Origin of the sequence: Paenibacillus piri, assembly GCF_004354045.1 — a bacterium.
GTDB lineage: Bacteria > Bacillota > Bacilli > Paenibacillales > NBRC-103111 > Paenibacillus_S > Paenibacillus_S piri.
In genome coordinates, this window is the sequence record NZ_SMRT01000012.1 from 173,015 (window position 1) to 230,685 (window position 57,671).

Annotated in this window: 51 protein-coding genes (2 of these 51 running past the window's edge); 33 read left to right on the top strand and 18 right to left on the bottom strand. The window is 52.5% G+C overall.

Going from position 1 to position 57,671, the window contains the following annotated elements; all coding sequences use genetic code 11:
• Together E1757_RS22970 and E1757_RS22975 are read left to right on the top strand one after the other, a co-directional pair.
• Positions 1–336, top strand: the 3' portion of a protein-coding gene (locus tag E1757_RS22970; protein ID WP_133232491.1) for a DUF1648 domain-containing protein. Its footprint begins 156 nt before the window's first position; the window shows 336 of its 492 coding nt (coding positions 157–492); the start codon falls outside the window, past its left edge; it ends in the stop codon at positions 334–336.
• Between the two features lie 103 nt (positions 337–439).
• Complete coding sequence (locus E1757_RS22975) at positions 440–622, top strand: hypothetical protein (protein WP_133232493.1); 183 nt, start codon at positions 440–442, stop codon at positions 620–622.
• Between the two features lie 76 nt (positions 623–698).
• Here the strand turns inward: E1757_RS22975 and E1757_RS22980 are convergent, their stop codons facing one another.
• The 3 genes from E1757_RS22980 to E1757_RS22990 all read right to left on the bottom strand — a co-directional run bounded on the left by E1757_RS22980 (position 699) and on the right by E1757_RS22990 (position 2,318).
• Positions 699–1,082 carry a VOC family protein gene (locus tag E1757_RS22980; protein WP_133232495.1) on the bottom strand — a complete coding sequence of 128 codons (384 nt, stop codon included), beginning with the start codon at positions 1,080–1,082 and terminating at the stop codon, positions 699–701.
• Between the two features lie 72 nt (positions 1,083–1,154).
• A complete protein-coding gene (locus E1757_RS22985; RefSeq protein WP_133232497.1) occupies positions 1,155–1,562 on the bottom strand; it encodes a DUF6223 family protein in 408 nt (135 codons plus the stop codon).
• Between the two features lie 309 nt (positions 1,563–1,871).
• On the bottom strand, positions 1,872–2,318 hold the full coding sequence (locus tag E1757_RS22990; protein ID WP_133232499.1) for a DUF6220 domain-containing protein: 447 nt from the start codon (positions 2,316–2,318) through the stop codon (positions 1,872–1,874).
• A gap of 361 nt (positions 2,319–2,679) precedes the next feature.
• Here E1757_RS22990 and E1757_RS22995 point away from each other — a divergent pair, with 361 nt between their 5' ends.
• The gene (locus tag E1757_RS22995) at positions 2,680–3,366 is read left to right on the top strand and encodes a response regulator transcription factor (protein ID WP_133232501.1); all 687 of its coding nucleotides are present in this window, start codon (positions 2,680–2,682) and stop codon (positions 3,364–3,366) included.
• The gene (locus E1757_RS23000) at positions 3,363–4,505 is read left to right on the top strand and encodes a sensor histidine kinase (RefSeq protein ID WP_133232503.1); all 1,143 of its coding nucleotides are present in this window, start codon (positions 3,363–3,365) and stop codon (positions 4,503–4,505) included. The genes E1757_RS22995 and E1757_RS23000 overlap by 4 nt, the downstream gene beginning before the upstream one ends.
• 182 nt (positions 4,506–4,687) lie before the next feature.
• Here E1757_RS23000 and E1757_RS23005 read toward each other — a convergent pair whose 3' ends face one another.
• Positions 4,688–5,404, bottom strand: a complete 717-nt coding sequence (locus tag E1757_RS23005; RefSeq protein WP_133232505.1) for a phytanoyl-CoA dioxygenase family protein — start codon at positions 5,402–5,404, stop codon at positions 4,688–4,690.
• Positions 5,405–5,636: 232 nt separating this feature from the next.
• On the opposite strand from E1757_RS23005, the gene E1757_RS23010 reads away from it, so the two are divergent.
• The gene (locus tag E1757_RS23010; RefSeq protein ID WP_133232507.1) at positions 5,637–5,864 is read left to right on the top strand and encodes a helix-turn-helix domain-containing protein; all 228 of its coding nucleotides are present in this window, start codon (positions 5,637–5,639) and stop codon (positions 5,862–5,864) included.
• A gap of 159 nt (positions 5,865–6,023) precedes the next feature.
• On the opposite strand, the gene E1757_RS23015 is transcribed toward E1757_RS23010, so the two are convergent.
• The 3 genes from E1757_RS23015 to E1757_RS23025 form a co-directional block, all read right to left on the bottom strand.
• Complete coding sequence (locus tag E1757_RS23015; protein ID WP_133232509.1) at positions 6,024–6,860, bottom strand: carbohydrate ABC transporter permease; 837 nt, start codon at positions 6,858–6,860, stop codon at positions 6,024–6,026.
• Positions 6,857–7,750 (bottom strand): carbohydrate ABC transporter permease, encoded by an 894-nt coding sequence (locus E1757_RS23020; RefSeq protein WP_133232511.1) that lies wholly within the window; start codon positions 7,748–7,750, stop codon positions 6,857–6,859. Before E1757_RS23020 ends, E1757_RS23015 begins: the two co-directional genes overlap by 4 nt.
• Before the next feature lie 97 nt (positions 7,751–7,847).
• A complete protein-coding gene (locus E1757_RS23025) occupies positions 7,848–9,185 on the bottom strand; it encodes an ABC transporter substrate-binding protein (RefSeq protein WP_133232513.1) in 1,338 nt (445 codons plus the stop codon).
• Between the two features lie 287 nt (positions 9,186–9,472).
• Between E1757_RS23025 and E1757_RS23030 the strand changes: the two genes are divergently transcribed.
• From E1757_RS23030 to E1757_RS23080, 11 genes are all read left to right on the top strand, one after another.
• Complete coding sequence (locus E1757_RS23030; protein ID WP_133232515.1) at positions 9,473–10,270, top strand: IclR family transcriptional regulator; 798 nt, start codon at positions 9,473–9,475, stop codon at positions 10,268–10,270.
• Positions 10,271–10,350: 80 nt separating this feature from the next.
• On the top strand, positions 10,351–11,253 hold the full coding sequence (locus E1757_RS23035; RefSeq protein ID WP_133232517.1) for a dihydrodipicolinate synthase family protein: 903 nt from the start codon (positions 10,351–10,353) through the stop codon (positions 11,251–11,253).
• 121 nt (positions 11,254–11,374) lie between these two features.
• Entirely contained in the window at positions 11,375–12,511 is a 1,137-nt protein-coding gene (locus E1757_RS23040; protein ID WP_133232519.1) for a mandelate racemase/muconate lactonizing enzyme family protein, read from the top strand.
• Positions 12,512–12,539: 28 nt separating this feature from the next.
• Positions 12,540–13,898: a family 4 glycosyl hydrolase gene (locus E1757_RS23045; protein ID WP_165972248.1), complete on the top strand. Its 1,359-nt coding sequence runs from the start codon at positions 12,540–12,542 to the stop codon at positions 13,896–13,898.
• A gap of 24 nt (positions 13,899–13,922) precedes the next feature.
• Entirely contained in the window at positions 13,923–15,272 is a 1,350-nt protein-coding gene (locus E1757_RS23050) for a family 4 glycosyl hydrolase (RefSeq protein ID WP_133232523.1), read from the top strand.
• A 125-nt stretch (positions 15,273–15,397) separates the two neighbouring features.
• A complete protein-coding gene (locus tag E1757_RS23055) occupies positions 15,398–16,255 on the top strand; it encodes a phytanoyl-CoA dioxygenase family protein (protein WP_133232525.1) in 858 nt (285 codons plus the stop codon).
• A 194-nt stretch (positions 16,256–16,449) separates the two neighbouring features.
• A complete protein-coding gene (locus tag E1757_RS23060; protein WP_165972249.1) occupies positions 16,450–17,862 on the top strand; it encodes a response regulator transcription factor in 1,413 nt (470 codons plus the stop codon).
• Between the two features lie 93 nt (positions 17,863–17,955).
• Entirely contained in the window at positions 17,956–19,440 is a 1,485-nt protein-coding gene (locus E1757_RS23065; protein ID WP_165972250.1) for an ABC transporter substrate-binding protein, read from the top strand.
• A 46-nt stretch (positions 19,441–19,486) separates the two neighbouring features.
• On the top strand, positions 19,487–20,467 hold the full coding sequence (locus tag E1757_RS23070; protein WP_133232531.1) for a carbohydrate ABC transporter permease: 981 nt from the start codon (positions 19,487–19,489) through the stop codon (positions 20,465–20,467).
• Between the two features lie 5 nt (positions 20,468–20,472).
• Complete coding sequence (locus tag E1757_RS23075) at positions 20,473–21,303, top strand: carbohydrate ABC transporter permease (protein WP_133232533.1); 831 nt, start codon at positions 20,473–20,475, stop codon at positions 21,301–21,303.
• 24 nt (positions 21,304–21,327) lie between these two features.
• Positions 21,328–22,821, top strand: coding sequence for a sulfatase family protein (locus E1757_RS23080; protein ID WP_246079421.1), 1,494 nt, complete (start codon positions 21,328–21,330; stop codon positions 22,819–22,821).
• A gap of 210 nt (positions 22,822–23,031) precedes the next feature.
• Here the strand turns inward: E1757_RS23080 and E1757_RS23085 are convergent, their stop codons facing one another.
• From E1757_RS23085 to E1757_RS23115, 7 genes are all read right to left on the bottom strand, one after another.
• Entirely contained in the window at positions 23,032–24,846 is a 1,815-nt protein-coding gene (locus E1757_RS23085; protein WP_133232535.1) for a cache domain-containing sensor histidine kinase, read from the bottom strand.
• Between the two features lie 152 nt (positions 24,847–24,998).
• Positions 24,999–25,832 carry a carbohydrate ABC transporter permease gene (locus E1757_RS23090; RefSeq protein ID WP_133232537.1) on the bottom strand — a complete coding sequence of 278 codons (834 nt, stop codon included), beginning with the start codon at positions 25,830–25,832 and terminating at the stop codon, positions 24,999–25,001.
• 24 nt (positions 25,833–25,856) lie between these two features.
• A complete protein-coding gene (locus E1757_RS23095) occupies positions 25,857–26,777 on the bottom strand; it encodes a carbohydrate ABC transporter permease (RefSeq protein ID WP_133232539.1) in 921 nt (306 codons plus the stop codon).
• Between the two features lie 101 nt (positions 26,778–26,878).
• On the bottom strand, positions 26,879–28,216 hold the full coding sequence (locus tag E1757_RS23100) for an ABC transporter substrate-binding protein (RefSeq protein WP_133232541.1): 1,338 nt from the start codon (positions 28,214–28,216) through the stop codon (positions 26,879–26,881).
• 66 nt (positions 28,217–28,282) lie between these two features.
• Positions 28,283–29,695, bottom strand: a complete 1,413-nt coding sequence (melA, locus tag E1757_RS23105; RefSeq protein WP_133232543.1) for an alpha-galactosidase — start codon at positions 29,693–29,695, stop codon at positions 28,283–28,285.
• Between the two features lie 16 nt (positions 29,696–29,711).
• The gene (locus E1757_RS23110; RefSeq protein ID WP_133232545.1) at positions 29,712–30,764 is read right to left on the bottom strand and encodes a Gfo/Idh/MocA family protein; all 1,053 of its coding nucleotides are present in this window, start codon (positions 30,762–30,764) and stop codon (positions 29,712–29,714) included.
• 6 nt (positions 30,765–30,770) lie between these two features.
• Positions 30,771–31,901, bottom strand: coding sequence for an FG-GAP repeat domain-containing protein (locus E1757_RS23115; RefSeq protein WP_246079423.1), 1,131 nt, complete (start codon positions 31,899–31,901; stop codon positions 30,771–30,773).
• 102 nt (positions 31,902–32,003) lie between these two features.
• Between E1757_RS23115 and E1757_RS23120 the strand changes: the two genes are divergently transcribed.
• The 13 genes from E1757_RS23120 (at position 32,004) to ybaK (ending at position 49,525) form a co-directional block, all read left to right on the top strand.
• The gene (locus E1757_RS23120) at positions 32,004–32,846 is read left to right on the top strand and encodes a helix-turn-helix transcriptional regulator (protein WP_165972251.1); all 843 of its coding nucleotides are present in this window, start codon (positions 32,004–32,006) and stop codon (positions 32,844–32,846) included.
• Between the two features lie 85 nt (positions 32,847–32,931).
• Complete coding sequence (locus tag E1757_RS23125) at positions 32,932–34,686, top strand: cache domain-containing sensor histidine kinase (RefSeq protein WP_165972252.1); 1,755 nt, start codon at positions 32,932–32,934, stop codon at positions 34,684–34,686.
• Between the two features lie 2 nt (positions 34,687–34,688).
• The gene (locus tag E1757_RS23130; RefSeq protein ID WP_133232551.1) at positions 34,689–36,299 is read left to right on the top strand and encodes a response regulator transcription factor; all 1,611 of its coding nucleotides are present in this window, start codon (positions 34,689–34,691) and stop codon (positions 36,297–36,299) included.
• A 145-nt stretch (positions 36,300–36,444) separates the two neighbouring features.
• Positions 36,445–38,043, top strand: a complete 1,599-nt coding sequence (locus E1757_RS23135; RefSeq protein ID WP_133232553.1) for an extracellular solute-binding protein — start codon at positions 36,445–36,447, stop codon at positions 38,041–38,043.
• Between the two features lie 71 nt (positions 38,044–38,114).
• On the top strand, positions 38,115–39,062 hold the full coding sequence (locus E1757_RS23140; protein WP_133232555.1) for an ABC transporter permease: 948 nt from the start codon (positions 38,115–38,117) through the stop codon (positions 39,060–39,062).
• A 16-nt stretch (positions 39,063–39,078) separates the two neighbouring features.
• Positions 39,079–39,978 carry a carbohydrate ABC transporter permease gene (locus E1757_RS23145; protein ID WP_133232557.1) on the top strand — a complete coding sequence of 300 codons (900 nt, stop codon included), beginning with the start codon at positions 39,079–39,081 and terminating at the stop codon, positions 39,976–39,978.
• A gap of 26 nt (positions 39,979–40,004) precedes the next feature.
• Positions 40,005–41,579, top strand: a complete 1,575-nt coding sequence (locus E1757_RS23150; protein WP_133232559.1) for a sulfatase family protein — start codon at positions 40,005–40,007, stop codon at positions 41,577–41,579.
• 124 nt (positions 41,580–41,703) lie between these two features.
• Complete coding sequence (locus E1757_RS23155) at positions 41,704–43,485, top strand: glycoside hydrolase family 2 protein (RefSeq protein ID WP_133232561.1); 1,782 nt, start codon at positions 41,704–41,706, stop codon at positions 43,483–43,485.
• Between the two features lie 309 nt (positions 43,486–43,794).
• The gene (locus tag E1757_RS23160) at positions 43,795–44,583 is read left to right on the top strand and encodes an AraC family transcriptional regulator (RefSeq protein WP_246079424.1); all 789 of its coding nucleotides are present in this window, start codon (positions 43,795–43,797) and stop codon (positions 44,581–44,583) included.
• 168 nt (positions 44,584–44,751) lie between these two features.
• Positions 44,752–45,978, top strand: coding sequence for a DUF455 family protein (locus E1757_RS23165; RefSeq protein WP_133232565.1), 1,227 nt, complete (start codon positions 44,752–44,754; stop codon positions 45,976–45,978).
• Positions 45,979–46,037: 59 nt separating this feature from the next.
• Entirely contained in the window at positions 46,038–47,453 is a 1,416-nt protein-coding gene (locus E1757_RS23170; RefSeq protein ID WP_133232567.1) for an MFS transporter, read from the top strand.
• 875 nt (positions 47,454–48,328) lie between these two features.
• Complete coding sequence (locus E1757_RS23175) at positions 48,329–49,048, top strand: metallophosphoesterase family protein (protein WP_133232569.1); 720 nt, start codon at positions 48,329–48,331, stop codon at positions 49,046–49,048.
• Between the two features lie 3 nt (positions 49,049–49,051).
• Positions 49,052–49,525 carry a Cys-tRNA(Pro) deacylase gene (gene ybaK / locus E1757_RS23180; RefSeq protein WP_181956678.1) on the top strand — a complete coding sequence of 158 codons (474 nt, stop codon included), beginning with the start codon at positions 49,052–49,054 and terminating at the stop codon, positions 49,523–49,525.
• A gap of 153 nt (positions 49,526–49,678) precedes the next feature.
• Here ybaK and E1757_RS23185 read toward each other — a convergent pair whose 3' ends face one another.
• The gene (locus E1757_RS23185) at positions 49,679–49,861 is read right to left on the bottom strand and encodes a hypothetical protein (RefSeq protein WP_133232571.1); all 183 of its coding nucleotides are present in this window, start codon (positions 49,859–49,861) and stop codon (positions 49,679–49,681) included.
• Between the two features lie 210 nt (positions 49,862–50,071).
• Complete coding sequence (locus E1757_RS23190; protein WP_133232573.1) at positions 50,072–51,583, bottom strand: sulfatase family protein; 1,512 nt, start codon at positions 51,581–51,583, stop codon at positions 50,072–50,074.
• Between the two features lie 213 nt (positions 51,584–51,796).
• On the opposite strand from E1757_RS23190, the gene E1757_RS23195 reads away from it, so the two are divergent.
• Together E1757_RS23195 and E1757_RS36945 are read left to right on the top strand one after the other, a co-directional pair.
• Positions 51,797–52,738: a helix-turn-helix transcriptional regulator gene (locus tag E1757_RS23195; RefSeq protein WP_133232575.1), complete on the top strand. Its 942-nt coding sequence runs from the start codon at positions 51,797–51,799 to the stop codon at positions 52,736–52,738.
• A gap of 95 nt (positions 52,739–52,833) precedes the next feature.
• On the top strand, positions 52,834–54,474 hold the full coding sequence (locus tag E1757_RS36945) for a M23 family metallopeptidase (RefSeq protein WP_281282529.1): 1,641 nt from the start codon (positions 52,834–52,836) through the stop codon (positions 54,472–54,474).
• Positions 54,475–54,477: 3 nt separating this feature from the next.
• On the opposite strand, the gene E1757_RS23205 is transcribed toward E1757_RS36945, so the two are convergent.
• Positions 54,478–55,404 (bottom strand): LysR family transcriptional regulator, encoded by a 927-nt coding sequence (locus tag E1757_RS23205; protein ID WP_133232577.1) that lies wholly within the window; start codon positions 55,402–55,404, stop codon positions 54,478–54,480.
• Positions 55,405–55,630: 226 nt separating this feature from the next.
• On the opposite strand from E1757_RS23205, the gene E1757_RS23210 reads away from it, so the two are divergent.
• Positions 55,631–56,890 carry an MFS transporter gene (locus E1757_RS23210; protein ID WP_133232579.1) on the top strand — a complete coding sequence of 420 codons (1,260 nt, stop codon included), beginning with the start codon at positions 55,631–55,633 and terminating at the stop codon, positions 56,888–56,890.
• Positions 56,891–56,992: 102 nt separating this feature from the next.
• Entirely contained in the window at positions 56,993–57,190 is a 198-nt protein-coding gene (locus E1757_RS23215) for a CsbD family protein (RefSeq protein ID WP_133232581.1), read from the top strand.
• Between the two features lie 207 nt (positions 57,191–57,397).
• Here the strand turns inward: E1757_RS23215 and E1757_RS23220 are convergent, their stop codons facing one another.
• Positions 57,398–57,671, bottom strand: partial view of an ABC transporter ATP-binding protein gene (locus E1757_RS23220; RefSeq protein WP_133232583.1) — the end only. Its footprint extends 1,454 nt past the window's final position; the window shows 274 of its 1,728 coding nt (coding positions 1,455–1,728); the start codon falls outside the window, past its right edge; its stop codon occupies positions 57,398–57,400.

A 57,671-nucleotide genomic window follows, 5' to 3' on the forward strand; every position in this document is an offset into this window, starting at 1 on the left:
GTTGATAATTGGGGAGGGAAAGGCTCTGTTTTTGTGCTGCCCGCCGTATCCGTCATTATTTATATCGGACTCGCCATTTTAAGCCGGTTCCCGCATGTGTTCAACTATACGGTTGAAATTACCGAGAAGAACGCCAATGCGCAATATAAAAACGCACGCTTGATGCTGAGCTGGATCAAGATTGAAATCGTTCTGTTATTCGGCTTTTTATTATGGAAGACGATTCAGGCGGCTATCGAAACGTCCAACCGTATCGGCATGCAATTTTTGCTGTTCATTTGTATATTTATCGTGACGATCGCATATTTTGTGTACAGGACGGTAAGGTTGAAATGAAGTCGTTGGATACATTACGTATCTAATGATACATATTGTATATTCGTCTCGAAATAAGCTATAATGATATTGCAAACTATTCTGATGAAAGGAAGGATCGCCGATGAAAAAAGCAAGCTATTTGCGGCCGATGGTGCTCAGTAGTTGCACGATTAAATTTGAAACGGCGCAAAGCTGGAATCGCGGGCATGGCAACCTGGATCATCCTGGACATGGGAACGGCGGGATTAATTATCCGCAGCCTCCGTATACAGGGCCACATAACGGCAAAGGCAAGGGCAATTAACGGCAGAAGCAGTCGCCGCGAGGAATGGATGGGCCGTGTCGCGGACACGGCCTTTAATGAGATAATGTTCTTTCGATCATTTGCTTGGAGGCTCGAAGAGTTCGATAGGATTACCTGCTGGATCATCTAGTAAGATCTGCTTACCACCAAAACCTGTGACAATATCATTGCGGAAGCGTAGGCCTGCTTTACGCAGGGTCTCGACAAAGCCGCCCAGGTCATCGACCTCGATTTGAATCCGATTCCAGCCTCCGGGTTCCGGTTTTCGCCCATCCGGCATAGCTTGAGCTGCTCCGCCTTGACCATTTTTGGCATTCACAAGAAGATTCAAGTCACCTCGCTGCAAAACGGCAAAACCGGGTGCAGGATGTGCTTTGACAAAGAAGTCAAGATGCTGCGTGTAGAATGCGATTGTCGCATCTACATCGTCGACAATGTAACGTACTCTGATAGGGGCCATTCTTTCTCCTCCTTAATTCGCTTTTCCAAGCTCTCTTGACAGGAACCACAACACAAGGCACTATGGTCGGGGTCAGCCGGCGCGGCGGGAGCGGGCCAGTGTTAGCCCGGCGAGGACCATGCCGGTCAGCCCCATCACGATGGCCGCGATGGCACCGGCTCGCCCGTCGCCGGTGCCGAAATCACCGGTGAATATGGTCAGATGCAGCACAGCGTAGGCTATGACAATCAGCCCCACCACCGTGGCCACGATAGCCCCACGTCGCCCGCTGCCGGTGCCGAAACGACCGGCGGAGCGAGCCAGAGACAGACCGGCGAGAATCGCGCTGACCAGCCCCACCACCGCGTCTATCGCGGCCCAGAGTCGCCCGGGGGTGGTTACTCCATATCCGACATTACCGTTGGTCACTTCAGCAGAGGCAATTGTTGGAACAAGTAGAAATGCACAAAGTATTACGAATGAAACTAGCTTCATTTTCATTTGTTAATTACTCCTCTTTGTTGTTTTTGCAAACGGAGTACATATCAGCTTAAATGTGAATATACAATTTCTGAGAAAAAATCAAGAGAAGGATAATGCCCGTTATTCCGTATAGTGCAATGATTATAGTTCGAAGCCTTTGCGTTATTTTTACATCCACCTTTACAACGAAGTTAAGCGATACTGCGGAAATGATCAGGAATAATAAAACCAGTATATAATCGAATATAGCAGGAGGCATCTTTTTCCTCCATTCCTATCGAAGATGGCTCGGTTTCTATACGGTAGCCTTGATCTGCGGGTTGCTTACTATGGTTTCGTGAGGGCATCAGCCTTCCTTGCTAAGGATATCGTTTCCCGAAGCAGCATAATAGCAAGTAGCGGATGAAGAGCAGATATATATCCAATTCCGGACGGTAATATGGCGCTGACCGCTATCAAAATGATGATGCCGATCAAACCTGCGCTACGCAGGCGAAGAGAAAGCGGCAGCCGAGCGATGAAAGAAATCACGAGTATCAGGATCGAAACAATGATCAGCAATCTGGCAAAGCCTGTATGGCTGGCCCATTGGGCCGAATTCCAAAACAGTGCGAGACCGGCAAGAAACACCTGGATCAATATGCAAATCGCAAATATCCTTACCATTGCCTTAAACACCAAACGCGCTCTGACAACGAGCGGTGAAAGATTGGTTATTTCCACCGCGCGATCCCCGACTTCAGGTTCACTGCGGTTTACGGATAGATTGCTCATCTTTGAATCCTCGCTTTCGTTAAAATAAGATCGGTCGGGTTAAATATTCCCCCCCCCCCTTTAGCGCCGAGTTCAAACAGTGCTCTCTCAATTGACATCGCACACAATTCAGCTCTTTCCTTCCAATTTCAATATTACGTTTTCCATGAAAACGATCCTCCCGTTCACTCATCCTTTCTTGTTCTTCGCTGCTATTTCTCTCGTTTATAGTCAGTATAAACAATAAATGTCGAGAACTTATGCAGATCTTCATCTTTTTTTGTGGATTTCTTCAAGAACATGTTAAATCACGGTATAATTTTCGGTAAGTGGTGTATTATTCTCGCACTGGAAGCAGACTAAACTGAAAAGATGTGATGGAATGGAACCGAAATTGTTGCTTGTGGACGACGAACCGGGCATGCTTGAGGAGATGCACACCTATCTGCAACGCGAAGGGTTTAAGGTATTGACCGCCAGTACTGGCAAGGAAGCGCTCACGATTGCCCGGTCCGAACGGCCTGATGTCGTCGTGCTTGATTGGATGCTCCCCGAGAAAAGCGGCATCGACGTATGCCGCGAAATAAGGCAAACCTCGCATTGCGGTATTATTATGGTTACGGCTCGATCGGATGAATCGGATAAAATCGTCGGTCTGGAAATTGGCGCGGACGATTATTTGACGAAGCCGTTCAGCTTGCGCGAGCTCGCTTCACGCATCCGAGCTTTACTTCGCCGCTTGCGCGGTCCTGAAGACAGGTTGATGTTGTTGGAAAGAGACAACCTGATCATTTCCGAGGCCAAATGTCAGGTATTCAAGGACGGCCAGGAGATCCAACTGACACCGACGGAATTCAAAATTTTGTACACGTTGGCTGCGCGTCCCGGAATCGTTTTCAGCCGCCTGCAATTATTAAAAGCTGCACTCGCGGATGAATATATGGGATACGAAAGAACGATGGATTCCCATATCCGGAATCTTCGCCGCAAGCTGGGAGACGATCCGGCCAATCCTCGTTATATTCAAACGGTATACGGTTTCGGTTACCGATTCGGTGAACGTTCATGAAGATGACGGTCCGCATGAAAATATTTGCCTATATGGTACTGCTGGTGCTCATTGTAAGTATCACTTTCTCGCTTACAACGCAAGTTTACACAGGCAGCCTGATCGATCAATTTCAAAGGGAACAAATCGACGCCAACTATTTGAGTGCCACGCCAGAAGAGCAAATCGAAATCTTTAAATCTTATTTCCTTGACAATATGCGGCTGAACGCACTGCTTAATGTCACGCACGGCGTGCGCTTGTTCTTTTTTGTTACGATCGGGTTGCTCTTCAGTTTTTGGATATCGGGGGTGCTGACCCTCCCGCTCAAAAAGCTTATAGCAGCTATAGAGCGCGTGGCGCAGGGCGACCTGAACGTCAAAGTACCTGTAGACACAAAAGATGAGTATGGGAAAGTCGCCCAAACGTTCAATGATATGACGTTTCGCCTGCGTGAAGCCGAAAAAGCCCGCAGACGATTGGTAGCCGATGTTGCTCACGAGCTGCGAACTCCGCTGTCTATCATGCAGCTAAAATTAGAAAATGCTCAACAGACCGGTCAATACGTCCCTCCGGAAATGCTGCTGAGACTCCATGACGAAGTGATCCGCTTAGGCCTGCTTGTGGAAGATCTTCATGTCTTGTCGTTAGCTGAGGCGGGCCGATTGCCATTGGATTGCAAACCGCTCGATCTGTCGGCAAGACTTGAACAAGTCGTTGATGATGTGAGGATGGAGGCTGAGGAGAACGGACTGGAAATGCGCTTCTATTCGAACACGAAGCCGGTAACGGTGATGGCCGACGCGAGACGGATCACGCAGGTTTTCATTAATTTGCTGACCAATGCGATTCGTTACACGCCTCGTGGAGGGAAGATTACGGTTGAAATCGAAGACCGGGTCATTGATCGGAATGCGTTATTTGCATGTGTCTCGGTGATCGACACCGGTATCGGAATACCGGCGGAAGAGCTGCCCCACCTATTCGATCGATTTTACCGCGTAGAAGAAGCGCGCTCGCGGCATACAGGCGGTACGGGGCTCGGATTATCCATCGCTCATCATTTTGTAAGAGCCCACGGCGGTTTCATCCGCGTCGTGAGTGAGCCTGATCAAGGTACGAGATTTACCGTTTATTTGCCTTTGGGTAATGATATTTAAAAAAGTTGGTAACATGAATGTGGGGTGGAAAGTTTACGGGCCGTCTTTGAAGTCGTGTTCCCCCTGCCAGGTCTAATCGAAGGAACACGACTTCAACAACGGCTGCAACCCCACATCCATCCCTCCCAACGCTCAAACGTAAATCCTGCACACGGACGCCGCAAGGCATTTTTCGTGTCTGTTTATTTTTTGTACGAGCTCAAATTTTCCCGGTCGGTCAGCAGCTTGCCGGATTCGGCATAGCGGCACACGGCCGAGGCTACCTGGAAGGCGTAAGCTCTTCTCGGCTTGTCGGTATGATTCGTTTTACTGTGATGCAGCGTTTCCCGATGGAAAATAACCGCGTCTCCAGGGGCCATCGGCTTGCACGGGATGCCGTTCTCCGGTTCTGCGGCGCGCCGGTGCCGCTCGCCTGCTTCGTTCAGATTCGCTTGACGGCCCAGGCGGTGGGATCTGGGAGCCAGCCATAAGCCTGCATTTTCTTGAGTAATGTGATCCAAAGCAATGAATCCGTTCAGCATATGTCCCAAAATATGGGTATACATGTTGTCTTGATGCCACGCCAAACCTTCGCCGCGGGGAGGCACGACGGCATACATCCCCATCCACAGCTTCACGTCGTCGCCCAGAATGCGTTCGAACACTTCGATAATCCGATTGTCGGTCAAAAAGCGGACGGTTTCAGGAAACGCGGCCCCGCTTTCGGCAAAATGGGTAATCGCGTTGGATTTCCATTGTCCGTCGGACGACTGCCGGTTGGCGAATTCGCTGTTTTCCTTATTGATGATATCGACCATTTCCTCCGTCAGGAAGCCCGGGGCGTAAAAAAAGCCTTCACGGTAAAATTCCTCGATCATATCCTCGGTCAGTACGAAGTTAGATACGTTTTTCGTTATCATAGGATGAACCCTCCTTGTTATTTGGTACAGCTTTAATGTATCGGAATAACGGCTTGAAAACTGCTTGAATGCAATCAATTAGTTGTACTTTTGTTCAGAGAGGAGCAGGACCCGGCGGAGCTGGAACGGCATGGGCAAGCGCCGACCGGTTTCGTACCGCATCCGGATGCGCTCAGAACGGCAAGACGGACTTGTCCGCCAAGGCGGCGAATGAGTACGAGCTGCTGATCATCTGTTTAAGGACAAGTCGTTGACCATTTCCGAAATCGCCGGCAAGGTCGGGTACGGCAATGATGACCGGCTGATTCGCGTATTTAAGAAGTACAAGGGCATTACGCCCGGGAAATACCGGGAGCAGATGGAGGGGGGGAGCGGCGAATGTAGAGGACCCGGCCGATTCGAACGGCGAAGGGCAAAACGGCGATGGTACAAGCCGTTGCTCGGATGCAGCAGTCCGTAGTGCTATCGTACAAAAACCCGGCCGGCGGCCGGGTTCATTCGCCTGCTGAGGCACCTGCCCCTACAAGCTGGCCGATTCGCCTGTTGAAAGAAGCGGGAACGGGGCTAGCGCCGGGAGACGCAAGACCGGCTCATTCATCCGGCTGGACCCGCATTCCGCTTACTCCTTCACCGCCCCGATCGTCACGCTGCTCATAAATTTGTCCTGATAGCGCAGGAACACGAGGATCAGCGGCAAAGTCACCACGACGCAGCCCGTCATGATCAGCTCCCAAGGAATCGACCAGACGCTGTCCTTCTCGTTCAGCGTCGGCAGAATGACCATGATCGGCATGAACTTGGGCTTGTTGACCATAATAAGCGGCCACAGAAAATCGTTCCATTTGTGAAGGAACGTCAAAATCGACAGTGCGCCGATGACCGGCGCCGATACCGGCAGCATAATGCTTGTAAATATGCGCCAATGCTTCGCGCCGTCCATTTTGGCGGCTTCCAGCAGTGCGTCCGGAATGCTGATCATGTACTGGCGCAGCATGAACATGGCGAAGACGCTGGCGATGCCGGGGAAAATTTGCACGGCATAGCTGTTGAGCCAGCCGATCCGGCTGAACATGATATACAGCGGGGGAATCGACAGCTCCCCGGGCACCATCATGGTGGCGAGCAGTGCGAGAAAGATCGCGTTCTTCCCCGCGAATCGGTATTTGGCAAAGGCGAATGCGGCCATCGCCGATATGAAAATCGTCAGCACCGTATGCGCCGTGGATACGTAAAGCGAATTGAAAAAGGCTCTGACGATCGTATGCCCGTTATAATTGAGCAGACGCCAATAGTTGTTGAAGGTCGGATCGAACGGGAGCCCTGCCGGATTCGCCGACAGTTCCTCCGCCGTCTTCAGCGAGCCCAGCAGCATAATGAGAATCGGGTAGACCGAGAAAACGACGACCCCGATCAGCAGCGCGTTCAGGATTAAAGCCGCCCACTGCCTGTTCGTCATTCTTGCTTCCCTCCTTTCAACAGATTATACTGCAGGAGGGATACGAGCAAAATCATCGCAAATAATATCCAGCCTACGGCGCTCGCCAGTCCGAAGTTGCCTCCGCTTATATTTCTCGTCAGGATGCTGAGAATCGGAATAACCTCCGTCGGAGCGTCCATGCCCGTGGAGAACATGAGCAGCGGTTCGTTATATATTTTCAGCGAGCCGATCGTATCCATCATGAAGGCGAATAAAAAGATCGGCTTCATGAGCGGTACGGTAATGTACCATAAACGCTGTCCCGCGCCGGCGCCGTCGATCGTGGCCGCCTCCTGGATTTCGTCGCTGATCGTCGTCAGTCCGGCCAAGTAAATGACAAAATACCAGCCGACGGCGCGCCATATAATAAGCGCAACGACCGTCCATTTCATCAGTACGGGATCTTCCAGAAAAAAGATTTGCGTTCCCAGCAAGCTGTTGATAACGCCGTAGCGGGTGGCGAAAATAATTTTGAAAATAAGCGCCGAGGCGACGGACGCCATAATTTGCGGCAAAAATATAAGCGGCTTATAGACGGCCTTCCATTTGGTCAGCCTGGAATTGACCGCTACGGCGAGCAGGAATGAAATCGCCATGACGGGCACGATATGAACAATCCAGTAAAAAAGCGTGTTATACACGGCCGTCCAAAAGGTCGGATATTTGAACAGGGCGATGTAATTGTCCAGTCCGATGAAGCTTGCCGTCCCGTAGCCACGGTATTGATAAAAGCTCAGCACGAACGAGTAAAGGGAAGGAAAGACGAAAAATATAAAAAAAGATATGATAAACGGCAGTATAAACAAATAGGGCGTGAGCCGATCCAGCCTCGTATGAAGACTGTGCCCCTGTTTGGAAACGGATTGCATCGAAAGCGCACCCCCTCGCGTTGTAAAGATGCGGTCCCCGGCTCCGTCCCGGGGACCGCTGCTGCGTGCGGCAGCGAAGCTTAAGTTTGAACCGGAGTTATTTCTTCTTGTACGGGTTGCCGATTTGATTTTTCAGATCGGTCTCCGCCTGCTTCAATATTTGATCCAGCGAGCCTGCGCCGTTCAAATATTTCGACAGCGCTTCGTTCATCGTCGACCGCTCCAGATCGGCGGCCGGGCTGAAGCTGAACACCTTCACTTTTTCCAGCGCTTTAGACTCGGCCAGAGGCAGGCTGGCGCCGAAAAATTTATGCGGCTGCTGGATTTGCGGGTCTTGCAGCGCATCCTTCAAATAGGGCGTGATCGAGCGGATTTCATTCAGCGCAAGCGCCCCCTGCTTGGTCAGCAGCAGCTTGGACAGCACATCCTTCGCTTCTTTCTTATGCTTGCCCTTGGTTGGAATAATGAAGATCGAACCGCCCGCTTCGCTGCCGCCGTCCGCATCGGCCAGTATCGGCCATTCGGTGGCCGCCCATTTGCCCGCTTGATCGGGGGCGTATTTGGGCAGGAAATTTTTAAACCAGTTGGAGATCAGGCTGGACGCGATCGTATTGTTGGCGAAGCCTTTTTCCCAGTCCGGGGTAAAATCGTTAATTTCGACCGTAACGCCGGAGTCTTTCAGCTGCTTGAACATGTCGAACGCTTTTTTAACCCCGGGGTCCGTGGCAATGATATAATCCCCCTGATCGTTCGTAAATTTGGCCCCGTTGCCGCTCACGATCATGCCCAGATTATATCCGGCTGCCTGCTTGCCCAGGTTCCAGATCGAGCTGTCCGGAAATTTCTCCCGCAGCTTTTTACCGGCTGCAATGAAATCGTCCAAATTTTTGACTTTGGTCGGATCGATTCCGGCTGCATCGAACATATCTTTGCGGTAAAACCAAATTTTCGTCTTGATTTCGTATGGAATCGTCACAAACTTGCCCTTGTAGCCGGCCAGCTCGATAGCCGCCTGCGTCAGGTTGCCCTGCACAGGCTTGATAACGTCGGTCAAATCCTCCAATATGCCGGCCTCGGCAAACTCGGTCAGCTGCGTCCGGTTCAGCATGACAATATCCGGCATATCCTCGTTGGCCGCCAGAGCGAGACGCAGCTTTTTCGCCACATCCGGGTCGCCGGCTCCGCCCACCAGCCCTTCAATCTCGACTTTATCCTTCATGTCCGGATATGCCTTGAATAGCGATTCCGTCGCCTTTTCCACCGTTTCCGTGCTTCCCCATACCATCCATGTCAGTTTTACTTTGCCGCCCTCGGCTGCGCCTTTGCCGTCTCCGCTGTCGCTGCAGCCCGCGAATACAAACGTCGCCAATAGCAATACCGAGATCAACGCGATCATGCTGCGCCGCTGTAAAACGCCTGTTTTTTCCGCTGTCATTCCGATCCCTCCCCAAATGTATGTGCTGCCAACTAGCGCTGACACGTTTGCGTGCTTCTCCCTATACCCGTCACCTCCGGCAATGAGCGGATTGTGGCTAAACAACTGCAAACGCTCTCAATCTTCGCTTTCAATTCGACGAAAACTCAATTTAACTTATGACCCGCCCCAAATAATAATGCTTTAATTTCATATTGTGACAATGAACTTTTTATTTTTGAAAATTAATGTTAATAATCTGAGCCGGCGCTTAATACATTTCAGTATTGAGAAATGGAGTGATACTTTTGACGGAGTCCAACCTGACCAAAACCAATAAACGCAACAATTATGCTCCCACCACCATCGGCAAAGTGCTCGCTGTGCTGGAATGCTTCTCCATGCATCATCCCCGTTTGACGGCAGCGGAAATCGGTTCGCAGCTCGGGCTGACCTCAAGCACGCTGTATCGGTATTTGAACGCAATGGAAAACGAAGGGTACATCGAAAGGGAGCCCGGTACCAGTTATTATGTGATCGGGCTGCGCGTTGTCGAATTTGCAGGTATCGCTCTCGGACGATTGGAGGTTCGAAGACATGGTCAGATCGAGCTGGACGGCCTTTCCGAACGGTTGAAAATGAATGCGAATCTGGGGGTGCTGTACAGGGGCGATACGTTCCATCTTTGTTATTCGGTACAGACGGAGGTGGACCAACTGTATACGATTTTGGGCAGGCGGACGCCGGCCCACTGCACGGCGATGGGAAAGGCGATGCTCGCCCATATTCCCCGGCAGGAAGCGCATGAGATTGTCGACATGTACGGCTTCAAAACGCTCAGCGAAAATTCGATCGCCACACACGAGCAGCTGGATTCGGCGCTTGACGAGGTGAAACGGACCGGTTATGCGGTCGATCGCGGGGAAGGTCGCTCGGCGACCTGGTGCGTCGCTTCGCCCGTGCGCGAGCAAGGCGGCAAAGTAGTGGCCGCCATGAGCGTCAGCTCCAGCAGGGAAAGGGTGGAGCTCCACATTGAACAAATTGCCAAGGATGTTAGTTTTTTCGCCAACCGGCTGTCTTACCGTTTAGGTTATTATGAATCGTAATGCGGGGGAGACAGGGGAGAGCCTGTCGGTAGGCCATGTAATCAAGCCCAACTACTTCACCATCGGGAGGATGAAGATCCATGGAGCAAATGAGGGGAATATTCGCCATACCGCCGACCCCTTTTACAGCAAACGGGGAGCTGGATGAGCAAGGTCTGCGGAATATTATTCAGTTTTGTCTCGACTCGGGGGCCCATGGCATCGTGACGCCGGTTAACGCCAGCGAATTTATAAGCTTGACGGACGAGGAACGCAAAACGGTTGTCCGGATTGCCGTACAAACGGCAGACGGCCGCATTCCCGTCGTTGCCGGCGTAGCGGGAACGAGCGAGGAGCACGCGGTTTATCATGCACGATATGCCCGGGAAGCCGGAGCCGACTCGCTGATTGCGATGCCGCCGTATGTGAAGAAAGCGGTACCGGACGAAATTGTGCATTATTACCAGGCGATCGACCGGGAGGCGAAGGGGCTGCCGGTATGGATTCAGAACAATGTGCCGCCGGTCGGAACGCCCATGTCCCCGCCGCTGCTGGCCCGGATCATCGGCTCTACGGCATCCGTCCATTATGTAAAGGAGGAATGCTGGCCGGCCGGGCATTATATGACGGAGCTGTTTGCGCTGGCCGGAGACAAGGTGAAAGGCATCCAAGGCGGCATGGCCGGAAGATATTTGATCGACGAATACGCGCGTGGCGCCTGCGGGTCGATGCCGGCTTGCGAAATTTGCGACGTCCATGTCCAGTTGTGGGAGCTTCTCGAAGCCGGCGACGAGCGCGGAGCCCGCGACATGTTTAACCGCATGCTGCCGCTGCTCAATATGGAATTCATGTACGGCGTGTCCATTTACAAGGAAGTGCTTCGCCGCCGTGGCATTATCGGAAGCACCTATATGCGCAACGCCGGCCATTTTCCGCTGGACGCGTTCGACCGCAAGGAGCTGGATGCCATTTTGCGCGATCTGCAGCCGTTATTCCGCGTGTGAACCGGTGGCTCAAGCCGGGTTCCCCCCATAGTAATCGGAAATGGTTGCGGAGCATCGCGCTACTTTTGTGGGCTCAAATCAGGGGCTTTGTCCGTGAAAATGGGTAGGAGGACATTCATCGATGAAAATTATTGATGTCAAAACGTTCGTTGTAGGCAACCCGTGGAAAAATTGGGTGTTCGTGAAGCTGTATACCGACGAAGGCATTACCGGTGTCGGGGAAGCGACCGGCGGGTTGCAGACGAGGCCGAACGAGGCTTCGGTTCATGAGCTGAAGCCGCTGTTTATCGGCAAAGATCCGTGCAATGTCAATGAAATTATGGATCATATGCGCAAAGGCTTGTTTCTCGGCTATTCGACCGCAATGTCGGGGATCGAGCAGGCGTGCTGGGACATTCTCGGCAAAAGCTTGGGCGTTCCGGTGTGGAAGCTGCTGGGCGGCAAAATGCGGCCATCGATCCGCGCTTATGCGAACGGCTGGTACCGCGGTCCGCGCGACCCGCAGTTTTTCGCCGAAGCGGCACTGCGCGTCGTCGAAATGGGCTATACGGCGCTGAAGTTCGATCCGTTCGGCCATGCGTATCGATTTATGGAGCTGAGCGAGGAGCGGCTGTCGCTGAATATTGTCCGCGCGGTTCGGGAAGCCGTCGGGGACAAGGTCGATCTTCTGATCGAAGGCCACGACCGGTTTTCCGTCAGCACGGCCGTCAAGCTGGGGCATGCGCTGGCCGAATTCAATCCGATGTGGTTCGAGACGCCGGTCATGTCGACCGATGTGGAAGCGACGATCGCGGTGGCGCGTCAAATTCCGATTCCCGTCGCCAGCGGAGAACGATTCGATGCGCTGGAGAAATTTTCGCAGCTGCTGGGCAGCAAGGCCGTCAGCATCGCCCAGCCCGAGGTGCTCAAAATCGGCGGCATCGGAGGGATGATGAAGGCGGCGGCGATCGCCGAATCGCATGAAAGCTTCATTGCACCGCATAATGCGCAGAGCCCGCTGTGCACGGTCGTCAATACGCATATCGGCGCAGCCGTGCCGAATTTGCTCATCCAGGAATGCTTCGACGATACGAATGTCGAATGGTCACGCCGGATCATGACCGGCACGGTCGGCGTAAAGGACGGCTATATTGAAATTCCGGATGCGCCCGGGCTCGGCGTAGAACTGAATGAAGACGAAATGGCCAAATATCCGTACGGCGACCAAAACTTTTTAAGACTGTTCGATGCGGGATGGGAGAAGCGGCGGGATAGCTGACCGAGTTGATGAACAAGGAGCGACCCAAATGGAAACAAGCGTGAAAATTTCAATTATCGGTGCCGGGAGCGCGCAGTTTTCGGCGGGTATAGTCCGCGATTTGTGCATCAATCCCGGCTTGCGCGGAAGCCATATTACGCTGATGGATATCGACGAGAATCGGCTCGATTTCGTATGGCGGCTGGCCAATCGGTTATCCGGCGAATTGAAGGCGGAGATCGGCTTTTCCAAAACGACCGACCGCCGGATCGCGCTTCAGGGCGCGGATTTTGTGCTCAATACGGCCCAGGCGGGCGGGCATCAATGGGCCGAGGATCAGCGGAAGCTCGGCGAAAAGCACGGCTATTACCGCGGCACGAAGCTGCATAATTTTCCGCAAATGCAGCTGTTTTTGGACGTGGCCCGCGATATGGAACGGATGTGCCCGAACGCCTGGCTGATCCAGTCGGCCAATCCGGTGTTCGAAGGCTGCTCGCTGATGCACCGCGAAACGAATCTTCGAATTTTAGGGCTGTGCCACGGTCATTACGGCTATTTGGAAATTGCCCATGCACTTGGCTTGGAGCCCGAGCATGTCAGCGCGCGGACGCAAGGCTTCAATCATTGGATATGGATGACCGACTTCCGGTACAAGGGGAAGGATGCCTATCCGCTGCTGGACGAATGGATCGAGACGAAGGCCGAAGCGTATTGGGCGCAAAACGAATTTGAATTTTGGGATAACCAGTTGTCCCGGGCCGCCATTCATTTGTACCGGACGTTCGGGTTGATGCCGATCGGCGATACGCCCCGCACCTGCGAAAACCAGGGGATCGGCTGGTGGCTGCATACCGATCTGGCGACGAAGCAGCATTGGTACGGAGCTCTCGGCGGCTTCGATTCCGAGCTCGGCTGGCAGGCGTACCTCGACCGGCTGCAGCATAAGGTCGCCGATATCGAGCAGGCCGTAACGGACGAAAGCAAGCCGGTTACGGGCATATTCCCGCCGGTTCAAAGCAAGGAGCAGATTGTCCCAATCATTCATGCTCTAGTGAACGATACGGAAGGCATGTTTCAGGTCAATATTCCGAACCGTGGCGGCATCGTCAAGGGCTTCCCCGACAATCTCGTCGTAGAATGCCAAGGCGTAGTGAGCGGTGCCGGCATCCGCGGCTTGAACCAGCCGCCGCTGCCCGCGAAGCTGATGGCCGGTGCGATGATCCCCCGCTGGAGCCAGGCGGAATGCATGATTGAGGCTATGCGTTTGTGCGACTATGGGCTGCTGCTGTCATGCCTGCTGATGGATCACCGCACCCGCAGCCTGCAGCAGGCTGAACAATATTTGCAGGAATGGTTCGCCGATCCCCGCAATGCGTCTTTGGCGCGCGCGTTCGGCGTCCTTCGTTAACGGAAGCCGGGAGGCGAGGTTCATATGGATTCAAGTGTAAAAATTACAATTATTGGAGCGGGCAGCGCGCAGTTTTCCGCCGAAATCATTAGAGATTTATGCGTCAGTCCGGGCTTGCAGGGCAGTCACGTCGCGCTGATGGACATTCACGAGCAGCGGCTCGAAATGGTATACCGGCTGGCTCGACGGCTTGCGGCCGAGATTGGGGCGGAGATCGGCTTTTCAAAAACGACGAACCGCGAAGCGGCGCTTCGGGGCGCGGACTTTGTCATCAATACCGCGCAGACGGGGGGACATGGCTGGACCGAAGCGCAGCGAGTTTTGGCTGAAAAGCACGGCTATTACCGCGGAGCGCGGCTGCATGATTTTCCGCAAATGGCTCTGTTTCTCGAGGTGGCCCGGGATGTGGAGCGGTTGTGTCCTCATGCGTGGCTGATTCAGTCGGCCAATCCGGTATTCGAAGGCTGCACGCTGATGCACCGCGAGACGAAGGTAAAGGTGCTCGGGCTGTGCCACGGCCATTACGGCTATTTGCAGATCGCCCGGGTGCTCGGCCTCGATCCGGAGTTCGTTACCGCGGAGACGAAAGGCTTCAACCATTGGATATGGCTGACCGATTTCCGCTACAAAGGCGAAGACGCGTATCCACTGCTCGATGAATGGATCGACAAGCATGCCGAAGCGTACTGGGCGCAGGATAACTTCGAATTCCACGATACTCAAATGTCGCGGGCCGCGATCGATCAATATAAGCTGTACGGCTTGATGCCGATCGGCGATACGCCCCGGTTTGCCGGCTGGTGGTATCATACCGATCTGGCGGCGAAGCAGCGTTGGTACGGATCGCTCGGCGGCTTCGACTCGGAGCGCGGCTGGCAGCGCTATCTTCATAAAATGGAAGGCAACGTGCGGCAAATCGAACGGGCCGTTACGGACGAAGCCGGCAGAGTGACGGACATTTTCCGCCCGGTTCAGGGCCGGGAGCAAATCGTGCCGATCATCGACTCTCTGGTCAACGATAACGAATGCTGCTACCAGGTGAATATTCCGAACGAGGGTCAGCTCGTTCAGGGCTTCCCGGACGATCTCGTGATCGAATGCAAAGGCGTCGTCAGCGCTGCCGGCATTCGGGGCGCCGCATCGCCGCCATTGCCCGACAAGGTCGTCATCGGCGAAATGATTCCGCGCTGGCGCAGGGCCGAATGCGCCGTAACCGCAATGCGCAGCGGCGATCCCGATTATTTGCTGCACTATTTGCTGCATGACCAGAGGACGCGGAGTCGCGGGCAGGCGGAGGGGCTGCTGGCCGAGTGGCTGCAGGATCCCCGCAACGCACAGCTGGCGGCATGGTTCGGCGGCGCGAAGCAGCAATAGTTCCATTGTCGTAGCCATATTCGCCGGCTGTATATGCGGCTTCCGGCTTGTTGGACCCGGCTGCATGCGCCGGTTCATGACCCACGCGCCGTTTTGAACAAATTATACGAAGGGGAGCGATTGCGATGAGTGAGGAACGTACACCCGAAGACGCGTGCCATACGCTGCGCTATGAAATTTTGAACATGCGGCCGGATGAGCCACCGAGAGAGGTCGAGGTTCACGCGTCGGCGGATGAAATCCGGCAGCTTGTCGACCAGGGTTACCTTGTCCGGGAACGGGCGTTTGCCGGCGAACAGCTTGAAGCGCTGCGTGACGCGTTGGACCGGTTGGAGGCGAAGGAGAGGCATATCGTCGGGCATGGGGAAGGGTTGAATACGAAGAGCAACTTTGGCGGGCTGTTCCTCCGGTACTTGATGGATAAGGATGAAACCTTTTTGCAGCTGCTCAAATTCCATCCTTTTCTGTCGATCGCCCGGGCGGTCATGGGCCCGCAGTTGCAGATGGGCATGTCCGCTAGAATCAGCTACCCCGGTCCGGAAAACCAGGAGACGATCTGGCATCAGCATCTGCGCTACATCCCCAAACCGAAGCCGCCCTGGCTGCTGCGGCCGCACTGCCTTGATGTACTCGTCTATCTGGACGACGTGACGGACGCCAACGGCCCGCTTTGCGTCGTGCCCGGCTCGCATGAGCGCATCCAGGAGGAGCCGCCCGTCGAATATTACGGCGACCTTCCCGGTCAGCTCGTACTGCGACCATCGGCCGGGTCGGCCGTCATGCTGCATGCCAACCTGTGGCATCGGGCGAGACCGACTACCGAGGCCGGGACGAAGCGCAGGCTGCTGATCATCAGCTATTATCCGACCTGGCTGAAACGGGGATATTATGGCGTTCAGCCCGAGAACGGGCTGACGAAGCCGCTGGAGCAATCGGGCGACGAGGAGACGCTCGAGCTTCTCGGCAAGAGCGGGTACATGTAATCCGATAGAAGCTTGTGCAAGCCGATTCAGCGTCCCTCCGCGGGAGCTGTGTCGGCTTTTTACATTTTAAAAAGAGTTACCCATTCCGAAAGGGTTTTGTTCAATGCTGTCGAAGTGGTACTTGTTTTACGCCAAATGGCTGTACAATGAAAGGGAACTCTGCAATATGGAACATAATGGAGGTGCCGGAAACGATGAGAATTTGCGTGGTGGAGGATGAAAGCGCGGTTAGAGCCGGTATCATACTCAAATTAAACGGACTGCAAAAAAATATCCGGGTGTTCGATGTACATTTCGGTTTGTCGGCATTGGAGAAAATAAGCCTGATCCGCCCGGATCTGGTCATTACCGATATTATGATGCCGGAGCTCGACGGATTGGAGATGCTGCGGCGGATCAAACAGGAGCTGCCGCATACGAAAGTAGTGCTGTTAAGCGGTTATAACGAATTTGAATACGCCTGTAAAGGACTGCAGCTCGGAGCAACCGATTACTTGCTCAAGCCTCTCGATCCAGCCGAGCTTCGCCGCTTGATCGCCGAATTGGAAGAGGAGCTGGCCAATCGGCTGCGGACAGAGGTTCATCCGCTGTTAAAGCAGCTATCCCGGCAGCACTCGATCGAATTGAATCATGTACATAGTCCGTCGTCCAGCCTGTGGTTCAATGAGACGGTTCCGAAACGTTTGCTGCTTGGCGAACACGAGGAAATAGCCGGAATCGTCGCAACGCAAGCCGAGAAAGTTGTTTTTTCTTTCTCCTGGAGCCAGCGTCCGGCAGGCGTGCTGCTGGAATGCGCTATAGGGGATGGAGGGCATTTTTTCACGGCGGAGCAATTTGCCAGCGCTGCGGCTGAGGCATTGGAGCAGTGGGAAACTGAACAATTTATGGGGCATGCCGCAGGCAGCCCGCTGCGTTCGGAAGATCGCGAAGCTCGTCTGCGTCATGCATCCGGCACCCGCAAGACGATGCTCAAATCAATCCGGGAAATGAACGCGGAAGCTTTGAAGCAGCAGCTGCCGCTCTTTTTTAAGCTGATCGAGCCATTGCCGTTAACCGAGCTGCGCAAGCAATGTGCGGCTTTGATGGCTTCGCTGGACGAAGGCTTGACGACGAAGGACGACATTGCCATCCTGGAGGACGATAAGCTGATGTATTGGGGCTCTTGGGTAACTCAGCATGAAAGCTGGGCGCTGCTTCAAAACGAAATGGAGCGGTTTGCGGTCGGCGGTATGAAAGCATTGATCGTGTTGGAGCAGGACGGGCAGAACCATTCTTACGGGATCGCAGAGAGAGCCGTTCAGCTCGTCGCGCACTACACGGACCGCGATATCAGCCTTGAATCGGTTGCTGCCCAACTGGATATTCATCCGGTAACGCTATCGCGAATGTTCAAGCAGCATACGGGTGAAAATTTCATCCATTACGTGACACGGGAAAGGATGAAGCTGGCAGAACGGCTGCTGGTCGATTCGGATAAAAAAGTGAGCGATATTTCCGAACAAGTCGGTTATGGCGATCACCGTTATTTCAGTTTTTTGTTTAAAAAAACTTACGGAATGACCCCGTCCGATTACCGTAAAACTTATGGCGTCTCCGCATCCCATTAAAATTTTCTTACATACGGCTAATTTATTCCCCTTTTTTACGAGTTACCCCATCAGTAAACTAATCTTATGATGCATAAACAAGGGGGAATGAATGTGAATAAAACTTTTTTCACCGTTATATTATCAGCGGTTACCGTCGGAACCATTTTATCCGGCTGCTCCAATGAACCCGGTACCGGAAGCGGCAGCAATAAAAATATGGACGCCCGGCAGCCCGTTACTATTAAGTTTTGGCACCGCTGGCCCGAATCCCAGAAAGCGCTGGAGGAAGTGGCCAAGGGCTTCATGGACAAGTACCCGCACATCAAAGTGGAGATGCCGACCATTGCCTCGGCCCAGTATACGGCACAGCTGCAGGCGGCCATTTCGAGCAGCGACTTGCCCGACATTTTCTCCAACCAGGCGGCCGTGCCGGTCGATCAGTTGAACCAGCTTGGGCTCATTCATGAGCTCGACGACTTGTTCCCGGCCAAAAAGAAGGAACAGTTTTACGAAGGAACATGGACGGAGGGCTTTACCACGATGGGCGGCAAAATTTATGCGGTTCCCCATTTTACGCCGAGAAGATATGCCCACGTAATGTACTACAACAAAAATGTGCTTAAAAACGCCGGCTTGTCGGACAAGGACGTTCCCAAAACATGGGATGAATTGGTGGCGGTCGGACAAAAAATAAGACAAAGCGGCGGCGACGTCTATCCGTTGATTTTGGGCGTGAAGACCGATTGGCTCATGACGGGCTTCATCGGTCAGATGGCTACGGCGATTAAACCGGAGGTCGTGCCTAACGACGGTTTTAACCTGAAAAAAGGGGAGTATGAATTCAATTCCCCCGGCTACTCGGAAACGATCCAATTTTTGAAAAAGCTTCAGGATGACAAGCTCCTGCATCCGAACAGTCTGGTCATCAACTACCGTGAAGCGTCCAGTCTGTTTGCCGGAGGCAAAGCTGCATTTATTATCGACGGAACCTTCCTGTCGTCCGAGCTGCAGCAAAACAATAAATTTAACGATTTCGGGGTTGCTCCGCTGCCGACGAAAGACGGAAAGCAGCAATACTATGCATTCCAGGGTGAAACCAAAGCATCGATCCACGTCAAAAAGGACACGAAGCATTATGAGGAAGTAAAGCTGTTCCTCAATTATTATATGGAAAATTATTACGTCAAGCAGTTGGAGATGGGGATCGAGGGCTCGCCGATCATCGACCAGAATAAAAATACGAAGGTGGACAATCCGCAGTTCGTAACCGGCCAAAAAATTCAGGATGAAACGTTTGTTTTGTCGCCTCATCCGTTCACGCGCAATACGGCGGCGATCCAGGTCAATACCGAAATGAACGGGAAAAAGCCGAAAGAGAATATCGGCAAAATTCTCGAAGGCTATTTGGCGGGACAAGTGAAGGATCTGAACGGGCAGTTGAACCAGCTGACGGCCGATTATAACAAGGCGTTCAAAGATGCGATGAATAAAGTAACGGCCTCCGGCGGCAAGATTACCCCTGCCGATTATCAATTCCCTAACTGGGTACCGCTTCAGCCTTATACGAAGGATAAGTACAACGAATTGAAAAAATGATCCTTCGACCGTTGCAAGCCAAACCTTTCAACAAGGAGTTGATCCGATGCAATCGCAAGCTTCCGCCGCAGCGGAGCCGGTCCTCGCGGCCGGCACAGCGAAGCGCAGGCGAGTCCGGTATTTATGGGCCTACTTGTTTATTTTGCCGCAGCTGCTGTTTTTTATCGTCTTTACGATTTACCCGATCATCATGAGCTATATATACGCTTTCTACGAATGGAGCGGGATCGGTCCGCTAAATAATTTCGTCCGCTTTGAAAATTTCGCCCGCCTTGTTCAGGACGGGAAGTTCTGGAACGCGTTTCAAAACAGCCTTTTGTATATGGCGGCCAAAACGATTCTGCTCATGCCATTAACGCTTCTGATGGCACTGGTTTTGAACCAGGCTTTGTTTAAAGGGAAGGTGCTGTACCGGACCGTCTACTTTTTGCCGGTGGTCACGACAACATCGATCGTCGGGATCATGATGAAATTTATTTTCGGTAACGAGAACGCCCTGGTCAATGAGCTGCTGATCAAGCTTGGCATACTGGCAGAGCCGGTTCCATGGCTGGGGCAGCCGGGCACGGCGATGACCATCCTGATTGTGATCGGCTCGTGGAAATTTTTCGGCATGATGATGGTGTATTGGCTGGCGGGGCTGCAGTCGCTTCCGGGCGATGTTTACGAAGCGGCCAAAGTGGACGGCGCCGGCTATTGGCAGACGCTGAGAACCATCACGCTGCCGCTTTTAACGCCGGTTGCCGCCGTCATTTTGCTGCTCACGGTCGTCAACAGCATGCATGTATTCGACCTCGTCAAAACGTTAACGGACGGTGGGCCGTTCTTTTCCACCGAAACGGTCGATCTCTATATTTATAATTATGCATTCAGCACAAGCGGCTTTCCGCAGATCGGCTATGCCTCGGCGGCCGGTATCGTGTTCGGTCTGACGATCTTCGCACTGACGCTTGTTCTTGGTTGGCTTGTCAAAAAAAGCAAAGACGGACTTGATGCCAGGAGCGGCACGGTTGCCAAAGGAGGATAACGCGAATGAAACAACGGCAGGCTCTTCACGGACTGCTTCACGCCGTTCTTATCGTCGTAGGGGCGGTCTGGATTTACCCGTTCGTTTGGATGGTGGGCTCCTCCTTAAAGACGAATCTGGAATATATCAATTCCGGGATTTCGCTGCTTCCGGAAGCGGCGCAGTGGGAAAATTACGCGCGCGCATGGCAGGTCGGACATTTCTCCACGTATTTTATGAACTCGGTGATCATAACCTGTACAACCGTAGTTATTGTTATCGTGCTGTGCGCTTTAACCGGGTACGCGCTCGGCAGAGTCGCTTTTCCCGGGAGAAAATGGTTTGTCGCCGCAATAACAGCGACAATGTTTATTCCGAAAGGGTATACGATCATTCCGATTTATCAGATAATTAAAAGTCTCGGACTGCTGAATACGATGCCCGGCGTCATTTTGGCCGAGTCCTCGGGCGCGCATGTGCTGTTTATTTTGCTGTACATGTCTTATTTCTACAATTTGCCGAAGGAGCTTGAGGAGGCTGCGGAGATGGACGGCTGCGGATTTTTCCGCACATTCGTTCAGGTAATGCTGCCTTTGTCGAAGCCGATCATTGCGACAACCGCGATCATGCAGTTTATATGGACCTGGAACTCGTTTTTCGTGCCGCTTATATTCACGCTTAACAAGCCTGAGCTTCGAACATTGGCGGTCGGCATGTATTCGTTCGTTGGCGAGCATACGATCGACTGGTCGGGTATGGCGGCCGGCGCGTCAATCTCGCTCGTTCCGGTTATCATCGTATTTATTATATTTCAGCGTTATTTTATCGAAGGGATTTCAGGCTCCGTGAAAGGGTAACAAATATAAGGAGGAGATATAACGATGGCGATGTCGAAAAACAATCGGCCCCATATTATCATTTTCAACCCTGACCAATGGCGCAGCGATGTCATGGGGCATATGGGCAATGCGGCGGCGGTTACGCCGAATCTGGACCGAATGACGGCGACGGACGGCGTTTCGTTCCGCAGCGCCTTTTGTCAGAACCCGGTATGCACGCCGAGCCGCTGCTCTTTTATGAGCGGATGGTACCCGCATGTCCGCGGACACCGCACGATGTTCCATATGATGAACAAGGACGAGCCCGTGCTGCTGAAGACGTTGAAGGAAGCGGGCTACTTCGTATGGTGGGGCGGCAAAAACGATCTTGTGCCGGCCGAGAACGGCTATAACGATTATTGCGATGTAAAATATAAGCCGTCGCGAATGCCCCGTCGCGAATCGAATTTACATGCGCATGACGTGTGGCGGGGGGAGCCGGAAGGCGATAATTACTATTCGTTTTTTGCCGGCAGGCTGGAGAAGGGGGAGGACGAACCGGATTATTATGACGGCGATTGGGCCCATGTACAGGGCGCGATCGACCTGATCCGCAATGCGCCCGCAGACCGTCCGCTGTGCATTTATTTACCCTTGCTGTACCCGCATCCTCCGTATGGCGTCGAGGAGCCTTGGTTCAGCATGATCGACCGGACCCGACTGCCAGCGCGCATTCCCGCCCCCGCCCAATGGGACGGCAAGCCGAGCCTGCTGAAGGGCATCCATGAGCGTCAGCGGCTGCAAGGCTGGACGGAGCAGCGATGGAATGAGCTGCGGGCTACTTATTACGGCATGTGCGCAAGAGTCGATCACCAGTTCGGCCTGGTGATGGACGCTTTACGCGAAGCCGACATGTATGACGATACCGCGGTATTCTTCTTCTCGGACCACGGGGATTTTACCGGCGATTACGGCTTGGTCGAGAAGACGCAAAACACGTTCGAGGATTGCCTGACGAATGTGCCGTTCGTGATTAAGCCGCCGAAAGGCACGCCCGTACAGCCCGGAGTCCGCGACGCCTTAGTCGAACTCGTCGATTTTCCGGCGACCGTAGAGGCGCTGCTCGGCATCACGCCGAACTTCACCCATTTCGGCCGTTCGCTGCTGCCGGTCATTTCGGGCGAGCAGGATGAGCATCGCGACGCCGTATTTTGCGAGGGAGGCCGGCTGTACGGCGAAGAGCATTGCATGGAGAAAGGAAGCACTTCTTCGACGAACTCCGCCGGGCTGTATTGGCCGCGGGTCGGGCTGCAGATTGAGGAAGGGCCCGAGCATACGAAAGCTGTGATGTGCCGGACCAAGGAGTATAAATATGTGCGCAGGTTTTATGAAACGGATGAGCTGTACGATCTGCGCGCGGACCCGGGGGAGACGGTGAACCGGATCGACGACCCCGCTTTGGCCGGAGTGTTGGCCGAGTTGAAGGACCGTCTGCTGACCTTTTACCAGGAAACATGCGACGTTGTGCCGCATGAACCGAATATGCGCGGAATTTAGTGGAGCCTGGTCCGGTTGACCGCAGTAGAAGCAAGCTTGCTTCTGCAAGGAAGACCGGAATAACTGCCAGTTCGATCCGAATTGTTTCGCGCATCACGGCACTGCACGGCGGGTGATCTGTAAACGCAATCATAGTGCCGTTCGGTCGATCGAACGGCACGTTGCCATATTGGGGGCCGTATATGTGTCAATACGATTTCACCGGGCCTGTCAGCTCTGCCAACCAGTCGTTCCCGGAATGACAATGGTGACGATAGCCCCGCTGCCAGCCTCCTCATTGCGGCCGATTTGCATGCTGAAGCCGTCCCCGTAAGCCAGCGCATAACGCCGGTATACATTGAAAATGCCGGTATGCTGCTTGAAATAGGGCTCGGTCGATTTTTCCGCGCTTAACGTCAAAGCCTGCAGCAGCCCGATTACCTCATCGGGAATTCCCGCGCCGTTATCCTGAATCTTAATTTGTAATTGGGCTCCGGACTGCCATACGATGACCTTCAGCTGAAAATCGTTCTGCTTGAGCAGCGGATTCCAGCCGTACTTCAAGCTGTTCTCGACAAACGGCTGTATGCTCAGCTTCATTACCGGCATGTCCAGAAGCTCCTCCGCAATATCAAATACCGTATTCACCCTTCGCTCGTTCCGGTATTTGTGAATGCTGAGAAAATCGTGAATATAGTCGATTTCCTCGCGAAGCGGAGCCCATCCTCCGTCGTTGCGCACATTATAGCGCAGCATCCGGGAGACGCATTGCAGCATATCGCTCACGGCGGCTCCGTTGTTAATCAATGAATACGATTCGACGGTCTCCAACGTATTGAACAAAAAATGCGGGTTTATTTGCGCCTGCAGCTGCAGCAGTTCTTTCTCCTTTTCCCTTAGCTTGGTATCGATGACCTCCTTGCGCATCGTCTCCAGATCACCCAGCATTTGATTGTACGTTTTGATGAGAAAGCCGATTTCGTCCGGTATGGAATGCTCGATAGGAACGGAACTGCCCCGTCCGAGCATTTGCATGCCGCGTTTCAACCGGTACAGCGGCTTGAGTACGATTCCCATCGAAGGGAAGGCTATGACGAGGGCCAGGACGAGGCTGGCAGCGGCAACCGCCAACGTAATGAGCCGGGATTGCCGCACCCCCTTGGCCATTTCCTCAAGCGGAGTGATGCCGACGAATCTCCAATTTGCGATATGGATTGTATCGTAGGTGACCAGATAGGAGGTACCATCGTAAACGAAATTAAATTCGCCTGAAGGTTCCGTAAATGCATGCATTTTTTTTCTCAACTCAACATGCATGGCGGTTTGCTCCGCATTCAGAATCAGCTCGTCGTTCGACGGACTGTACAGCAGCACCTGGCCTTTATCGCCGAACGTCGATTTATTCATAATATCCCAAATCCAATTGGCGTCGATTTCGACCAAAATCCAGGCGGACAGCGTATTGTTTTGAATCCGGTTTACCGGTTTTACGAACGTAATCACCTCATTCTTGCCGTTAATCGCATAATTTTGCGGGTGGGGGGCGGTCAAGCCTTCGCTTGTCATTCGGGCAATCTGGTTGTACGCGGGATCGGCAAAGATCGGGTAATGAATATCGAGGTTCACCTTTTGCGATTCGGAATAAACTTTACCCTGCTTGTCCATATACAGAACGCCGCGTATTTCCTTTTTCGACTGGGCGAGCAGCTGCAGCAGCGGCCGAAAGCTGATGGCGTATGCGGCCTGGGCTTGGATATCGTTTTTGGGGACGGTCAAAAATTTCTGAAAGTCCGAATTAATGACGAACGTATTCAGCGATTCGTTCATATTCAGCAAGTACGCGTTAATATCGCTTGCGATATATTTAACGATTTGCGTGGACAAAGCGGCGGTGCCGTTCGTACTGGAACGGATGATCAAATATTGGGAAGCGAAGCTGACAAAAAAAACGGGGATTAACGAAATCAGAATGAGCGTAATAAACAGCTTGCTTTTCAACGATAAGGAGCGAGCTCGCTTGTATATCGCGGTTATGCTGCCAGCCATGAATGTCAACTCCTTTCATTCCATTACAGGGGAGAGCCTGTCTTGCGGTTTGTCTATCTTCATGATAGCTCAATCGCACAAGAAGTTGAATATGAGGTGGCGCTAATAACCAAAATAAACCCGGGAGGCCCCGGGCGAATGTCGAGCTTATGCTACATTTTTAATGCGCCTTGCGTCAGTCCGGAAATAAAATATTTTTGAAACAGGATAAAAATGATAATCACCGGAATAATGGACATGGACATGGCGGCGAAGATTTGAGCATAGTTAACGGACGAAAATACCTGATTAAAATACGTCATTCCTACCGGGATTGTGCGAAGCGCGGGGTCTTTAATCATGACTAAAGCCAGGAAGAACTCATTCCATACACCGATAAATGTAAGTATCACGATCGTAGCCAGACCAGGTTTCGTCAAAGGGAATACAATTGTCCATAATATGGCCAATTTACTGCTGCCGTCCATTTCCGCCGCTTCTTCCAGTTCACGGGGAATCGAGCGGATAAAAGTAGTCAGCAAAAAAATGGTAAACGGCATTCCCCCCGCTACATATGGGAAAATCAGACCCCACAACGTATTGTAAATGCCCAAGAACAGCTCCACCTGGAACAGCGGAATTAATGTGACCTGATGAGGCACCATGAGGGCCGACAGGAACATCCCCATCACGATGCGGTTTCCCGTGAATTCAAACCGCGCCAATGCGTAAGAGGCCAGGTAAGCGATGAGGACAACCAATACAATCGTAACCGCAGTCACAATAACGCTGTTTTGGTAAGTTACGGCCAATTGGGAAATTTTCCAGGCTTCCGTGTAATTGGTCCACTCCCATTTGAGCGGTGCCCACCACAAATTCGAATAAAACTCTCCCTCGCCCTTCAATGAGCTGAACAGCAGCCATAATAAGGGATAACCCGTCAATATCGAAATTATCAGCAGTACGGCATGGGAGAAAATACGGGTACCGACCCCGTAGACAGACATAAACGTCACTCCTTGCTTCAAAAATTAATGACTAAACCGCTTCATAATGAACAGCTGAATGGCTGTTACGACGGCGATAATGAATAACAGGAGATAGGAGATCGCCGCACCGTATCCGAAGGAGTGGAGCTTGAATGCCTGCGTATAAGAGTAAGTCATAACGACTTCCGTTGCATGATAAGGTCCCGCGCTGGTCATCACATAGACGAGATCGAACACATTAAACGCCCCCATGACAGCTATTGTCGTATTGATGATTATGATAGGAATCATAAGCGGAAGCGTGATGCGAAAAAAGCTTTGCCTCCGGGAGGCTCCGTCCACTTTGGCCGCTTCGTACAGATCGCCGGGTATATTTTGCAGGCCGGCCAGGAACAGAACCATGTGGTACCCGGCCCATTTCCAAATGTCGACGACGATCAAAGCGCCCAGGGCGAGCTTCGGATCGCCTAACCAAGCCGTGTCGGTGGAGAAGCCGAACAGCCCGAGAAAATGATTGAGGAGACCGAATACCGGGTTGTAAATCCATGACCACAGCAGACCGACCGCAACAAAGGAGAGAACGACGGGAATGAAAATAATCGTCCGGTAAACGGAGATGCCTTTTAGCCTCTGGTTCAGCAGGATGGCCAGCAGCAAGCCCAGACATACTTTTCCGGCAACGGTAGAAACGGCGTATTGTATATTATGGCCCAGCGCTTGCCACACGAACGGATCATGGAATGCGGTTATATAGTTGCTTAATCCAACCCATTTCCCGTCCGAAAAGCCGTCCCATTCCATAAAGCTGAATATAAAGCCGTTAATGACGGGATACAGGGTAAACACGGCAAATAAAAGCAAGGCCGGCAGGAGAAGGATGAAGGGGAAAAGCTTTCTTCCCCATGCAATCCGTCTTTTCGGGATGCTCGTTGCCCCGCTTTTGGCCAAAGAAATGTTCGACATCGAATCCCACCCACCTTTTTATAATATCATTTATAAGTTTCGGGGCTCCCCGCAAAGTACCTGAATTAGCTTCGAAGCAAGGCCCCGCTTTGTGGGGATATTCATTTAGCCTTTTGATCGAATTGATAGCCTTTGGCGACCAGACCGTCCTGTACCTTTTGAATATCGGCCATGGCTTGTTCGGCAGGCTTCTGTCCTCCGACTACAGCCTGAATATTCTCTTGGAACGCCTTGGTGATTTCCGGCGGCCAGTACCAATCGAGGAACGTGACTGTCTGCGGCAAATACGTTTCCTGGAACGCCTTGGTTATCGGGTCCTGCAGCGTTCCTTTTACACTGACGTTCACGGAGAAGGTGCCGTTGGTTTTGGTCAAATATTGCTGTTGGATGTCGTCGCTTGAATAAAATTCGATAAATTTTTGCGCCAGCGACTCCTTCTGCGCAGAGATGCCCGAATAGATGCCCAATGCGCTTCCGCTGCCGCCTGTCGCTTGAGGCTTCGCCTGATTGTTGTCCATAAGCGGGAACGTGACGATGCCCACATCGAATTTGCCGCCGCTGTCCACCGCCGCTTTTAGAAAGCCCGGGTATTCCCACGACCCTCCGTAGAACATGGCCGATTTGCCGGTGCTAAAGACGGCAAGACCTCCCTTCGTATCAATACCGTTGACGCCGGGTTGGAATATGCCGTCCTTGCCGAAGCGCTCCAGCATTTTCATGGCGGCCGTATAGTCGGCATCCGTAAACTTCGCTTTTCCGCGCAAAGTGTCGAAGGTGCGTTCTACCGATTGGTTGCCGCTCGTTTGGGCGAACGCCTGAAAAAACCACATCGGCCACATATAAGCTGTGCCTCCGCCAAATCCGACGGTGCTGATGTTGTCCGCTTTCAGGGAGGCTGCAGTATTCAGTATATCTTGGTAGGTGACGGGAGGCTTGAGCCCATATTTTTCCAATATTTTTTTGTTGTAGTAAAGCGCGCTTGTCGATATGGATCCCACCGGCACCGCATAAGTTTTACCATCCAGGATGAAAGGATCCATTGCGGCTTTTAAAAACCGGTCTTTGTACGTCGCAACTCCGCTCAAATCTTTAATGATGCCCGACGTTGCCATGAAGCGGACGTCCTGCCCGTTCAATTCGACCACGTCGATCGGCTGTTTGCCGTTATGCGCAGCCATAAAGTTTTCGATAAATTTATTGCTTTCGGTAGCAATCAGTTTAATCTTGGCATGATTTTTCTCCTCAAACGGTTTAAACAGCTCTTGCAGCAATTCCTGATTTTTCGTGTTAACGGTATATACAATCAGCTCCTGGGAACGGGAGGCTGACGAATCAGCCTCGCTCTCCTTTTTAATCGACGACGCTCCTCCCGCGGTACAAGCGGAAACAATAAAGAGCGGACAAATGAATGCGGCGGCCATCGCTTTTTTCCAAACCATGAGTTGTAACCCCTTTCATTTAATTAGGCTTACAGAGCCGCGAGGCGGTATAAATGGAACCGGACATTATTGCGCCAGTTCCCCGAATCTGGAGAAAATAGCCAGCGCAGGATCGATGGGTACCTCGGCGCGCGTAATATGATCGGGAATGGGAATCGTCGGTGCAGGCCTCAACGATTTTCCTGCAAATTGCGGCAGCCACTCTTTCTCCGCCTCCAGCATTTCCGCAACCATGTCGCGAATTTCCTTCAAGGTCAAGACAGAGGATGTAAGAGGGTCCAGCGCGCATGCCTGCACGACCGTTTCGGGATTGCCGGTCTTGGCGGCCAGTACAGCCAAACGCTGAACGTTGATGTTCGTCAGGTTGAGTGCGGCGCATTGCGGAGGGAGCTCTCCGACAATCGTTTGGCGAAGACCGGTCCGGTCGGCAATGACCGGGCCTTCCGCGCAGCATTCGTCAGGCAGGTTCGTGATCATGCCGTTGTTTCTGACATTGCCGTTAAAGGTGAACGTTTTTCCGGTTTCCAACGCTTCAATGATGTAGGCGCAATATTCGACGCTTCGGGGAGGCAGCTCGGCCGTTTCCGCCGAAAGAATATCCTGCTCCTTGTATTTGTTGGCAACATAGTTGCACCAAGTATAAAACGCTCCCGATTCGCCGCCGAAGGAAGGCTCGTCGCAATATAAATCAAGCGCTTTTTGGTTTTTGCGGAACCATGGCACATATTCGGATAAATGCCCCGTCGATTCCGTCATGAAGTACCCGAAATGGCGGAACACTTCGCCTCTGACCTTTTCGTTGGCGTAGTACTCGGGCAGCTCGAATTTTTCCCTGAGCGTCGGATACAAGTCCTGACCGTCGCTCTCCAGCTTAATGAACCAGCCCATATGGTTAATTCCCGCACTGATGTAATCGATCTTCTGTTTCGGAACGCCGACATAGCCGGAGATCAGATCGAGCGTCGTTTGCACGCCATGGCACAATCCGACGAACTTGACGTTGGTCTCTCCCAAAGCCCAGCAAATCATGGCCATAGGATTGACATAATTTAAAAGTATGGCGCGGGGACACAGCTCTTCCATATCTTTGGCCACATCCAGTATGACGGGAATGCTGCGCAGCGCGCGGAATATGCCGCCGGGACCCAACGTATCGCCAATGCACTGGTCGACCCCATACTTGAGCGGAATTTTATAATCAAGCTCGAAGGCGGATACGCCGCCTATTTGGAAGGAGCAGATCACATAATTGGCATCCTTCAACGCTTCACGGCGGTTTGTCGTAACCGTGACCTTTGATTTCAATCCGTTCTTTTCAATGACTTTATCCGCATAGGATTTCACCTGCGACGTTTTCCCTATCGAAGGCGCCATCAAAGCAAACTCGGTATCCTCCAAAGCTGCAGTCGCCATAATGTCCGTCAGCAGCGTTTTGCAAAAAACGATGCTGCCTGCGCCAATGATCGCGATTTTCCTCATTCCAAATCCCTCCATGTTATTGATATCGGGCCATAAAGCGAATATACGATTCCGCGAGTCTGAGGTCCTCCAACGCTTCCTTCGCTTCGCAGGGTGCCGGGCGGATGCCTTGGACGGCAGCGATGAAATTGATCGCCTGTTTTCTCATCGCCGCCATATTCGGCATGACCGGTTGAAAGTGCGAAGGCTGGTCTTTGCCGTTATCGCGCATGATGGATACAACTCCCGAAACCTGGCGCGCAAGAGGCGCGGGCAGGTCGATGCGGACATAGCCTTGTTCGAAACAGACCTGAATGCTTTCATGCCATTCGACGGATGTTTTGTAAGGCGCCATTTCCAGAGTTACCGTTACGCCGCTGTCGCTCTCTCCGGTCAGGAGCACGCCGCTGCGATCCGCATACGTAAGCCGGTACGATTCCTGAAGAAAGAAGCGGATGGCGTTGACTTGATGGATGTAATAGTTGACGAAAGCGTCCAGCTGCCGGGTCTGATGATCGTCGAAGTCTTTCGGTCCGGGCTCCGGCTGAATGGAAGGATAAGGCTCGTCGGTAACGAGAGGCGCATCGGCTCCGCCGACCCAATCGCCCGGCGGCATAATGACCCGAATGTAGCGTAATTTGCCGAGTTCTCCGCTCGTCTTCCATTGCTCCACAACCGTTTTGGCGTATTCCATGGCGGGATCGGATCTTTTGTGATAGCCGACCATGTGCAGAACCCCGTTTTCTTCGCCCAATCGGACGAGCCTTTCTCCGGTTTCCACGGTCAGCGATATCGGTTTCTCGGTAAATACAGGAACGCCCGCCTGTAAAATATCCGGTACGATAGAATGGTAATTGCGGAAAGGCTGCGCTGCGACAATAGCATCTACATCGGCGCGTTCCAGAAATTCCTTATGATCGGCATAAATTTGCGGTATGCCGTAGCGTCGGGCAACCAGCTCCGCCATTTGCGGTCGCGGCTCGGCAAGCGCAACGATCTCGCATTCGTTTTTCAGGACTGCATAATTGGACAGATGGGCCATCTGGCCCATGCCTCCCACTCCGACAAATCCGATTTTTATCTTTTTCATGTCAACTCACTCCTGAGGGCCCAAATTTTCGAATAGGAACAAGCCTTCCTTGCCTGGCGCGACGATATCGGGATAGCCGTTTCCGGTTACATCCTGAATCCACATGTAAATTCCGTTCCCGGATGCTTCGCCTGCCGGTCCGTAATCGATGACGTGTTTCTCGAAGCGGCCGTTGCCGATCTTGAAATAATAGATGCCTACCGGATCATCGGCACCCGGATCGAAATCATGCGCCATATACCGCTTGCCGGCGACCAGCTCAAGCTCGCCGTCGCGATCCAGATCAACCAGAAGCAAGTCATGGTACTGGGAGACGCTCATATCGATTTCATGCTTGATCCAGCGCCGCGTTCCATCGGCTTCCAGACTTTGTTCGTACCAGTGCAGCCCGTAGTCATGGGCCTGGCCTACAATGAGATCGCACAGCCCGTTCCCGGTTATGTCATGCCCCAGAATGGGAATGCTTGCCGATCCGAACGAGAATTCGGGATGAAACGTCCATAATTCGTTGAACGGATCTTCCGGCTGCTCCAACCAACCGTCGGCAAGCACGACATCCATCCGGCCATCGCCGTTAATATCGGCAAATCCGAGGCCGTGGCCGCTTTTCAGTCCGTCGTGAATAACGACCTTATGAAATTGTCCGGTCCCTTTTCCCTGATGATCCCGAATCAGCTTATAGAACATCTGGGGGCCGCCGGGAGTATTCGGGAAAATTTCGGGAACGCCGCAGCCGTCGATATCGAAGTAGCGGATCGTTTCGATATTCGGGCTTTGGTCGATTTCGAACGTTTCCCAAAGCGCGCCGCTGTTCCCGGGATTTTGGCGCCAACGGAGGGCGCCGCTCCACCAGGAGCCGGTTATCAAGTCGTTGAAACCGTTTCCATTTACATCCATGGGAAAGTCCGAAAAATCGTCGCGGTAGTCATTAATCGCGGCGATATCACATATCTTGTGTTTTTGCTTGAAATCAGGGCCTTGATACCAATAAGCGCCGCTGACAATATCCAGGATGCCGTCATTGTCGACATCGAACACTGAGCAAGCTTCATAGGGACTTGAGTCCAGAAATTTTTTCTTGAATGTAATTGGCATTTTCGACAATTCCTTCTTTCCGCATTGAAATGATACGATCATGCTTGGAGCGCTCCTGGAAGTAAGTGTATAATAGAACAGATACAATCTCAATGAGCATTGTTGTGTAAAGTACTATTGAATCTTGCGAATTGGGGGATGAACATGTCAGTTTCCACGATATTCAGGAGCATGCCTGTGCTGCTTGACGGCAAAGTATTTAGAATGGACAAGGGACAGCCGTTTTCGTATCCGCTGCATTACCATGAGGAAAATTCGGAGTTTCTGTTGATCGTCGAGGGAGAAGGAAGCTTTCGGGTCGACGGCAAGCCGTACCAGGCCAGAAGCGGGCATTTGCTATGCTATAACCGGACCGTTTGGCATGAGGAAATATCGACCAGCGAAAGGTTCCACGCCATGTACATCGGGTTCAAAGGGCTGCAGATCCGGGATTTGCCGCCCGACTTTTTTCTCGAAAGAGACCGGCCCCAGTTGATCGCGCTGGAAGAGTATTTTATACCGGTCAAGCAATTGATGTACGATCTCATTATGGAGCATGAAAGCACGGCGCCGGAATCCGACGCGATTGCCGACCAGCTGCTTGGCGTACTGATATGCCGTCTCTCCCAGCTTGTCCATTACAAGAAAAACGTCGAATATCGCAAACGTCCCTCGCAAGACGCAGTGCTTATGGCCAAACGATATATCGAGGAGAAATATCAGACGGATATTAATTTAAAAACTTTAGCCAAGCTGACTCATCTCAATCATTATCATTTTAGTCATTTGTTCAAGAAGGAGACGGGGCAAAGCCCGATCCAGCACCTTATAAGTTACCGGGTCGAAGTATCCAAGCAATATTTGATCACCACCCGCAAATCGATGGGCGAAATCGCAGAGCTTGTCGGGTATAAAAGCGAAACGTATTTTCAAAATATTTTCAAGAAAGTGGCCGGCATATCTCCGGGGCGATACCGTTCCGAGTTTTGGAAACATGCTCGTTCATAGCTTAGACGGGTCTTTTCCGCGTGCTAATTATAGCGCTATAATGTACATATATAAATCGCAATATTACAGCGATACGGAGGGTCCCATGCGCACGATACAAGGAAAAATGTTTATTGCGTTCAGCGTCGTCATCTGTTTGGCAATTGTACCGATTGCTTACAGCGCTTACTGGAATTCGTCCAAAGTTATCGAACGAAATGCGATTGCTTACATTTCCGAGCGAATCAGCAGCGCCAATGGCGATTTGCAGTCGATGATCGAGGACGCGGATAAAATCAGCAAAGTGATAACGAGCAGCAAAGATATTATTCAAAACATCGTCATGAGCGGTACGGAAGCCCCGGCCTACGACTGGTTTATGGAAAAAAAGGCGGCGGAAGATTTTTTGAGCTCGATGGCGGCATACAAGCCGTTTATTGAACGAATCACAGTAGCAGGCACAAACGGAAAGCTGTTTCAAACCGGAAACAGACGGATTAATCCGGAGGTCATTGACATGCTGAAAAGCGAGCCGTCGCTGATGCAAAATAAAAAGCATCTGCGGTACGATTCATCCGTGGAAGGGAAAATGATGCTGATCCGTCCGGTTAGCCAGGGAGGGCAGGTCATCGGCTATTGCATCGTTGAATTCGACCCGGGTATCGTGCGGAAAGTGTTTGATATCGAACCGCTTGCAGACAGTATGGTCGCCGTATTGGATGAGTTCCGAAACATTATGTATCATACGCATCCCGAGCTAATTCGCATGCCTGCGGCTGACACAAGCTTAAGGCAAATCATACAGTCCAAATCAGACGGATTTGAAAATAAAGTGGTAACGGTTGACGGCATTCCCTATTTAACCGTTCAATTTTCTTCAGGGTTTACAGGCTGGACGACGATCGGCATGGTCCCGCTTCGCTCCTTGTTAAGCGAAGTGCATAATATCCGCGATCAGATCATCACGATTGCCGCTATCGTGCTTGTCGCCGTTTTGATCGTGTCGATTGTGCTGTCCAATCAAATTACACGGAATATTAAACGGCTGCGGAATGCGATGAGACTCGTTCGCGAAGGCCATTTGAATGCCAGGCCGCGAATCCGCTCCAGCGACGAAGTGGGCCAGCTGAGCGAAATGTTCACCTCGATGATGAGCCGTTTGCAGGATTCAATGAATGAGACGCAGGCCCGCGAGCGGCAAAAGCGCGAAGCGGAGTACAAGGCGCTTCAGGCGCAGATTAACCCGCACTTTTTGTACAACACGCTAAATACGATTAAATATTTGGCCCGCATCCAGCACGCCCGCAATATCGAGGAAATTTCCGAATCGCTGATTGAGATCATGAGGTTTGCCATCGACTCCTCCCGTGAAATGATCACCATCCGGGAGGAACTGGAGCAGGTGAACCGGTATATAAGCATCCAGAAGTTTAAGTTTTTGGATCGGCTGACGGTTGTTGCCGATACGGAAGAAACTGTACTGGATTGTTTGATTCCCAAGCTGACCCTGCAGCCTGTAGTTGAAAACGCGCTGCACCACGGCTTGGGCGGATCGACGGCCCAAGGCACAGTGAGGATTCGTATTTATGGAGAGGGCCGGGAACGGGTCAAGCTGGATGTGACCGATAACGGAACGGGAATTTCAGAGGAACAAATTGCGGATATTTTGAACAATGAACCCGGAAACGGAGCAGGAACGGATGCCGTGCAGTCCCGATCCAACGCTGGCATCGGGCTTAAAAATGTGAACGAACGGATCAAGTTTGCTTTTGGCGACAAGTACGGACTGTCTTTGTACAGTCAACCGGGGGAATTTACAACGGTGGAATTGACGTTGCCCCAGCAAAGGAGGCTTGGCTGACGATGCGATGGACAGTTATGACGGTTGATGATGAGCTGTTGGTACGCAATCATTTGCGGTCTCTAATTCGCTGGGAGCAGCATGGCTTTGCGCTTTGCGACGAAGCCGGGGACGGGACGGAAGCGATGCGAATCATGGAGGAACAACGCCCTCATTTGGTCATTGTGGATATGAATATGCCGGGAATCGACGGGGTTGAACTGATTGAGCATATATCTGTACACCATGCTTCTACAAAAGTAATTGCTTTAAGCAGCTACGATTCGTTCGATTATGTCAGAGGATCGCTCCGCTTCGGCGCCGTCGACTATTTGCTGAAGCACAGGCTGAACGCCGAAGCTTTGACCGCCGTATTGAATAAGGTGCGAAGCATGCTTGAAGCGGAGGCGAGACATAGGCGGCAGCTTGCGAAAGAGCATAAGCAATGGGAGACGGCGAGCCCCGCCCTGGCCCAAAACTATATGCGCGAGCTGCTGCTGGGCATCTCTCCCGACCTGCGCACCGTCTCCGAGCATTTTCATGAAATGGTGTTCGGCTCGGGATCGGACAAGCAGAGGTTTATGCTGTTTATCGTGCAGTGCTTTAATTATGAGCTGATCTCAGCCCGGATGACGGAGCAGGAGCTGTCATTGTTTATTCGTTCGATCACCGATTTTTGCCAGCAAATTATCGGGGAGTCCGGCACAGGCTGCACGGTATATATGGAGCGGGGAAAGTTTGCCGTGCTGCTTTCGCTTCATGACGAGCGCAGCGAGCACAAGCTGCTGCAATATGCGAGCAGTTGCATATCGCGGTTGGAAAAGTCGATGGAGCTGTACTTTAACCTGTCCGCCGTCTTCGTGCAAAGTCCGGTGCTGCATGAGATCGGCCGCATTTCAGGGACATATCGCGAGCTGCTGCGCAAGCTGGAATCCTGGGACGGAGAGGACCTGAACCGGGACGATGCGGCACCGGCCGTTCCTTGCGTCTCTATTCGCCAAGAGAAGGAGCTGCTGTCCGCCATGGATTCGCTCCAGGCCGGCGAGGCGGCCAGCGTGGTGCGGGATGTGTTCGCATGCTTGCCGGCAGATGCGGGGCGGGCGGCATCCGCAGGCGTTCGCGCGGTTACGGAGCTGCTGCAGATCGCCGCAAAAATAGCGAAGAAGGCAGGCGCAGCCGCTGATTGGATTTTCCTCGAAATGGCGGCTTTGCAGAAGCAGCCGATTAACGCGAACCGGGCGTCGGAGGCGGTATCTGCGGTATACGGCCGCTTGGCCGGAGAGCTCCGCAAGGCCAGAACCGACGCCGGGCACTCCCGTTATGTAGGCCAGGCGCTTGAGCTGGTGCGGTTGCATTACCAAGCAGGCTTGACGTTGGAGGAAACCGCGGAACGGCTCGGCATAACGGCAGCTTATTTGAGCCGGCTGTTCAAGGAGGAAATGGGCCGGACCTTCACGGAACATATGACGGAGTACCGGATCGAACGGAGCCGGCAGCTCATTCGCGAAGGAGCCTGTACGGTCAAGGAAATATACAGCAAAGTCGGCTTCAACAGCTACAGCTATTTTATAAAAGTATTTAAAGACGCCACCGGAGAGACGCCGTACAATTATGCCAAACGGATGAGAATATAAGATATCAAATATTTGCTACGATTGTGCAAAAATGTGCAACGCACCGCCCTTTCAACCCGCATTATACTAAAACAGATTCCCGTCGAAAGCCCTTACAATAATAGAGCTTCGGGAAAAAATCTTCAAATCGAAGGGGTTGTATCCAATGAGGGCCAACAACAATACAAGGTTCCTGCTGCTCGCCGCTTCTATCGCGATGACCGGTTTAATGCCGGCATGCAGCGGGCAGCCGGGCGGCGTCAGTGACCCTGCCGCATCTGCTAAAGTGGATGACAGGTTTAACCAAAGCGGCTTTCCGATCGTCAAAGAGCCTGTTTCTTTGAAGGTGTTCGGCTGTAAAGATCCGAACCATGCCGATTGGAAGGATGTGCTTGTTTTAAAGGAGTACGCCAAAAAAACGAACATGAACATGCAGTATGAGGAGACGCCTGCGCAGGGCTGTGACGAGAAGCGAAATTTGCTGTTCGCGGCCAATGAGCTTCCGGACGTATTTCTGAGAGCTAACTTGAGCAATACGGACATTTCCCGTTACGGCATGCAGGAAGGGATGCTGATTCCGCTGGAAGGGCTTATCGATAAATATGCGCCCAACCTGAAAAGCTTGTTCGACAAATATCCGGATGCGAGAAAGTCGGTAACGGCAGCGGACGGGCACATTTATACGCTGCCGGCCATCCGCTTGCTCAGCTCGGGCCGGACCGACAAAATCTGGATCAACAAAACATGGCTGGATAAATTAAACATGAAGGCTCCGACGACACCGGACGAATTGGTTGCATTGCTTAAAGCTTTCCGCGATCAGGATCCGAACGGCAACGGAGAAAAGGATGAAATACCATTAGGGCTGCGGGATATGGGGATGGTGTTCAGCACCTTTACCGGTTCCTGGGGACTCGACAGGCAAATGGGCTATAACATTAACATTAAAGATGACAAGGTGCATATTTGGCTTGCCGATGAACGGTTCAAGGAGCTGCTCATATTCCTGAACAAGCTGTACAGCGAAAAGCTGTTGTATAAAGATTTTTATTTGGGCGATCTTCCGAAATGGCGGAGCAATCTGTCCCAGGCCAAGATCGGCATGTTCTTCATCCAGGCCTCGGATCCGTTCACCAAGGTGGAGGGTCAGTTTACCGGCATGGCGCCGATTAAAGGGCCGCATGGAGATCAGAGCTACAGCGCTTCGGGGCCGCTTGCTTCGCCGATCGGCACCTTCGCCATTACGAAGGAAAACAAGAGTCCTGAAGCGACGATCCGTTGGGTCGACTATTTCTTCAGCGATGAAGGCAGCATTTTTTATCAATACGGCATTGAAGGCCAGACGTTTACGATGAAGGACGGAAAACCGGCTATTAACGACTCGATTAAAAATGACTCGCGTGGTCTGATGGCGGCATTGGGACAAGTGAATCTCGTTCCCGGGGGAGCCTTCCCGTTTTTGACGACGGACAAGACAGGCAATATTGTGGAAAACGAGAAGACGCAAGAGGTCAGCAAGTTTGTGGAACCGTTTATTCCGAAAACGATCTACGGACCGCCGATATTCGATAAAGCGACGACGGATGAAATTGTTCCGATTAAAACCGACATTGACAAATATATTAATGAATCTATCGCTAAATTTATTATCGGAGAGCTCAGCTTTGATAAATGGGGCGAATACGCGGCCACGTTGAAAAAAATGAAGCTCGACGAGCTTGAGAAGGCATACCAGAAGGCTTACGAATCGCTCAATAAAAAATAATGGTTCGCGGCCGGGTAAAAATCGGTTGAATCCGGCCTCTTGTACGATCGAATCAGGGGAGGACATCCTTTATGAATGCAGAGACAGAAGCGGCGGCGGTTGGATGGAAACCCAAAAATGCGCTGCTAAAGCGAATGCGGGTCCGCTATGAATTATACGTCATGCTGTTTCTTCCGCTGCTCTGGTATGCCGTGTTCAAATATATTCCGATGTACGGGATCGTGATCGCCTTTAAAGATTTTTCAGCGTCCAAAGGCATATTGGGAAGTCCGTGGGCGGGACTCAAACATTTTGAGCGTTTTTTCGAATCGTCCTACTTTTGGGATTTGGTCTGGAATACATTATCGCTCAGCTTGTATTCGCTTGCGTTAGGCTTTCCGATTCCGATCCTGCTTGCGTTAATTATTAATGAGCTGCAAAAAAAATGGTTCCGGAAATGGCTGCAAAATGTAACGTATATTCCGCATTTTTTATCGTTGGTCGTGATCGTCGGCATGCTGAACATTTTTTTGCATCCGCAAACAGGCAAAGTAAACCAGTTGATCTCGTTTCTCGGGGGATCGCCGGTCGAATTTATGAGCAAGGCGGAATGGTTTCAAACGGTGTTCGTCACCTCGGGCGTGTGGCAGCATATGGGCTGGGGCTCGATTATTTACTTGGCTGCGCTGAACGGCATTGATCCGACCTTGTACGAGGCGGCCAAGATGGATGGCGCTACGCGGCTTCAACGCGTGTTCCATGTCTCTATTCCGGGCATTATGCCGACAATCATCATATTATTTATATTGCAAATCGGTAATTTGATGGATGTCGGTTTTGAAAAAGCGCTGCTGATGCAAAATGCGTTAAATGCCAGCAAGAGCGACATTATCGCCACCTTTGTTTATAAAAACGGGATTCAGGGCGGTCAGTTCAGCTATACGGCGGCAGCCGGCTTGTTCAATTCGATGATTGACTTTATGCTGCTGATTTTCGTGAACCGGCTGGCAAGGAGAAAGACGGATACGAGCTTATGGTAAGGGAGAGGTTCGGCTTATGCGAGTTTCAACCGCAAGAAGGCTGCAGTCGGTCGACGACAAACGGTTTGACGCCGTCGTCTATGTGCTGGCTGCGGTACTGCTGCTGATTGTCATATATCCGCTGCTGTTTGTGGTCAGCGCATCGTTCAGCGATCCGGAGCAGGTGATTGCCGGCAACGTCTGGCTGCTGCCAAAAGGGATCACGTTGGACCCGTACGTGCGCGTCTTTGAAAATAAATCGATATGGAGCGGCTATGCGAATACGGTTTTTTATGCGCTCGCCGGCACGTCCATCAACATTATGATGACCTTGCTGGCCGCTTACCCGCTTTCGCGCAAAGATTTGCCTGGCGCCCAGCTGTTGATGTTCGTCGTTACGCTGACGATGTTTTTCAGCGGCGGCTTAATTCCGACTTATTTGGTCGTCAAGGCGCTCGGCATGAACAACACCGTATGGGCAATGCTCATTCCCGGCGCCATCGCGACGTATAACCTGATTGTAATGCGCACGTTTTTTCAAAGCAGCATTCCGTTCGAGCTGCAGGAATCGGCTTCGATGGACGGCTGCTCGTATTTCCGGCTTTTATTCAGCATCATCATCCCGTTGTCCAAGCCGATTATCGCCGTAATGGTGCTGTTTTACGGGGTGGCCCATTGGAATGCATATTTTAATGCGCTTATTTATTTGAAGGATCGCAGCTTGTATCCGCTGCAGTTGATTTTGCGGGAAATCCTGATCCTGAATCAAACGGAAAATATGGGCTTTGAGGGCGCCGGGATGTCGGAGCGGGTACTGCTTGCCGAGAGCATCAAATATTCGGTTATCATCGTGTCGAGCTTGCCGGTTCTGCTTGTGTATCCGTTTGTGCAGCGTTATTTCGTCAAAGGCGTGATGATCGGATCGATTAAAGGGTAACTATAACTAGGACGGAGGTTTTTGAAATGGAACAGGATCAGGCCCGGGAGCAATCCCGGGTTCAACCCCAGGACAGGCCGAATATTTTGCTTATTCAAACCGACCAGCAGTCGGCGGAAACATTGGCTTTATACGGCAATCCGCTTGTTCGGACGCCCCATCTGGAGAAGCTTGCGGAACAAGGGGTCGTATTCGATTACGCGTTTTGCAATTATCCCGCCTGCTCCCCTTCGCGTTCCTCCATGCTGACAGGCCGGTACGCTTCAACGATAAGCTGCCATGCCAACCATATGCTGATCAATCCGAATGAGACGACATTGCCTCAGGTGCTGAAGCAGAACGGATATCAGACGGCATTGATCGGCAAAAATCACGCGTTTATGACTTCGGCCTCGACGGCTGCCCTTAGCTATCCCGGCGCTGCAGGGGAGGAGGCGAGCCTGCTGCACAACGTGTTCGACTATGTGCGTCTGGCCGAGCACGGCCATCTCGTCGACGGCTACCGGGAGGATGAAGGCGTGCTGGCTGCGCATGAATGGGCGAAGCTGAACTGCTGGAGCAGTCCGCTCGGTCACGGCGCGAACCCGGCCCCGCCGGAAAAATGCGGCACGCATTTGCTGGGTGAATCGGCGATGGCTTACTTGCAGGACATCCGCAAGCAGGAGCAGCCGTTTTTCATGTGGCTGTCGTTCCCTGACCCGCACACGCCGTATCAAGCCCCGGAGCCGTATGCCGGCTTCTACGACCCGGCTAAAGTCCCGCTGCCGCCCAAGGACGACCTTACCGGGAAACCGGAAAGACAGAAGGTCGCGCATCTGATGGATGCGATGGATACGGCGGACGATGATCTGATCCGCAAGGTCAGAGCCATTCATTACGGCATGATCCAATTTATCGACGATACGCTCGGGCGTGTTTTCGCGAAGCTGGAGCAGCTCGGTTTAAGAGATAACACCGTCATCGTCTTTACTTCCGATCATGGCGATTCGATGGGGGCGCACGGGCTGATTCAAAAGCATAACGCTTTTTACGATTCGTTTACGCGCGTTCCGTTTATCGTCGCAATGCCCGGTTACGGGGGGCCGAAACGAAGCCCGCATCTCGTCGAGCTGATAGATGTGATGCCGACGCTGCTGGAGCTGGCCGGAGCTCCAGTTCCATACGGTGCGCAGGGCCGGAGCCTGGCGCCTTATTTGCTGCAGGACGATTCGTTCGTCCCGCGGGAATATGCGGTCATCGAGAGCGGGGAGGAAGGCGAGCCGATTCGCCTGTCGGATATTACGGTGCGGCCGGAGCATCCGTTCGATGACCGATATTTTGTCTGGTGCGCATACCGCGATGCATGGATGGGAAAAGGCAAATGCATACGCACGCATGATTGGAAGCTCAACATTTATGCAAACGGCGATGGGGAGCTTTACGATCTCCGCAATGATCCCGACGAGCTGCACAATTTGTTCAACGAATCCAATTATGAGCAAATCCAAATCGAATTGGAGCGCAAGCTGCTGCATTGGTCGATTGCGAAGGAGGACCGGATACCGCTTAACCGTACCGTTACGCTGAATTACGCCGATGTGAAACAGCAAAGCACAGGTTAAACCGGAGTCAAATTACGGCGGGAAGCAGACATTGAATTTTTATATTTACGGTTTTGAATTTACATTGTATTATTACAATATAATAATTAACATTATAAAAATATAATGTATTAGAGGTGCTGACATGTTAAGAACAGAATACCCCCGCCCGCAATTTGTTAGAAAAGATTGGTTGAATTTAAACGGTGAATGGGAATTTGCGTATGACGACAATGATGCCGGAATCCGGGAGCGTTGGTATGAAGGGAGGACGCTGGATCGGCGGATTCAAGTGCCTTTTTGCTACCAGAGCGAATTAAGCGGCATCGGGGAAACCGAATTCCACGACATCGTTTGGTACCGCAAAGAAGTTCAGCTGCCGTCCGAATATAACGGTAAAACGGTGCTGCTTCATTTCGGAGCTGTCGATTACGAGGCGAAGGTATGGGTGAACGGCAGACTTGCCGCCGCTCATTACGGCGGACATACCCCTTTTTCGGCGGATGTGACAGCGCTGCTGCAGCAAGGCAAGAACGTCGTTGTTGTCCGTGCGCAGGATTACAGCAAAGATGTAACGCTTCCCCGCGGCAAGCAATATTGGGAAGAGAAATCGCGCGGCATCTTTTATACCCGTACTACAGGTATTTGGCAAACCGTGTGGATGGAGCCCGTGGATCGGATCTATTTGGCCAAAACGAAGCTGACTCCCGATATTGACCGCAATGAAATTCAAATCCGTACGTTTATGAACGGTCCTGTCAGTCAAGCCAACACGGTGCTGAAAACGATCATTTCATTCGGCGGCGAGACGGTTGCGGAAGAAGAGACGGTTTTGCGTCATGAGGAAGAAGCCAGAACGGTCAAGCTGCATGATTTTAACGATCACAGCCTGGGCCGGTGGTGGACTCCCACCAAACCGAATTTGTATGATATCGAGTTTGTGATTACGGTAAACGGCCGGGAGACGGACCGGGTGAAAAGCTATTTCGGCATGCGGAAAATATCGGTCGTCGACGGCAAGCTCTGCTTGAACAACCGCCCTTATTATATGAAGCTTGTGCTCGATCAAGGCTATTTCCCGAACGGTCTCTTGACTCCGCCCTCCGACGATGCGATCAGGCAGGACGTAGAGCTGACCAAGGCGATGGGCTTTAACGGCGCCCGCAAACATCAAAAGATCGAAGACCCCAGATACTTGTATTGGTGCGACAAGCTCGGTTTGCTTGTTTGGGGCGAGATGGCTAACGCGTATGCCTATTCGGAGCAGTACGTAACCCGGGTGACGAACGAATGGATGGAAGCGATAGACAGGGACTACAACCATCCGTGCATTGTCGCCTGGGTTCCGATTAACGAGAGCTGGGGCGTCCCGAACATTCTGGTTGATCAGCTGCAGCAATTTCATGCATTATCCTTATACTATTTGACGAAATCGCTCGACCCGACCCGTCCGGTTATATCGAATGACGGCTGGGAGCATGTCAAATCCGATCTGTGTACCATTCACGATTATGAGAGCAGAGAGGAAGTTTTGACCGAGCGGTACTCTACCGTCGATAAAGCCGTGGGCGCGAAGCCGGCCCGCCGGTGGATTTATGTGCCCGGTTACAAGCACGAGCAAGAACCGGTGCTTGTCTCCGAGTTCGGAGGTATCTCGTTCCGCAAGAGCGAGCAGGAAGGCTGGGGTTATTCGGCCGCAGCGGATGACGGGGATTTCGTGAACCGGCTGGCCGCGGTCGTCCATCCTTTGTTGAACAGCCCGGTTGTCCAAGGCTTTTGCTATACGCAGCTGACGGATGTCGAGCAAGAGATCAACGGGCTGCTTACCTACGACCGGAAGCCGAAAGTGCCTCTGGAATGGATTAAACAAATCAACGAAGGCAAAAAGCCGGCGATGGATGGGCTTGGCACCCAGGCTCCGGTATAAATGCGCATATAAAAAGCTTACAGCCTTGCGGCCGCCGCAACCTTTTTTAACCTCAAGGACCGCCTCGAAAAAAAGACGCTTCCATTCCACTACATTTGTGGATATGGAGGCGTCTTTCGTATAGGATCGGGGACGGGTTCCCCGTTCGCATCCACTGCGGCGCATCGCTCGAATTTAGTTCCGAAAATAAGAATTGCTTCTTATATTCGAAGGACAACGGGAAAAAGCGGCTATACGATAAGGATGCAGATAAAGACAATCTCATTCAAGCAAGCGGCTATGAAATCCAATACTAAGGGTGCACGGACAATGAATGGTATCCATTTGTATGAAAGCAAACATACGGAAAGCTATAAGCTCCGCGTTCATTTTCACCATACTTATCAGCTGCTGTATGTCATTGAAGGGCAAGGGTCGGTACTGCTGGACGGGAAAACGCACGATTTGTCGGAAAACAGCGTTGTCGTTATTTTTCCTTATACGAAGCATGCGGTATCCTCGAATTCGCATCTTGCTTTATTGATCCTTACGTTTAACGAAGCTGCGCTTGATAACATGTTTGCCCCTCTGCAGAGGGATGATATCAGCTTTACCGGATCTTTCAAACTGAGATTGAATTCTCTCTACGCCAATGAAACGAGAGGTCTTTTGAGAAAGCTGTTATTCGAGGAAAGGCAGCAGACGATGTTCAGCGATTGGGCGATGAGAACGTATTTGAGCGAAATGATACTCGTCTTGTGCAGAGCGCGGCAATCGAATCATACGAACGATTTTAACAGCTTGAGGGCGGAAAAAATCCGGGCCTATATCGACCAGCATTACTATGAATCTTTTACATCCGAGCAGTTGGCGCAAAAATTTGGAGTTAGCGTCCGGTATACCAATACGATTTTCAAAGACAAATATCAAATGACGCCGGTCCAGTACTTGAACGAAGTCAGACACGGGATCGCCAAGAAGCTGCTGTTGGAAACCGATATGAACATCGTTTCGATCTGTTTCGAGGTTGGCTACGAATCGCTGCCGACCTTTTACCGCAGCTTTAAAAATCTGGTAAGCATGTCGCCGTCCCAATACCGGCAGCTGCACCGGGAATAGCAGAAAAGTGCGGAGATTCAGTTCCAAATCTGATACTTGATGGCTGGAAATGAAAGGAGTTGGAGCTTGAAGCGGATTAAACTGAAGCAGGAAGTAAGCGCATACAAACAGCGGCTATTTTAAAAACGGCTGTAATCATTCGGAAAAAGGTAAGGGAGTGTGAATCGTATGAAGGAAAATGTACGCGAATATGTGGAGGAACGATTGCAAGGGGGGGTGGATATAAGCAAGTCGGTCGAACTGCTGCGGCGCTACGCGTATATTGAGCAAAGCTGTGTCCGGGCGCTTGCCGGCTGGTTCCTCAAAATACCCGATTGGGAAATGAAAATCGAGCTCGGTTACCATCTCTACGCTCATGCCGAACGGTTGAACGAGCTTGGAACGAGACTGGAGGAGCTCCGCGGAGGACGTCATCGGGACGCCAATATTGAACCGGCGCTGGCGCGCGTAGGAGAGGAGCTGATTCAAGCTCCGGACGAGCGAAGCTTTTTGTCCGGACTGGCGTGGATGCTGCGAAATCTCGCCGACGTTTATCGGGAGCATGCGGAAGCCGGCGATTCCAGCGCCAACGCATTGGAAATCCGGATTTTGTACCGGTTATTATCCGATGTGGAAAGAGAGCTGGAGTCCGTGAAGAAGCTGCTGCTGCTGCAATCGTCTCCTTCGGAGGAGGAGAACCGGTGGACGACCTACTTGCAAGAGCTTTTGCAGGAAGCCGGCTGCATCGGAGGGCTGGGAACCCGAATCGGCAGAAAAGCGTTGCGGCCGGAGAAAGCGCTGTTTGAATGGCCTGCTCACATGATATTCGACGACCGGATTCAGCACGATGACTTGGGCAGCTACGAATCCAAGCTGTCGCTTCCGTTAAGGGAGCGTTCCATCGGAGAATTTCAGGTATACTTCAATGAATTTTACGCAGCGGCACTGCTGGCTACCATCATCTTTGATTCCTGGAAGCTGGATGCCCCGCGGCAATATTTTATGGATATCGCCCATCACTTTTGGGATGAGGTTCGACATGCCCAGTTTGGCGCCATTCGCTTGCGCGAGCTTGGAGTCGAGCCGTCCAAGGTCAATATGGTGCTGTTCGAGCAGTCGCAAGGCATGCCGCTGCTGCACCGGCTCTGTTACTTGACGCTGGGGCTGGAAGTATACTTTATGCCGCGAAAAAGCGTCCGGGTAAGGTACTACGAGCAGCAGGGCGATCCGCGTTCCCAACTGTTCGCCGATGTCGACTGGTCGGATGAGTCGAACCATGTCCGCTACGGGAAACATTGGGTGGACTATTTGCTGAAGGACGATGCGCGCAGTATCGAGGACGTGCAAGAAGAAATTACCAAATATATGGAAACCTATGCAAATAATTTACCGGACGGACAGAAGGTTCCCTGGTAGCTGAAACCCGGGAATCGCAAGTACGCGGTGTTCATTAATCAGACGAGGAGACGAAGTTTATGGAGCTTGCAAATCATACGGAAATACCCCCGCGTACGAAAATAATGCCGGGCATGAGCGCGGGCGCAGGCAGTCCTGAGGAAATAGCCGCTCGAATCGAGCGGCTGCCGTTGACCCGTTGGCAGACCAAAGCCCGGCTTATTGTCGGAACGGCAACGTTCTTCGATGCTTTTGACGCTTTGGCGATCGCTTATGCGCTCCCTGTCCTGATCAAGGAGTTTAACTTATCGGCCGGACAAATAGGGATGGTGATTTCCATCGGTTTTTTGGGCCAATTGATCGGCGCTCTGCTGACCGGCTTTTTAGCGGAAAAATTCGGTCGTCTCAGGATGACCATTTATACCATTTTATTGTTTTCGGTGACCGGTTTTTTTGTTGCGGCTTCATGGAGTCTCGGCTCGCTGCTTTTTTTCCGGTTCATTCAGGGGATCGGGTTGGGAGGAGAAGTTCCTCTGGCCGCCTCCTATATTAATGAAATTACGAAAGCCCAGCGTCGCGGCAAATTCGTTCTGCTTTACGAACTGATTTTCTCGTTCGGTCTCATGGCGGTTGCGATTGCAAGCTACTATTTGATTCCGACGTTAGGTTGGCGGTGGATCTTTATTATTGGCGGCATTCCGGCCATATTGACGCTCTTTATGAGACGGCAGCTGCCCGAATCGCCCAGATGGCTGGCAGGCGTAGGACGAGCCAAGGATGCGGATCAAGCTATGACATTTATCGAAGATAATGTCCGGGCCCGGACGAACGGCGTATTGCCGGAGCCCGTTATCGTTCCATTGAACCGGGAGCAGCAGCCCGGCAGCGTTCGCGAACTGTTCAAAGGCGTTTATCGCAAGCGGACTTTGGTGCTGTGGTCGATCTGGTTCACGTCCTATTTGGCTTTTTACGGAGTAAGCACATGGGTGCCGTCGATTTTCAAATCGGTGTTTAATCTTTCTGTCGAACAATCTTTGCTGTATGGACTCGTCCTTATATTGGCCGGTGTCGTCAGCGCTTTCATCTGCGCATTGACGATTGATATCGTCGGCCGAAAAGCATGGATAACGAGTTCGATGCTGCTGGGAGCGGCAAGCTTTATTACGCTTTGGCTGATCGGGGCCAAAACGCCGGCTCAGGTGTTGATCTGGGCTTCCATAGGCTACGCGTGGGTGGCTGTCGTCACGATGGCTGTATATTTGTATACGCCGGAGCTGTACCCGACCCGGATGAGAGCGTTGGGGACGAGTCTGGCCAGTGCCTGGCTGCGTCTTTCCTCGATTATCGGACCGACGTATGTCGGATTCATTTTGACCAATTCATCCATTTCGTACGTATTTTTGGGATTCGGCGTCGTTTCGCTTGCCGGAGGCATCATATTCGGTTTGTTCGGGATCGAAACGAAGGGCAAAAGCTTGGAGGAGCTTTCTCCTTAAAAAGCGATCTTGCAAGCGTGACACTCTGGGTGGCAGCACTGTCATCCATCCTGCAAGCTCAGTAAGTCAGCGAGTTTATACGATATTCGGCGAGCCCCTTCGTCTGCGCGAGATCACCTTGGTGAAATCAGCGTGCAGGCTGAGGGGTTTTTAGTTGAAAGTATAAGATTTTATACTTTGCTTCGCACAACTTTGATAAACGCGCTCGTCCCCCAAGGATGGCGAAGCCGTTTATCCTAGTTGAATAGAAAGTATAAGTTTTATACTTTGCTTTGCACAACCTTGACAAACGCGCCTGTCCTTTAAGGGCGGCGGAGCCGCTTATCCTTGGGCGAACGCTTTATAAATTTAACGCAATGCCCAGAGTATAGGGTATGGCCGTGGGATGGAGAGGCGGTAACGCCCCCTTTGAAGCGCGTATTTGCTTTGAACCGGGGTTGCGCGAATTCAGTAAAAGGCCCAGTGAGATATTGCACTGCCGTTATGGTAAATTTATACTATAAGTTGAACTAAAGAAACCCGCGTGCGTGTAAAGCAATAGAACATACATAATCCAGCAGATGATCCTGCTCCAATAAAACGAAATTCCTACAATAATGCAGGCTTTTTTTATCGAAATGACTTGTTCATAAGGAATTCCTGCATATATGCAGGTGTTCTCACGGATTAGGGATCGATCAGAAGCGGAAGCGGAGAAAACATGCAGTTTATCAGGAATTTAATCACGCGAATTGATGAGCAGAAGAAAAGATGTACAATTGCATCTTTTCCTATCATCCTTTCTCAATCGTTGCTTTGGAATAAATCCTTTCCAATGAAACGAAACCATTAGTTCAACATATACAGACTAATAACTGACCGGAGGGCTGAATCGTATGAAAATTGCTATTTTATCCGATATCCACGGAAATGCGCGGGCCTTGGACCATGTGTTGGCCGATATCCGCACCAAGCAGGCGGATCAAATAATCGTGACGGGGGATATATGCTATCGCGGGCCGGAGCCGAAGCGGTCTTTGGAATTAATCCGCTCCTTGAATGCCAAGGTCATCAAGGGCAATGCGGATGAATGGGTTGTGCGGGGAGTGCGTCAAGGCGAGGTGGCCGATCAGGCATTGGAGATGATGAATCGGGAACGGGAATGGATCGTATCAAAGCTGGATCAGGCCGATATCGATTATTTGGCCCAGTTGCCGACCGAAATCGATACGGTGGTCGAGGGGATGAGGCTGCATCTGTTTCACGCGACACCGGACAGCCTGTTCGAAATCGTCAATTCCAGTGCGGATGATGCAACGATCCAAGGGAAGCTGATGTCCGCCAGGGATGCGCAGGTTTACGTCTACAGTCATATCCACAAGCCGTTTATCCGTTTCATTCAAGGCAGGCTGGTCATCAATACCGGCAGCGTCGGACTGCCTTTCGACGGATTCGCTATGGCTTCTTACGCCACGTTGGAAATAACGGACGGCACGGTCAGAGCGTCCATCGAACGGGTCGGCTTCGATATCGAAGAAGTGATCCGCCAGTATGAGGCTGCGGATTATCCGAATGCCGCGATGATGGCCAAAGTGCTGCGGAAAGCGAGCCTGTAGGTCGTGGCAGCCAAAACGAATGCCTGCCGGATGCTGGATGCTGCGAAAGCGCCTTATACGCTGCATGAATACGATTGGGATGAAAATCAGCTGGACGCCTACACCGTTGCGGAGAAGGTCGGATTGCCCGCCGGTCATTTGTACAAAACACTTGTGCTCAGAGGAGACAAGACGGGGGTCATCATGGCCTGCATCCCCGGGGACAAGGAGCTGAACCTGAAGGCGCTGGCCCAAACGAGCGGCAACAAAAAGGTCGAGATGGTGCAGGTGAAGGAGATTCAAACGTTGACCGGCTATATCCGGGGCGGCGTATCTCCGCTCGGCGTCAAAAAGAAGTATCCGTTCTACCTGCATCATTCGGTCGTCGACGTTCGCCCGGTCAGCATCAGCGCCGGCCGCCGCGGACTGCAAATCTTTTTGGACGGCCGGGATTTGGCCGCTGTATCCGAAGCCGTGCTGGCAGACCTTACATTGTAGAATCGCTTTGAGCAACCGCCGAAACGACGGTTAAATACCGCGAATACGGATAGGATCGTCGAGAATTGTTCGCAACTTTCAAAGGCCCGCCACGTATTCGTGACGGGCTGCAGCAGGTAATGCCCGGCCTGCAATGGCTCGGAACGTATCGGCCTACGGGCGGTGTTTATGGTCCCGCAGCCATTTCAAAAATTGCTCCAGCCAGTTTCCGAAATCCGGAAAATGCGGGAATGGGGGATAGCCGCCACCATTGTGACCGCCGCTGATCGTAGTTTCGAAATGAACGGCGTTGTGGGAGACCACTATTGGCGGCGAATACATGCGGTTTTTCATCATGCGCACGCTCCTTTCATTGAAATTTTGATACAAAATGTATCTTGAATCATTATCGCACAGTCAATTTATGGATGGTGTCGAAATAGGGGAGAAGCGTAAATTTTTTTCCTCTATGTCGGAATGTATGGAGGGGAATGGGAACGCGTTGAACAGCCCCGTCCCCGGGCTCATGGCAAAGGCCGTTCCCATTCCGGGAACGGCCCTTGCCTGTCAGGCGTGCCAAATGCGCGGCATGGCCAACGGCTCTTTGCCCAGCTCGGCCCATATATATTTGAGCAGCAGCTCGCTTTTTAACGAAGCGGCTTCAGGTTCGTCCCATAAATTGTTCAGCTCGAGCGGGTCTTCCTGCAGATCGAAAATTTCTCCGTACATCTGGTTATAGTAAACGGTAATTTTGTAACGTTCGTCCACGTACGTTTTTTGATGGATTGTCGTCGGCTCATGCCGGAACTCGCAAATGGCGTGATCCCGTGCTGCGCTCTTGGTGCCGAGCCAAACCTCGCTCTGGTCGACCCCGGTCATCGCATGCGGAATTTCCAAACCGGCCAATGACAAAAAGGTCGGCGCCAGATCGACAAGCGATTGAAGGGCGGGCGAGGTCCGGCCGGCCGGCACGTTTCCCGGATAGCGGACGAGGAAAGGCAGCCTGATCAAATCCTCGTAGTGGAAGCCGCCTTTGTACTGCAGACCGTGCTGTCCGAAAAAATGCCCGTGATCCGTTGTGAATACGACGATCGTCTGCTCGGCCAATCCCAGTTCATCCAGCTTATCCAGAATACTGCCGACATATTTATCCAGCAGGCTGATCATGCCGTAATATGTAGCGACCAGCTGCTTGCGTTCGCTATCCGGCAAATTCACATGGGAATGATAGCCGTGGATGCCGTGCCCGGATTGCTTCAAATAGCTGAAATCGGGATCATGCTCCTGCGTTTTGCGGAAATGCTCCGGATTGCGGTCATGCTCGCCGGGAGTGACGGCCGGAATCGTCAGCCGCTCGGGATCATACATCGTATCCCACGGCTCGGGAGCGAGGTAAGGAGGATGCGGGTCGAAAAAGCTGGACCAGAGGAAAAACGGCTCATCGTTTTCCTTATACTGTTCCAGCAGCGCATTGCTGCGCTCCGCAATCCATGTATTATAATGAAACCGTTCGGGGATCGGCCATTTATGCTGAATCTCAGGGTCCATCGTACCTGTCGGCCCGACAAAATAGTCCCGCCAGTTGGCGCAGCCGTTTTCCTCCAGCCAAAGCGCGTAATGCTGGCCGACATGGGCCTCGTTCGTATGGTTGCGCGCCAGCTCCACATGATCGAAGCCGTAGAAAGGTCCGTTATGCTCCTTCCAATAATCGAGGTCCTGAAGGAGCGGGTACGCCTCGACGGACGGGTACGCCTCCGTGCTTTTTAACGGCTGAAAGTGGGCTTTGCCCACAAGCGCCGTCCGGTACCCGGCCTTGCTGAAATCGTCGCCTACCGTATGACGGTCTTCGAGCAGCTTCGTACCGAGCGTCCACGCACCATGCTGGCTCGGATACATGCCGGTCACGATCGACGCGCGGGTCGGCGTGCAGGTCGGATTCGGACAGTAGGCTCTTGTGAAGGTCGTGCCTTCGCGCACCAGCCTGTCCAAATTAGGCGTCTTCAGCTCGGGCTGAAAAGCGCCGATTGTATTCCAATGCTGCTGATCGCTCGTAATCAGCAAAATGTTCGGACGATTCATGGAATCCTCTCCTTGTGAATGATGTTGCGACACCTAAGTTTAACTCAGCTTAAAATCCGGCGAATAAATGTTTGGCATAGATTGATTTCTACAGTATAGCTTGACTCGGCCGCCGCCGGAATGACACAATGTATTTAGCAAAATGTTGGTTTATCAAGGCCGGAGTCGAATAGGGCGCACATCGGATCGGGCTTGAAATAAGGAGAGGTGCGGATGCAGGAATACAGCGGTGAATTCGCTGAATTTTGGTATAATGTGCCGACCGCGCTGGAGAAGGCGGGGGCGCTGTGGCTCGTTCGTTCGGGGCGGAATATCGCGAAGCCGGGCTATGCCGTAGGACCGAAGGTCATTGATTGCTACGGATTTCATTTTATTATGGAAGGGAAAGTCCGGCTTGAGTATAACGGCGAATCGCAGCTGCTGCAAAAGAACGATTTGTTCTGCCTGATGCCGCATATTTCTTATTATTATCGCATGGCTCCTTCGGTCCAAAGCCTGCGAATGGTCTGGATTACGCTCGACGGCGGCCAGCTGCCGGAGCTGCTGGCGCGAATCGGGCTGAATGCGGGCGTGCCGTATATAAGAGGAGCGATCGGCCGCTCCGTCCGCAGGGCGCTGGCGCATCTTGTCGCCGGATCGTCCGCCGGCGCGGCGGCGGATCCGCTGCTGAGGCAAAGCGAGCTGCTCCGCTTGTTCGCGCTGCTCGGCGGCGCGGCAAGCGCAGGCCGGCCGAAGCTGGCGACGCAGCCGCTGACGCCGCAGGATGGCGAAGCGGCTGCGGGAGTTGACGAGGCGGAGCCGCGCCGCCGGCAGCAGGCGAAGCAGCTGCCCAGCCGCTGGCTGGCGGAAGCCGTTGCTTATATCCGGCTGCATTATACGGAGCCGTTAAGCATTGCGGAGCTGGCCGCGACGGCCGGCGTTCACCGCTCCCATTATTCTTCCATGTTCGCGAAGGAGGCGGGATATTCGCCTCAGCGGCTGATCCTTCGCCTGCGGATGGAGAAGGCGGTTTCCCTGCTTGCGGCAGATACGCTGACAATTACGGAAACGGCGCTTTCGGTCGGCTATCCAGATGTGTATTCGTTTTCCCGCGCGTTTAAGAAGTATTACGGCAAACCGCCGAGCGATTGGCGCGGGATGCGGCAGCAATCATAAATTGGATTCCTGCCGCAGGTGTCGTACTAAAGATATATAGCTGTAGGGAAATCATGGAATTACCTGCAAATAAACCGTGAAAGGAACAACTACATATGAGCAGTCGTCGCTTTCGAAGCAAGAGGAGAACCGGCCGAAAAGGAAAATATGCGCTTGCCTTGTTGGGCGTTGGCGCTGCGGCATGTTTGTCGGTCGTCGTATTGAAGCCGGATCTGGATTGGTCCCGCATGCTGGGCATGCTGGAAAACAAGGGCACGGAAGCGGCCGAGCAGGCCGGGAAGCTTCCGGTCAAACCGCCGCGGGAAGCGGTCGAATTCCAAATGACCGATTTTATGCACGGTTGGGTAGCTTATACGGACGGGCTGCTGAAGACGGATGACGGCGGCGTTACTTGGTACGCTGCGCCGGCTGCAGCAGCCGCACCGGAAGCCTCGGCTCCCGCAGCCGCAGGCGGAGCTTCCGGAGCAGCGACGCCTGCCGCCGGGAATTCGGCCGGCGGGACGGCACCGCCGCCGTCGGCCTCCGCGGGCGGATCTGCCGTCTCGCCCGCAGCTGTCGGCGGAGCCGCTTCATCGCCGCCAGCTGCGCCCGGCGGCTCCACGGCTGCAACCGGCTCTGCGTCCGCGTCGGGAACCTCGGCTGCCGACTCCGGCCGCGCCGCAGCGCAATCCCCCCCTCCTGCGGCGGATTGGATAACAGGGCCGCTTCCGTCCGTGCAGCGGATTGCGGTCGACGGCAAGGAGCTCGACGTGAAAAAATCGCAGTTTATGACGGAGACGATCGGTTGGGCGCTGCTGCCGGGCGAAGCGGCTGACAGCGCCCCGCTGTGGGCGACGGTTGACGGCGGCAAAAGCTGGAGCCGGCAGGTGACGCCGGACATGCTGAACAAGATGGAGGCGGAACGTCAACGGCTGCGGAGCACGGCGATGGAAGCGGCGCTGTATGCGAGCCCGGAGGCTGCCAAAGCCTCGATTCAGTCGGATTGGACGCTGCTGCCGGAAACCGCGTCGCCGGGCGATATCGTGCTGGTGCGCCACCGTTCGCCGGGCAGCGTGGCATGGCAGGGAAAAACATACGAGCTGCAGCCGTTCGGCGCGGGCTATTTCGCCTATTTGCCGGTGCCGATGAATACGAAGGCAGGCTCCTACCCGATCGGCGGCAAGACGCTCACGATCAAGGCGAAAAAATTCGAAACGCAATATTTGCAGGTGACGAAGCAGATGGAAAGCATGAAGCAGGATACGAAGCGTATCCAGGCGGATCAGGCCAAAATCGACTTGGCCCGCAGCAAGTCCGAGCCGTCCTTCTTGTTCTCGTCTCCGTTTATTCAGCCGGTCGAAGGCATCCTGACGACCCCTTACGGACACACGCGCTACGTGAACGGCAAATTCGACAGCAGCCATATGGCGATCGATCTCGCGGCGAAGGAAGGGACGCCGATCAAGGCGACGAACGACGGCATCGTAGCGCTGGCCGACAGTCTTTATTTGACCGGCAATTCAATTTATATCGATCACGGCATGCAGTTATTTTCGCAATACGCCCATTTATCGGAGCTGCGCGTAAAGACGGGCGACCGCGTCAAGCAGGGCGACATTATCGGCCTTGTCGGCACGACCGGTTTTTCTACCGGACCCCATCTTCATTTTACGTTCTGGGCGCATAACATTCAGGCCAACCCGAACTTATTTTTCAATACGAATCCGTTCCAGTGGTCGCAGCCCGCGGCCCCTTAATCGTCAATCCTGCGTTTCCGGATCGTCCGTATCCGCCGGGTGGAAGGGCTCCATCGCTTTCTCGAAATGGCGCATGAACAAGTAGTCCAGGCTGTTCAGCTCTTCCTCCCGGTACATCAGGAAAATCTGATTGAGCGGAAACGGGTTTTGCTCGATCGGAATCGCGGCCATTTCCCCGCTCGCCACCTCCGTCTGCATATACAGCGGACACGAAAGAAAAATCCCCATCGTACTTTTGATCCAATATTTAATCAGCTGCAAATTGTTCGTTTCATAATGCGGATCATAGAGCATATTCAAATCGTTAAACGTCAGGTCGAGCTTTTTTCTGTACATGCTGTCCGCTTCGTACAAAATAAGCCGCTCCTTCAACACATCCCGCAGGCTTAGAGAAGTACGGCCCGCATACGGATGCTCCTTCGATACGACCGCATACAAGGGACTCGCATACAGAAGCCGGAACGTAATGCCCGGTTCGTTAGCCGTGTAGCGGGTAATGCCGATTTGAAAATGTTTGCTTTTAATCATTTTGATCTGTTCCTGGGTTGAATAGCAGTGCACCTGCAGCGCAATGTTCGGGTACAATTCGACGAAGCTTTCCAATATCGGAGGCAGGACGGTGCCGGCAAACGAATTGTTGCAGCCGAACGACAGCTTGCCGGTCAGGCCCTGCTTCAAATGCTCGACGGCTTCGCGGCCCTGATCGAGCGAGGTTAGCGCATTCAGCGCAAAGGGCAGAAAGGCGCTGCCTTCCTCCGACAGCCGCACCGTGCCGTTGGCGCGGATCAGCAGCGGCTTGCCGAGCTCCCGCTCCAGCTGCTTGATCCGGTGGGAGACGGTGGGCTGGGGCAAAAACAGTTTTTCCGCCGCTTTGGATATGCTGCCCGAACGATAGATGGTAACGAAGGTCAATATTTGATCGAAAGTCATAAAGCACCGCCATTTCCCGGTAAATATGCAAAATGTATGAAGGGATGCGCAGCCTTGGCTGCGGCCAGTGTATTCATAAAATGAATAAGGTCATTCAATTTCGATTATTTACTTGTTTACACAATCTTCATACTATAGAGTGGAGTGATACCGCTACTTTGTAGGATAAACCTATGAGTTCACCAATACAAGAGATAGATGACAAGACAAAGAAAGGTGACCTGATATGAATACGGAAAAAGCGGTGCGGGCGATCGGAATATACGGCGGCGGCATTTTTTTCGGGGTCATGTCGGTGGCACAACCGTTTTTCACGTTGTACGCCGACGCTTTGGGGGCTTCAACGGCTTTAATCGGATTCATCGTGACGTTAAGATCGCTGCTGCCTATGTTTATTGCAATGCCGATCGGGCAAATGATCGATACGCTCGGTCCGATGCAGATGACGAAGATCGGCTGCCTCCTGCTCATGGCTTCGCTGGCCATGATGTCCTGGAGCACGACGCTGACCGTGCTGGGCCTGTCCCAGGTGCTATTGGGCGCAAGCATGATTATTATGGCGTCTTCGCTGCAGGTTTTGGCCTCGGAGGGCGAGCAGGACAGGGAGAAGCGCAACAAAAATATTAACCGGTTTTCCATGTGGAACTCGGTAGGCAATATGGCCGGACCGCTGCTCGGTGGACTGGTCGTCTCTTATTTCGGCTCCTCGCTGTGGAGCTACCGGTCTGCTTTTATCGCCTCCTTCATCACTTGCACGATATGCTTTGTTCTCGTCTCGCTCGTAAAAACCAAGGATGGCCCCGGCAAGCTGACCCGGACGAGAGAGCTGTTCCAGCCCAAGGAAATGCTGAACAGCTACATCAGCGGCATTCATTTGACCCGCAACCGGAGCGTTCAATTCGGGCTTGTAGGGACGTTTCTGATCATGTTCATCCAGGCGCTGTACGGAAGCTTCATTCCGCTATATTTGAACGGGAACGGCTATTCGGCATTCGTCATATCGATGGTCGTTTCGCTGATCGGCTTGTCCGGGTTCGTTTCGCGGTTTTTGCTCGGGCAGTTTATGAGGCGAACGACGCTGGAGCATATTTTGATCTATGCCGGTTGTATAGCGTCCTTGTGCCTGATTCTGATACCACTCGTTTCCTTTCATCTGATCGGCATTATCATCATTACGTTTCTGCTCGGCAGCGCAATCGGCATGAATTTGCCGGTGACCGTCATGATTATGGTCGACGATACGAAGGAATCGGAGCGGGGTAAAGTCATGGGACTGCGTCTGCTGACGAACCGGTTGTCGCAGATGACGGCTCCGGCCATGTTCGGCCTGCTGGGCCAGGCATTCGGTCTGACCGCGGCCTTCTATACCGGCGGCGGCGTACTGCTTGCCACGATGCTGGGCTTTGCCGTGTACAGCTCGAACCGGCTCCCGCCGGTCAAGCACGATGAAGCGGCCGCCGCTTCGGGCGAGCAGCCGCACCATTAAGCGAAGCGTGAAATCGCTGGCGCATTTTCCGCTTGTCTGCGGTTAGATTTTTTTTCCTGCGGGTAATGATTACCATCATGAAGGAAAAGGAGCTGTTGCAGAATGTACAGTACCGTATTCAGGAGCAGGTGGAAGCGAGTGAAAAGCAAAGCGAAGGAGCAGTGGGGGACCGACATCGTCGTCTTTGACGACATGGATCTGTACGGAGGCAGCCCGGAGCGGCGTCCGGGCAAGTTCCACAAGCGGTATTCCAGAGAAGCCGTCGAGCGAGATTACAAGGAATGGTATTCCCATCATTAAAAGGTACGCACCCAATAATGCGCTGACCGAATACGACAACGACGATGCTGTTGACCGAAATGACAATGAATCGGATATGCGCCGTCGTACGCAGACAACCTCCCGCGCCAAGATGTCTTGGTCAGGGAGGCTGTTTGCGTTCGTGCCGGTCGATATGCCGCTTAAGACGCCTGGAGTGAAGCCAAGGTCTATAAGCAGTAACTTCACTTAATTAAACTGCATTGTATACAGCTTTTCATAAATCCCTTTTTTCTCCAATAGCTTTGCATGCGTACCTTCCTCTGCAATCCCTTTTTCCGAAAGCACAATAATCCTGTCTGCATTTTTGATGGTGGACAGCCTGTGCGCGATGACAAACGTAGTCCGGTTCCGAGCCAGCTTTTCAAAGCTTTCCTGCACCACGCTTTCGCTCTCATTGTCCAGGGCGGAAGTGGCTTCGTCAAATATAAGGATAGAAGGGTTTTTCAAAAATACGCGCGCG

Bases quoted from the DNA above. Each gene is read 5' to 3' on its own strand.
- E1757_RS23050 (WP_133232523.1), top strand. From the start codon at position 13,923: ATGGATTCAAGTGTAAAAATTACAATTATTGGAGCGGGCAGCGCGCAG.
- E1757_RS23080 (WP_246079421.1), top strand. From the start codon at position 21,328: ATGGCGATGTCGAAAAACAATCGGCCCCATATTATCATTTTCAACCCT.
- E1757_RS23190 (WP_133232573.1), bottom strand. From the start codon at position 51,583: ATGAATCGTCCGAACATTTTGCTGATTACGAGCGATCAGCAGCATTGG.
- E1757_RS23140 (WP_133232555.1), top strand. From the start codon at position 38,115: ATGAATGCAGAGACAGAAGCGGCGGCGGTTGGATGGAAACCCAAAAAT.
- E1757_RS22985 (WP_133232497.1), bottom strand. From the start codon at position 1,562: ATGAAAATGAAGCTAGTTTCATTCGTAATACTTTGTGCATTTCTACTT.
- E1757_RS22980 (WP_133232495.1), bottom strand. From the start codon at position 1,082: ATGGCCCCTATCAGAGTACGTTACATTGTCGACGATGTAGATGCGACA.
- E1757_RS23210 (WP_133232579.1), top strand. From the start codon at position 55,631: ATGAATACGGAAAAAGCGGTGCGGGCGATCGGAATATACGGCGGCGGC.
- E1757_RS22990 (WP_133232499.1), bottom strand. From the start codon at position 2,318: ATGAGCAATCTATCCGTAAACCGCAGTGAACCTGAAGTCGGGGATCGC.
- E1757_RS36945 (WP_281282529.1), top strand. From the start codon at position 52,834: ATGAGCAGTCGTCGCTTTCGAAGCAAGAGGAGAACCGGCCGAAAAGGA.
- E1757_RS23060 (WP_165972249.1), top strand. From the start codon at position 16,450: ATGAGAATTTGCGTGGTGGAGGATGAAAGCGCGGTTAGAGCCGGTATC.
- E1757_RS23040 (WP_133232519.1), top strand. From the start codon at position 11,375: ATGAAAATTATTGATGTCAAAACGTTCGTTGTAGGCAACCCGTGGAAA.
- E1757_RS23110 (WP_133232545.1), bottom strand. From the start codon at position 30,764: ATGAAAAAGATAAAAATCGGATTTGTCGGAGTGGGAGGCATGGGCCAG.
- E1757_RS23145 (WP_133232557.1), top strand. From the start codon at position 39,079: ATGCGAGTTTCAACCGCAAGAAGGCTGCAGTCGGTCGACGACAAACGG.
- E1757_RS23125 (WP_165972252.1), top strand. From the start codon at position 32,932: ATGCGCACGATACAAGGAAAAATGTTTATTGCGTTCAGCGTCGTCATC.
- E1757_RS23085 (WP_133232535.1), bottom strand. From the start codon at position 24,846: ATGGCTGGCAGCATAACCGCGATATACAAGCGAGCTCGCTCCTTATCG.
- E1757_RS23195 (WP_133232575.1), top strand. From the start codon at position 51,797: ATGCAGGAATACAGCGGTGAATTCGCTGAATTTTGGTATAATGTGCCG.
- E1757_RS23045 (WP_165972248.1), top strand. From the start codon at position 12,540: ATGGAAACAAGCGTGAAAATTTCAATTATCGGTGCCGGGAGCGCGCAG.
- E1757_RS23095 (WP_133232539.1), bottom strand. From the start codon at position 26,777: ATGTCGAACATTTCTTTGGCCAAAAGCGGGGCAACGAGCATCCCGAAA.
- E1757_RS23135 (WP_133232553.1), top strand. From the start codon at position 36,445: ATGAGGGCCAACAACAATACAAGGTTCCTGCTGCTCGCCGCTTCTATC.
- E1757_RS23115 (WP_246079423.1), bottom strand. From the start codon at position 31,901: ATGATCGTATCATTTCAATGCGGAAAGAAGGAATTGTCGAAAATGCCA.
- E1757_RS23155 (WP_133232561.1), top strand. From the start codon at position 41,704: ATGTTAAGAACAGAATACCCCCGCCCGCAATTTGTTAGAAAAGATTGG.
- E1757_RS23090 (WP_133232537.1), bottom strand. From the start codon at position 25,832: ATGTCTGTCTACGGGGTCGGTACCCGTATTTTCTCCCATGCCGTACTG.
- E1757_RS23035 (WP_133232517.1), top strand. From the start codon at position 10,351: ATGGAGCAAATGAGGGGAATATTCGCCATACCGCCGACCCCTTTTACA.
- E1757_RS23170 (WP_133232567.1), top strand. From the start codon at position 46,038: ATGGAGCTTGCAAATCATACGGAAATACCCCCGCGTACGAAAATAATG.
- E1757_RS23130 (WP_133232551.1), top strand. From the start codon at position 34,689: ATGCGATGGACAGTTATGACGGTTGATGATGAGCTGTTGGTACGCAAT.
- E1757_RS23175 (WP_133232569.1), top strand. From the start codon at position 48,329: ATGAAAATTGCTATTTTATCCGATATCCACGGAAATGCGCGGGCCTTG.
- E1757_RS23020 (WP_133232511.1), bottom strand. From the start codon at position 7,750: ATGCAATCCGTTTCCAAACAGGGGCACAGTCTTCATACGAGGCTGGAT.
- E1757_RS23165 (WP_133232565.1), top strand. From the start codon at position 44,752: ATGAAGGAAAATGTACGCGAATATGTGGAGGAACGATTGCAAGGGGGG.
- E1757_RS23055 (WP_133232525.1), top strand. From the start codon at position 15,398: ATGAGTGAGGAACGTACACCCGAAGACGCGTGCCATACGCTGCGCTAT.
- E1757_RS23075 (WP_133232533.1), top strand. From the start codon at position 20,473: ATGAAACAACGGCAGGCTCTTCACGGACTGCTTCACGCCGTTCTTATC.
- E1757_RS23005 (WP_133232505.1), bottom strand. From the start codon at position 5,404: ATGATAACGAAAAACGTATCTAACTTCGTACTGACCGAGGATATGATC.
- E1757_RS23070 (WP_133232531.1), top strand. From the start codon at position 19,487: ATGCAATCGCAAGCTTCCGCCGCAGCGGAGCCGGTCCTCGCGGCCGGC.
- E1757_RS23025 (WP_133232513.1), bottom strand. From the start codon at position 9,185: ATGACAGCGGAAAAAACAGGCGTTTTACAGCGGCGCAGCATGATCGCG.
- E1757_RS23160 (WP_246079424.1), top strand. From the start codon at position 43,795: ATGAATGGTATCCATTTGTATGAAAGCAAACATACGGAAAGCTATAAG.
- E1757_RS22995 (WP_133232501.1), top strand. From the start codon at position 2,680: ATGGAACCGAAATTGTTGCTTGTGGACGACGAACCGGGCATGCTTGAG.
- E1757_RS23185 (WP_133232571.1), bottom strand. From the start codon at position 49,861: ATGATGAAAAACCGCATGTATTCGCCGCCAATAGTGGTCTCCCACAAC.
- melA (WP_133232543.1), bottom strand. From the start codon at position 29,695: ATGAGGAAAATCGCGATCATTGGCGCAGGCAGCATCGTTTTTTGCAAA.
- E1757_RS23150 (WP_133232559.1), top strand. From the start codon at position 40,005: ATGGAACAGGATCAGGCCCGGGAGCAATCCCGGGTTCAACCCCAGGAC.
- E1757_RS23205 (WP_133232577.1), bottom strand. From the start codon at position 55,404: ATGACTTTCGATCAAATATTGACCTTCGTTACCATCTATCGTTCGGGC.
- E1757_RS22975 (WP_133232493.1), top strand. From the start codon at position 440: ATGAAAAAAGCAAGCTATTTGCGGCCGATGGTGCTCAGTAGTTGCACG.
- E1757_RS23215 (WP_133232581.1), top strand. From the start codon at position 56,993: ATGTACAGTACCGTATTCAGGAGCAGGTGGAAGCGAGTGAAAAGCAAA.
- E1757_RS23100 (WP_133232541.1), bottom strand. From the start codon at position 28,216: ATGGTTTGGAAAAAAGCGATGGCCGCCGCATTCATTTGTCCGCTCTTT.
- E1757_RS23015 (WP_133232509.1), bottom strand. From the start codon at position 6,860: ATGACGAACAGGCAGTGGGCGGCTTTAATCCTGAACGCGCTGCTGATC.
- E1757_RS23000 (WP_133232503.1), top strand. From the start codon at position 3,363: ATGAAGATGACGGTCCGCATGAAAATATTTGCCTATATGGTACTGCTG.
- E1757_RS23120 (WP_165972251.1), top strand. From the start codon at position 32,004: ATGTCAGTTTCCACGATATTCAGGAGCATGCCTGTGCTGCTTGACGGC.